Origin of the sequence: Rhizobium altiplani, from assembly GCF_001542405.1 — a bacterium.
Taxonomy (GTDB): Bacteria; Pseudomonadota; Alphaproteobacteria; order Rhizobiales; family Rhizobiaceae; genus Rhizobium; species Rhizobium altiplani.
In genome coordinates, this window is sequence record NZ_LNCD01000059.1 from 1 (window position 1) to 44,208 (window position 44,208).

40 protein-coding genes and 6 pseudogenes are annotated in these 44,208 nt (G+C 57.3%); 19 read left to right on the top strand and 27 right to left on the bottom strand.

What is annotated here, in order from left to right; translation table 11 throughout:
- The 6 genes from AS026_RS44190 to AS026_RS12645 form a co-directional block, all read right to left on the bottom strand.
- On the bottom strand, positions 1–235 hold a 235-nt coding region (locus tag AS026_RS44190), incomplete at its 3' end, for a cyclase family protein (RefSeq protein WP_144443507.1).
- Positions 232–1,404: an ABC transporter substrate-binding protein gene (locus tag AS026_RS12625; protein WP_007539300.1), complete on the bottom strand. Its 1,173-nt coding sequence runs from the start codon at positions 1,402–1,404 to the stop codon at positions 232–234. The genes AS026_RS44190 and AS026_RS12625, both read right to left, overlap by 4 nt.
- A 21-nt stretch (positions 1,405–1,425) precedes the next feature.
- Positions 1,426–2,433 (bottom strand): branched-chain amino acid ABC transporter permease, encoded by a 1,008-nt coding sequence (locus AS026_RS12630; protein ID WP_028748629.1) that lies wholly within the window; start codon positions 2,431–2,433, stop codon positions 1,426–1,428.
- Complete coding sequence (locus AS026_RS12635) at positions 2,433–3,332, bottom strand: branched-chain amino acid ABC transporter permease (protein WP_007539304.1); 900 nt, start codon at positions 3,330–3,332, stop codon at positions 2,433–2,435. Before AS026_RS12635 ends, AS026_RS12630 begins: the two co-directional genes overlap by 1 nt.
- Positions 3,329–4,060 carry an ABC transporter ATP-binding protein gene (locus AS026_RS12640; protein ID WP_028748630.1) on the bottom strand — a complete coding sequence of 244 codons (732 nt, stop codon included), beginning with the start codon at positions 4,058–4,060 and terminating at the stop codon, positions 3,329–3,331. The genes AS026_RS12635 and AS026_RS12640 overlap by 4 nt, the downstream gene beginning before the upstream one ends.
- Positions 4,053–4,835, bottom strand: coding sequence for an ABC transporter ATP-binding protein (locus AS026_RS12645; protein ID WP_028748631.1), 783 nt, complete (start codon positions 4,833–4,835; stop codon positions 4,053–4,055). Before AS026_RS12645 ends, AS026_RS12640 begins: the two co-directional genes overlap by 8 nt.
- A gap of 250 nt (positions 4,836–5,085) precedes the next feature.
- Between AS026_RS12645 and AS026_RS12650 the strand changes: the two genes are divergently transcribed.
- From AS026_RS12650 to AS026_RS12665, 4 genes are read left to right on the top strand one after another with little or no spacing between them, the layout of a single operon-like run.
- Complete coding sequence (locus tag AS026_RS12650; RefSeq protein ID WP_028748632.1) at positions 5,086–6,582, top strand: aldehyde dehydrogenase; 1,497 nt, start codon at positions 5,086–5,088, stop codon at positions 6,580–6,582.
- Positions 6,567–7,811, top strand: a complete 1,245-nt coding sequence (locus tag AS026_RS12655; protein ID WP_082728512.1) for a M20 family metallo-hydrolase — start codon at positions 6,567–6,569, stop codon at positions 7,809–7,811. The genes AS026_RS12650 and AS026_RS12655 overlap by 16 nt, the downstream gene beginning before the upstream one ends.
- Before the next feature lie 18 nt (positions 7,812–7,829).
- Positions 7,830–8,411 carry a cupin domain-containing protein gene (locus tag AS026_RS12660; RefSeq protein ID WP_007539317.1) on the top strand — a complete coding sequence of 194 codons (582 nt, stop codon included), beginning with the start codon at positions 7,830–7,832 and terminating at the stop codon, positions 8,409–8,411.
- Between the two features lie 59 nt (positions 8,412–8,470).
- Positions 8,471–9,727 carry a cysteine desulfurase-like protein gene (locus AS026_RS12665; RefSeq protein ID WP_028748634.1) on the top strand — a complete coding sequence of 419 codons (1,257 nt, stop codon included), beginning with the start codon at positions 8,471–8,473 and terminating at the stop codon, positions 9,725–9,727.
- Positions 9,728–10,409: 682 nt separating this feature from the next.
- On the opposite strand, the gene AS026_RS12670 is transcribed toward AS026_RS12665, so the two are convergent.
- Genes AS026_RS12670 through AS026_RS12690 form a run of 5 tightly spaced genes read right to left on the bottom strand, consistent with a single transcriptional unit; the run spans position 10,410 to position 14,477 of the window.
- The gene (locus AS026_RS12670; protein ID WP_028748635.1) at positions 10,410–11,564 is read right to left on the bottom strand and encodes an amidohydrolase; all 1,155 of its coding nucleotides are present in this window, start codon (positions 11,562–11,564) and stop codon (positions 10,410–10,412) included.
- Positions 11,565–11,602: 38 nt separating this feature from the next.
- Complete coding sequence (locus AS026_RS12675; RefSeq protein WP_028748636.1) at positions 11,603–12,367, bottom strand: amino acid ABC transporter ATP-binding protein; 765 nt, start codon at positions 12,365–12,367, stop codon at positions 11,603–11,605.
- Positions 12,364–13,020, bottom strand: coding sequence for an amino acid ABC transporter permease (locus AS026_RS12680; RefSeq protein ID WP_028748637.1), 657 nt, complete (start codon positions 13,018–13,020; stop codon positions 12,364–12,366). Before AS026_RS12680 ends, AS026_RS12675 begins: the two co-directional genes overlap by 4 nt.
- Positions 13,017–13,673, bottom strand: a complete 657-nt coding sequence (locus tag AS026_RS12685) for an amino acid ABC transporter permease (protein WP_028748638.1) — start codon at positions 13,671–13,673, stop codon at positions 13,017–13,019. The genes AS026_RS12680 and AS026_RS12685 overlap by 4 nt, the downstream gene beginning before the upstream one ends.
- 27 nt (positions 13,674–13,700) lie before the next feature.
- Entirely contained in the window at positions 13,701–14,477 is a 777-nt protein-coding gene (locus tag AS026_RS12690) for a transporter substrate-binding domain-containing protein (protein WP_051321156.1), read from the bottom strand.
- 260 nt (positions 14,478–14,737) lie between these two features.
- On the opposite strand from AS026_RS12690, the gene AS026_RS12695 reads away from it, so the two are divergent.
- From AS026_RS12695 to AS026_RS12705, 3 genes and pseudogenes are all read left to right on the top strand, one after another.
- Positions 14,738–15,154: an Lrp/AsnC family transcriptional regulator gene (locus tag AS026_RS12695; protein ID WP_028748640.1), complete on the top strand. Its 417-nt coding sequence runs from the start codon at positions 14,738–14,740 to the stop codon at positions 15,152–15,154.
- A gap of 495 nt (positions 15,155–15,649) precedes the next feature.
- Complete coding sequence (locus AS026_RS12700) at positions 15,650–16,354, top strand: DUF3846 domain-containing protein (RefSeq protein WP_245307465.1); 705 nt, start codon at positions 15,650–15,652, stop codon at positions 16,352–16,354.
- Between the two features lie 301 nt (positions 16,355–16,655).
- Positions 16,656–16,799 (top strand): annotated as a pseudogene (locus AS026_RS12705) (transposase); the annotation flags it as partial.
- 340 nt (positions 16,800–17,139) lie between these two features.
- Here the strand turns inward: AS026_RS12705 and AS026_RS12710 are convergent.
- The gene (locus AS026_RS12710) at positions 17,140–18,246 is read right to left on the bottom strand and encodes an aminotransferase class I/II-fold pyridoxal phosphate-dependent enzyme (RefSeq protein WP_028748641.1); all 1,107 of its coding nucleotides are present in this window, start codon (positions 18,244–18,246) and stop codon (positions 17,140–17,142) included.
- 300 nt (positions 18,247–18,546) lie between these two features.
- Here AS026_RS12710 and AS026_RS12715 point away from each other — a divergent pair, with 300 nt between their 5' ends.
- Positions 18,547–19,383 carry a helix-turn-helix transcriptional regulator gene (locus AS026_RS12715; RefSeq protein WP_007539333.1) on the top strand — a complete coding sequence of 279 codons (837 nt, stop codon included), beginning with the start codon at positions 18,547–18,549 and terminating at the stop codon, positions 19,381–19,383.
- Between the two features lie 195 nt (positions 19,384–19,578).
- Here AS026_RS12715 and AS026_RS44000 read toward each other — a convergent pair whose 3' ends face one another.
- Positions 19,579–19,707 (bottom strand): hypothetical protein, encoded by a 129-nt coding sequence (locus AS026_RS44000; protein WP_268871451.1) that lies wholly within the window; start codon positions 19,705–19,707, stop codon positions 19,579–19,581.
- A gap of 455 nt (positions 19,708–20,162) precedes the next feature.
- Between AS026_RS44000 and AS026_RS12725 the strand changes: the two genes are divergently transcribed.
- Both AS026_RS12725 and AS026_RS12730 read left to right on the top strand, forming a co-directional pair.
- Positions 20,163–20,753: a NodA family N-acyltransferase gene (locus tag AS026_RS12725; RefSeq protein WP_028748643.1), complete on the top strand. Its 591-nt coding sequence runs from the start codon at positions 20,163–20,165 to the stop codon at positions 20,751–20,753.
- A gap of 375 nt (positions 20,754–21,128) precedes the next feature.
- On the top strand, positions 21,129–22,145 hold the full coding sequence (locus AS026_RS12730; protein WP_028748644.1) for a helix-turn-helix transcriptional regulator: 1,017 nt from the start codon (positions 21,129–21,131) through the stop codon (positions 22,143–22,145).
- 276 nt (positions 22,146–22,421) lie between these two features.
- Here the strand turns inward: AS026_RS12730 and AS026_RS12735 are convergent, their stop codons facing one another.
- The 3 genes from AS026_RS12735 to AS026_RS12745 all read right to left on the bottom strand — a co-directional run bounded on the left by AS026_RS12735 (position 22,422) and on the right by AS026_RS12745 (position 25,601).
- Positions 22,422–23,630 (bottom strand): sterol desaturase family protein, encoded by a 1,209-nt coding sequence (locus AS026_RS12735; protein WP_235777153.1) that lies wholly within the window; start codon positions 23,628–23,630, stop codon positions 22,422–22,424.
- A 77-nt stretch (positions 23,631–23,707) separates the two neighbouring features.
- Complete coding sequence (locus AS026_RS44195; RefSeq protein ID WP_328285785.1) at positions 23,708–23,995, bottom strand: sigma factor-like helix-turn-helix DNA-binding protein; 288 nt, start codon at positions 23,993–23,995, stop codon at positions 23,708–23,710.
- A gap of 628 nt (positions 23,996–24,623) precedes the next feature.
- Positions 24,624–25,601: a LysR family transcriptional regulator gene (locus AS026_RS12745; protein ID WP_028748646.1), complete on the bottom strand. Its 978-nt coding sequence runs from the start codon at positions 25,599–25,601 to the stop codon at positions 24,624–24,626.
- Positions 25,602–26,543: 942 nt separating this feature from the next.
- Here AS026_RS12745 and AS026_RS12750 point away from each other — a divergent pair.
- A complete protein-coding gene (locus AS026_RS12750) occupies positions 26,544–27,653 on the top strand; it encodes a flavin monoamine oxidase family protein (protein WP_062369808.1) in 1,110 nt (369 codons plus the stop codon).
- A 467-nt stretch (positions 27,654–28,120) separates the two neighbouring features.
- Here AS026_RS12750 and AS026_RS12755 read toward each other — a convergent pair whose 3' ends face one another.
- The 9 genes from AS026_RS12755 to AS026_RS12795 form a co-directional block, all read right to left on the bottom strand.
- Entirely contained in the window at positions 28,121–29,020 is a 900-nt protein-coding gene (locus AS026_RS12755) for a LysR family transcriptional regulator (protein WP_040679154.1), read from the bottom strand.
- A gap of 203 nt (positions 29,021–29,223) precedes the next feature.
- A complete protein-coding gene (argE, locus tag AS026_RS12760; RefSeq protein WP_028748649.1) occupies positions 29,224–30,351 on the bottom strand; it encodes an acetylornithine deacetylase in 1,128 nt (375 codons plus the stop codon).
- 22 nt (positions 30,352–30,373) lie between these two features.
- Positions 30,374–31,837 (bottom strand): aldehyde dehydrogenase family protein, encoded by a 1,464-nt coding sequence (locus AS026_RS12765; protein ID WP_028748650.1) that lies wholly within the window; start codon positions 31,835–31,837, stop codon positions 30,374–30,376.
- Between the two features lie 99 nt (positions 31,838–31,936).
- Positions 31,937–33,034: a sodium:solute symporter family protein gene (locus tag AS026_RS12770; RefSeq protein ID WP_028748651.1), complete on the bottom strand. Its 1,098-nt coding sequence runs from the start codon at positions 33,032–33,034 to the stop codon at positions 31,937–31,939.
- Positions 33,031–33,243, bottom strand: coding sequence for a DUF3311 domain-containing protein (locus AS026_RS12775; protein WP_007539349.1), 213 nt, complete (start codon positions 33,241–33,243; stop codon positions 33,031–33,033). The genes AS026_RS12770 and AS026_RS12775 overlap by 4 nt, the downstream gene beginning before the upstream one ends.
- Before the next feature lie 112 nt (positions 33,244–33,355).
- Positions 33,356–34,618, bottom strand: a complete 1,263-nt coding sequence (locus AS026_RS12780) for an MFS transporter (protein WP_037075938.1) — start codon at positions 34,616–34,618, stop codon at positions 33,356–33,358.
- Positions 34,619–34,622: 4 nt separating this feature from the next.
- On the bottom strand, positions 34,623–35,135 hold the full coding sequence (locus AS026_RS12785) for a flavin reductase (RefSeq protein ID WP_007539353.1): 513 nt from the start codon (positions 35,133–35,135) through the stop codon (positions 34,623–34,625).
- Positions 35,136–35,162: 27 nt separating this feature from the next.
- Positions 35,163–36,533, bottom strand: coding sequence for an LLM class flavin-dependent oxidoreductase (locus AS026_RS12790; RefSeq protein ID WP_007539355.1), 1,371 nt, complete (start codon positions 36,531–36,533; stop codon positions 35,163–35,165).
- Positions 36,534–36,829: 296 nt separating this feature from the next.
- Complete coding sequence (locus AS026_RS12795; RefSeq protein WP_037075939.1) at positions 36,830–37,390, bottom strand: helix-turn-helix domain-containing protein; 561 nt, start codon at positions 37,388–37,390, stop codon at positions 36,830–36,832.
- Between the two features lie 163 nt (positions 37,391–37,553).
- Between AS026_RS12795 and AS026_RS12800 the strand changes: the two genes are divergently transcribed.
- From AS026_RS12800 to AS026_RS43330, 3 genes and pseudogenes are all read left to right on the top strand, one after another.
- The gene (locus tag AS026_RS12800) at positions 37,554–38,054 is read left to right on the top strand and encodes a GNAT family N-acetyltransferase (RefSeq protein ID WP_028748654.1); all 501 of its coding nucleotides are present in this window, start codon (positions 37,554–37,556) and stop codon (positions 38,052–38,054) included.
- 298 nt (positions 38,055–38,352) lie between these two features.
- A pseudogene (locus AS026_RS39840) lies at positions 38,353–38,675 on the top strand (DDE-type integrase/transposase/recombinase); the annotation flags it as partial.
- A gap of 65 nt (positions 38,676–38,740) precedes the next feature.
- Positions 38,741–38,990, top strand: a pseudogene (locus AS026_RS43330) (IS21 family transposase); the annotation flags it as partial.
- 94 nt (positions 38,991–39,084) lie between these two features.
- On the opposite strand, the gene AS026_RS12805 reads toward AS026_RS43330, so the two are convergent.
- Positions 39,085–39,993, bottom strand: coding sequence for a LysR substrate-binding domain-containing protein (locus AS026_RS12805; protein ID WP_028748656.1), 909 nt, complete (start codon positions 39,991–39,993; stop codon positions 39,085–39,087).
- Between the two features lie 103 nt (positions 39,994–40,096).
- On the opposite strand from AS026_RS12805, the gene AS026_RS12810 reads away from it, so the two are divergent.
- The 4 genes and pseudogenes from AS026_RS12810 to AS026_RS12820 all read left to right on the top strand — a co-directional run bounded on the left by AS026_RS12810 (position 40,097) and on the right by AS026_RS12820 (position 43,304).
- Positions 40,097–40,840, top strand: coding sequence for a glucose 1-dehydrogenase (locus AS026_RS12810; protein ID WP_037075944.1), 744 nt, complete (start codon positions 40,097–40,099; stop codon positions 40,838–40,840).
- A 1-nt stretch (position 40,841) separates the two neighbouring features.
- Positions 40,842–41,502, top strand: a pseudogene (locus tag AS026_RS39850) (cupin domain-containing protein).
- The gene (locus AS026_RS12815; protein ID WP_028748657.1) at positions 41,499–42,605 is read left to right on the top strand and encodes a flavin monoamine oxidase family protein; all 1,107 of its coding nucleotides are present in this window, start codon (positions 41,499–41,501) and stop codon (positions 42,603–42,605) included. The pseudogene AS026_RS39850 and the gene AS026_RS12815 overlap by 4 nt, the downstream one beginning before the upstream one ends.
- Positions 42,606–42,740: 135 nt before the next feature.
- Positions 42,741–43,304: pseudogene (locus AS026_RS12820) on the top strand (Ku protein).
- A 164-nt stretch (positions 43,305–43,468) separates the two neighbouring features.
- On the opposite strand, the pseudogene AS026_RS43335 reads toward AS026_RS12820, so the two are convergent.
- Positions 43,469–43,648: pseudogene (locus AS026_RS43335) on the bottom strand (ectoine/hydroxyectoine ABC transporter ATP-binding protein EhuA); the annotation flags it as partial.
- Positions 43,649–43,711: 63 nt separating this feature from the next.
- On the opposite strand from AS026_RS43335, the gene AS026_RS12830 reads away from it, so the two are divergent.
- The coding region (locus tag AS026_RS12830; protein ID WP_131815316.1) for an IS630 family transposase at positions 43,712–44,208 on the top strand (497 nt) is incomplete at its 3' end.

Here is a 44,208-nt window from a genome sequence, read left to right on the forward strand (position 1 = left end):
TAACGAAATGGACAGGCGGGTCGACATGCGTCCCCCACTGACCGACGAAGCTATAGCGATGGACTTGTGCGATATCGCCTCTGTCGAAATCCATCACGAGCCTTCTCTCTTCATCGGGGAAGCTTGAAAACCTCGGCTGACCCGGACCGAACGCATGGGTCAGGTCTACGAAGTCAGCCGAGGAGATCACCTCCCGATACATATCCCACAAAGGGTGTCGGGAGGGACGGGTCATGGTGCCGGCACGAACGAAGGGGCTTCTTCCGAAGCAAGGTAGAGCTTGCCATTCTTCACGCCGATGACGGTCACGGACTTCTCCGGCACTGGATTGCCGTCCTTGTAGGTGATCGTACCGGTGACACCTTCAAGGCCAGCAGTCGTCTTGATGGCCTCGTGGATTTTTGCCGGGTCGTCACTGCCGGCGCGCTTGATGGCGTCCGCCATCAGCTTCATGGCATCGTAGCCGAGAGCTGCGAAGGTGTTCTCCGGAGCACGCCCGTACGCTTTCTTGTATGCTTCCATGAACGCGGCGACTTTCGGCGAAGCGCCCTCACCAATGAAGCTGTGCGTCGTGAAATAGGTGTTGTTGGCAGCCGGACCACCCATCTCCAAGAGAAGCGGCGTGTCGTAGCCGTCACCGCCGACGACAGGGATATCGACCCCGGCTTGGCGCAGTTGCTTGAGGATAAGGCCGATGTCGTCGCCTCCAGCCGAGATGAAAATGAAATCCGGCTTCTCACCCAGGGCTTTGATTTTCGTCACCTGGGCGGTAAAGTTCTTGTCGCCGGTTTTGTAGGTATCCGTTCCCAGCAGCTTGCCGCCACCGTTCTCATAGGCTTTCGTAAAGTATTCGGCGAGCAGGGTCGTATACTCCATACCCATGTCGGTGATCAGGTACCCCTTCTTGGCATTGAGCTTCTCGAGCGCGAACTCCGCTCCGACCGCCGCCTGGACGTTATCCCCAAAGCAGGCCAGGAAAACCTGCGTGCCGACCTGCAGGGGAAGCTTCGGCGACGTAGCGCCAGGCGTGATCAAAGGAATTTTTGCGGCTTCGATCTGAGGAGCCGCCGCCAACACGCTGTCCGGATCGGCAAAACCGATAAACGCTTTGACTTTATCGCTCTCGATCATCTGGCTCGTGACCGTCGAGATCGTCGCAGTGTCGCTCTTGGTGTCATAGGTAACAAGGTCGATCGGGCGGCCAAGAACACCACCGGCGGCGTTGATCTCCGACACCGCGAGCTTCGCGCCGTTCAACATGGGTCCGTCAAATGAAGCCTCGATCCCCGTGATATTGGCCGGAAATCCGATCTTGATCGCATCGGCGGCGGAGGCTGTGGTCGCGAGCATCATCGCGGCCATCATTCCGAGAGTGAGCGTGGCACGCCTGGAAAGGCTTGGCATAGTGTTACCCCTTTTGCTTGGTTATTGCCGAGCTTTTGAACCGAGAGTGAACTCCCGGTCGCCCATGATCCCCTTCGGCCTGAAGATCATGACAACTATGAAGATGAGTCCGAGGATGATCTGGCTCGCGCCGAAAACGGCCGGGACTTCGAAGGCACCAAGTGTGAAGCCCCTCTCCACGGACCGTAGGACTTCTGTGATCAGCGATATGCAAACGACGCCGATCAGGGCCCCTGAGAGCGACCCCATTCCGCCAAGGACCAACATCGCAACGATGTTCATTGTCATCGCAAAGTAGAACGTCTTCGGCGAAAACGAACCGAGGTAGTGCGCAAAGATCGATCCGCCGACGCCTGCAAAGAATGCACCCACCACAAAGGCGGTCAGACGCGTTCGCAATACGCTTATTCCGACTGCGCTGGCGGCGAGCTGGTCGTCCCGGACCGACTTCATCGCTCGTCCGAAGGGCGAATGAACAAGACGCCATAGGATATAGAAGGTGATGGCGAGCCACCCCACCGCCCACATCAAATTGGCGTCGACGGGCACCCCTGTGAACGTGCGGGCTCCGCGCGTGAAGTCGCTTGCATTGATCAGCACGACATTCACGATAATGAGAAAACCCATCGTGGCGACGGACACAAAGTTACCCGACAGTCGCATGAGCGGAAATCCGACGATAACCGCGAGAGCTGCCGCGATCAGTCCAGCCACAATGGTGGCTGGGAAAAACCCGAGATGCATTTGGGCGATCAAGAAAGGAAGGTTGGGGAGCAGCGCCGACTTCTGCTGAACGGAAAGGGAGAGAATGCCCGAAGCGTAAGCCCCGACCGCAATGAAACCAACGTGACCGAGAGAAAAAACCCCGGTAAAGCCATTGGTCAGCGCAAGCGAAAGCACGAAGATGCCGTTGAGCGCCATAAGAAGGCATATCCGGCTGACATAGTCGCTGGCTATTGCAGGCAGAAGCCATGCTGCCGAGATGGCGAGCGCGATGAGGGCGACGCCGATTGCGTGTGACTTCAACATCAGAGCTTGATCTCGCGATTGGGTTGGAGAAGGCCGCCGGGCCTGAACAGCAGGAAAGCGATGAGCAACGCGAAGACGATCGCGTCCCTGTAGGGCGACACGGACGAAGGCAGGAAAGCGACGATCAGAATTTCCAAGGCACCCAACATGTACCCGCCCACTAGGGCGCCGGCGATCGAGCCGAAACCGCCGATGATCGCTGCCACAAAGGCTTTCAGCAGCGGAGTAAAGCCCATCTGGGGATCGACCGCCCCCGCCTGAGCTGCCCACAAGACCCCGGCCAGCCCGGCATAGGCCGAGGCGAGCAGGAAGGCGATGACAATCAGCTTATTGACGTTGAGGCCCACAAGCTGCGCGGCATCCGCATCCTCAGCGGCGGCACGCATTCCCAGTCCCGCGGTGGTACGCGTGGTGAACCAGCCAAGCAGCACCAGCGAGCCTGCCGAAACCGCGATCGTCAACAGGGTAATGTTCGTGAGGGTGATGCCCCCTGTGAGCTGCCACGACCCATCGAGCCACGTTGGTATCGGAAAGTTGCGCGGCGACGAACTGAAGATGACAATACCCACATTCTCGAGAATGTATGTCACCGCGAGACTTGTCAGCAGACGCGCAACATCCGGCGCTTTGCGGATGGGTCGATAGGCGATGCGTTCAATGAGGATGCCCAGGACTGAGGCGACAGCGACGCCTATGACGATTGCCGGAATGAATGGAACGCCTGCAGCGATGGAGAGAACGGCACCGAAGGCTCCGACCATCATGACGTCCCCATGGGCGAAATTGGTCAGACGCATGATCCCGAATATGATCGAAAGCCCGACTGCGACGAGGGCGTAGAGGCTGCCGAGGCTTACCGCATTCAGGAGCTGTTGAAGCACATAGTCCCAGAAATTCATTGTGATGCTCCCAAGTAGGCCTGAGCGACACGGTCGCCTACCCGAAGATCGGACGCTTCGTCGGTAAGCACGACCTGACCATTTCGAAGCACGTATGCGCGATCCGCCAGGTCCAGAGCCAGAGCCGTGTTCTGTTCGACCAGAAGCATCGTCATGCCGCGCCGCTTTAGCTCTCGAAGGGCTTCGAAAATATGCCGGACAAGGAGCGGTGCGACGCCGAGGGACGGCTCATCGAGAAGCAGAAGCCGTGGTGAGGCCATCAATGCCCGTGCCAAAGCCACTTGTTGCTGTTCTCCGCCCGAGAGGGTTCCTGCAAGTTGCGACATGCGCTGCTTGATGATCGGAAACAGCGTGAACATGTTGTCAAGATCTGCCGCGACTTGATGAGCGTCAGACCTTGTACTGGCTCCCAGGCGCAGATTGTCGGCGACGCTCAAGCCGCCAAAAAGCCGCCTTCCCTCGGGGCTCTGGGAAATGCCCAGCTTGACGATTTTCTCAGGAGTGAGGCCGAGAATACTCGTCCCTTCGAACGTCACGGCGCCGGATGACGGCCTTGTGAGACCGGATACCGTTCTTAAAGTGGTCGTCTTGCCCGCGCCATTGGAGCCCAACAAGGCTACGACCTCCCCATGCCCCACGCTGAGCGTGACCCCCTTTAACGCGCGCACGGCGCCGAATGAGACGGTGAGATTCGAGATTTCCAGCCGAGTGCCCGCATTGCTATTCATGGCCGAGATAGGCCTCCCTCACCCGCGGGTGCGCGCGCACTTCCTGTGGTGTTCCGACGCAGATAACCTCTCCTGCAGCCAGCACCTGGATGCGCTCGCAGAGATTCATGATCAGGTCCATGTCGTGTTCGACCACGACGACCGTCACGCCTCGACTGTCCCGGATACGTCTGATCAAGTCGGCGAGCTGTTTGGTCTCTGCGGAATCAAGGCCCGCGGCGGGCTCGTCGAGCAGAAGGATGTCGGGGGCGGTCGCCAGCGCTCTGGCGATCTCGAGCCGTCGCTGATCGCCGTAAGGAAGTTCGCAAGCGAGCCGGTCGGCGTGGTGTGACAGCCCCACCAAGGAGAGAAGTTCCTCCGCCTGGCCGTTTGCCGCCTCCTGCGTCGCAAAATATCGCCTGGTGAGCAGAACGGCTTCGAAGATGTTCGTCTGGTGCCTCAGATGAGCTGCGGCCCTGACATTTTCCCGCACCGTCAGAGATACGAATAGCCGGGAGCCTTGAAACGTCCGCGCCAGGCCTTTTGCGACCACTGCGGATGGTCGCAAACCGCTGATGCGGTCGTGCCTGAAAAACACCTCTCCCGCGGTGGGTTTCGAAAACCCGGTGATGCAGTTGAACAGCGTGCTCTTTCCCGACCCGTTCGGCCCGATGACGCCGACAATCTCGCCTTTGCGCAAATCGATCTGGTGATCGCGAAGCGCGATCAACCCTCGGAAGCTTTTGGTGAGCCCTCTGGTTCTAAGCAAAATTTCGTCGCTCGACGCGTCGACCATTCCGCAGCCCCTCCTCTAGTTTTTTCGCATAAGGCAAGACTATTTCCAAATAGTCAAGTACCTATCCTATGGTGAATTTACGCGAGCAACATCGGAGCCAATATCACCTAGATACATTCGGTCAGCCCTGCTAAATATCTTCTTTTCAATGGTTTATAATGAATCACTCTGAATTCTGGGCAGGAAAGTCACTTGACATGGCCTCTTCGTGACAATAGCAATGGGCGAAAATGAAGGAGGACCTCAGCCCATGAGTGATGTCTCGCACTCCAAAGATTTTTGGCACGATGCGGCAAAATCCGTTCGAATCCCCACCCGCGCCTTCGTCGGCGGGAAGCATGTAGATCCGGCGGGCGGGAAGACCTTTGACGCCGTAAACCCCGCCACGGGGAAAATACTGGCAGCTATCGGCGCCTATGATGCCTCCGATGTCGATGCCGCGGTCCGGTCGGCGCGCAAGGCCTTCGACAAGGGTGACTGGTCGCGTTGCGATCCGGCCGAGCGCGGCCGTGTGCTGGTGCGCCTGGCGGACCTGATCATGCAGAACCGCGAAGAGCTGGCGCTCCTCGAAACCATGAATATGGGTAAGCTGATAACGGACTCGACCAAACTGGACGTGCCGAGCGCGGCCGCCGTGTTTCGCTGGTACGGGGAAGCTGTCGACAAGCTTGTGGACGAGGTGATACCGACCGACGAAAACCGACTGGCGATGGTGACCCGCGAGCCCGTTGGCGTCGTCGGCGCTGTCGTCCCTTGGAACTTTCCACTGAAAATGGCTGCATGGAAATGCGCGCCGTCACTGGCGGCGGGCAACAGCGTCATTCTAAAGCCCGCCGAACAATCGCCGCTGAGTGCTTTGCGACTGGCAGAACTTGCTGCGGACGCTGGTATTCCCCCGGGCGTGTTCAACGTCCTCCCAGGCCTGGGAGCGGATGCGGGACGGGCAATCGGACTTCATCCTGACGTCGACTGTGTTGCCTTTACGGGCTCCACCGAGGTCGGAAAGATGTTCCTTGGCTATTCCTCCCAATCGAACATGAAGCGGGTTTGGCTTGAATGCGGCGGAAAGAGCGCCAACATCGTCTTCCCGGCCGTGGCCGACATCGGAGCGGCTGCGTCCGCCGCGGCCCTTGGAATCTACTTCAATCAGGGCGAAGTATGTTCGGCGACCTCCAGGCTCTACGTTCACGCGTCAATCCATGACGAGTTTGTTGAAAGGCTGAAGGGCGAAGTTTCGAAATTTCAGCCCGGCGACCCGCTCGACCCCGCATCAGGAATGGGCGCGCTCGTCAGCGAGGAGCATCTCGAAAAAGTCAGTGGCTATATCGATCTCGGGAAAAAGAGCGCGACGCTGGTTGCAGGCGGCGACAGAGCGTTGACCGGCAGCGGAGGCTATTTCATCGAGCCGACAATCTTCACCAATGTGGAGCCTGGTTCGACGCTATCGCAGGACGAGATATTCGGCCCGGTTCTGGCCGTCACCCGGTTCGAAAGCGAAGACGAGGCGGTCGGGTATGCAAACGCCTCCATTTACGGCTTGGGCGCCTCGGTCTGGACAAACGACCTTTCGCAGGCGCACCGCGTTGCCCGGCGCCTTCATGCGGGGAGCGTCAGCGTCAACCTTGTCGACAACGTTGACGTCAGGACTCCGTTCGGCGGCGTGAAGCAATCGGGGACCGGGCGAGACCTATCGCTTCATGCCTTCGACAAATACACCGAGTTGAAAACGACGTGGATCGCCCTTTGACGCACAGCGCTGCCACTCTCACGAATTCGAGCCGGCTTTGGAGCTCGATCATGCGCATTGCGGAAATCGGCGCGATTGAAGGAAACGGCAGCTGCCGCCTCTCCCTGACCGACGAAGACAAAGAGGCGCGCGATCTCTTCCGCTTCTGGGTGACCGCGGCCGGATGCGAGGTGCGTGTCGACAACTTCGGCAACATTTATGCGATCCGCCCCGGCGCTCGCGATGATCTGCCCGCGGTGCTGATTGGAAGCCACCTTGACACCCAGCCCCATGGCGGTCGCTTCGACGGTGTGCTTGGGGTCATGGCAGGACTTGAAATCGTCCGGGCGCTGAACGACGCCGGGATTGAAACCGAGGCGCCAATCGCCATCGTCAATTGGACCAACGAGGAAGGCGTTCGCTTCAAACCTGGGCTAACGGGATCGTGCGGTTTCGTCGGCGCCTTGCCAGCTGGCGACGAGAGTTCGATCTCCAGTTCCGACGGCAGCCGATACTACGCCGAACTCGCACGCATCGGATATGCGGGGCAGGATCGCCCTCCGCAAATATCGACCTATTTCGAGATGCACATCGAACAAGGCCCCGTGCTGGAGAATGCCGGCGCAACGATCGGCATCGTGGAAGGTGTCCAGGGAGTCCGATGGTTTGAAATTGATTTTCTCGGCCAGGACGCTCATGCCGGGACGACCCCCATGAACAATCGCCGGGACAGCTTTCTCGCGGCGTCACGATACGCCTTGGGCTTTGTCGAACGAGCTATGGACATCGACCCTGATGTTCGGGTCACATTCGGCCGTGTCGAAGTCGAGCCGAATTCCACCAACACCATACCCGGTCGCACGCGGCTGGTGCTCGATCTGCGTCATATCGACGAACACGTTCTCGACAGGGTCGAGCGGCTCATGGCCGATCAGGGCGAGCCGCTCAAGAAGCTGGGTTTCGGGTTCTCCATCAACCGCATCATGAACGTTCGACCTGCTTCGTTTAATCGCGACCTTAAAGACGCGGTCGAGAAAGTGGCGTCTTCCCTGTCGATGCCATCGTTGCGCCTCCCCAGCGGTGCGATGCACGACGCCAGCAACCTCGCGGCCGTCGTGCCCTCCGCGATGATTTTCATCCCCTCGCGAAACGGCATCAGCCACAACCCACTTGAGTGGTCCGAGCCCATGCATGTAGGGGATGGGTGCGAAGTACTGTGCCGTGCGGTCTTAGAGGCCGCCAAGGCTTAGAGGGGAAAAGGCCGGACCATGCAAAACCAAGATCAGTCACTCAAGATCGGCGCGAAGCTCAGGCACGCCCGTCTGCTTATGGGCATCAGCCTAGCGGAGCTTGGCGAAAAGATCGGTGTGACGGAAGGCTATCTCTCAAAGCTCGAAAACGATCGCTCGCAAGCCTCGATGGCGACGCTTCACAAATTGGTTCAAGCCCTCGGTACGAACATGAGCGAGTTGTTCGCGACACCTGCGGAGGATCACGGGCCGGTGCTTGTCGTACGCCAGAACGAGAGGGCCCGGCTTGTTACAGGCCATCGACGCGCGGGAAACCAGGTTACCCTCGAAAAACTTGTCCCAAGCGGCCCGGGATATCTTCTGCAGATCAATATCCATGTCGTGGCGGCCGGAGGCGGGAGTTCGGAACCCATCAGCCATATGGGGCAGGAGTTCGGCTACGTCTTGGCTGGAACCCTGGAGCTGACAGTCGACGGTCATCCAGTCCTCCTCCATGAGGGAGATTCCTTCTATTTCGAGTCCCCGCTTCCCCATTCCTACCAGAACCTGGGCGACGGTGAAGCGAGGATTCTGTGGGTCAACACTCCGCCAACTTTCTGATCAGAGCCCGCCTTTGACGTCGTCACTGCGGGTCTATCAACCGCCAAGGAACCTAAAGAATGAACTATGACGTTGAATCGGTTAGACGGAATTTTCCCGGGCTCCAACGCAAGAAACACGATCGGCAGGCAGTTTTCCTTGATAATCCCGCGGGGACGCAGGTCGCCGCCTCGGTGATCGAACGCATGACCGATATGATGATCAATGCGAACGGAAACCTTGGGGGCTTTTTCGACACGTCGCTTGAAGCGGCCTCAAGGGTCGAGGCTGCACACCGGGCGGCGGAGGCCTTCGTCAATGCCTACGAAGAAGGCGAGGTCTTTTTCGGCCAAAGCGCCACCGCCCTCACCTTTGCCATGTCGCGCAGCATAGGCTCGCTGTTGAGCGCCGGCGACGAGATAATACTCTCGCGCATGGATCACGACGCGAACGTCGCTCCGTGGCTGATGCTTGCAGAGGACCTGAACTTGAGCGTCAAGTGGCTGGATTTCTCAACCGAAACCTATGAATTTGATCCGGACGACCTCGTCAAGCTGATCAGCGACAAAACCAGGCTGGTCGCAGTCGGATACGCAAGCAACATCACCGGCACAATAAACAACGTCCAAGCGCTTGCGCAGATCGCGCACCGTGCCGACGCACTTGTCTACGTGGATGCCGTGCAATACGCGCCTCATGGATTGATAGATGTCCAGCGGCTCGGCTGCGATTTCCTCGTGTGCTCCGCCTATAAGTTTTTCGGTCCGCACTATGCCCTTCTTTGGGGCCGCAGATCCGTCCTCGACCGGGTGAGACCCTATAAGGTACGCGCAGCGTCCGATACGTTGCCATGGCGATTTACCAACGGTACGACGAACCGGGAGCAGTTGGCTGGGGTCCATGCCGCTATTGACTACATAGCGGCGCTCGGCGACCAATTCGCAGGCACCACATCCGCGTCCGGTCTCCGCGCACGTCTGGACGGTGGCTATAAGGCCATGAAACATCATGACGATCTGTTGGCTCTCAAGCTGATCGACGGGCTTCGAGCGCACAACAGAGTTCGGGTGTTGGGGATCAGTGATGCCAGAAGCCTCGATCGCCGCGTATCGACTGTAACCTTTGTGGCGGAAGGGGTTCCATCGGCCGACATTGCTCGCCACTTGGCTTCGAAGGGTATTCATGTTTGGAGCGGCCACAATTATGGGCTGGAAGCAAATCTTCGGCTCGGCATCCTCGATTCGGGCGGCGGCGTGCGTATCGGCCCAGTGCACTACAATACTCTCGAAGAGATCGACCGCACTCTGACAGAGATCTCGGGAATCCTGTCCCGCTAGCTGTTTCGGATCCGCAAGGGAAAGTGCGAGCCGGGGGCAACGGTGATGAACTACCCGGCCATGTTCAAACGCGAACGGGGCCGGTCTTCCATGCCGCGGATTGCCCCACAGTCAAGAATTGGACGCCGGGTTACCATCACGCTGCGCTTCCAAAACGACAGGATCAGCAAATCGGCAAGGCCGCCAGTTGTCAGCGCAACCGCGCCGTGCCGTGAGCGCCGTCACCGGCTCCTCTCGGGGCGCGGGCTGCCAGACGATACGGCCCCGGTAACTCCGCGTCGAGGTGATCTGCGATGGGAGGTCGCTTCCTTGCATCCTGACAACGTTCGGCCGTTAGGAGAACGGAGCGTCGGGCGCTAACCGCATCTACCGCTGGAAACAAGCCGGGCCCTGGAAAAGTTGCCGAACTGCGGAGACACTCCCCCACCTGTTAGCGTTTGCGAAGCTCTCTGTTCTTTTATTCGCGCCATCGCCGACCGGCCGGACAAAGCGATTTCCTGTTCCGCTCGTCGCCCAAATAGCAGCTATCGGCTGTTTGGCGGCACTATCGCCCAACCGATCGTTCGGTCGTGAGATGAAGGGTATGTGTAGACGCAGTTGCGACAGCCGCCGCACATTGAACCGCTAGTTTATGATGGCGCTGGGTCAAGGCAAATTTGTCCCGGCCCAGCCCCAATTTCAATCAGCCAAGGATGTTGCGAACTGTTCGCATGAAAACTCCCGCCCCAATACCGATCAGGGGATCCGGATAGTCGAAGTCTGGGTTGTGAAGACCAGGGTGATTAACTCCGGCGCCAAGAAAGAACATCGCCGATGGCGCAACGCGTCCGAACACTCCGAAGTCCTCTCCGGCTCGCATGGGCAATATTCCATTGCCATCATCGAAGCTCACGCCTTCATCCGTCATGGCTTTTCTCAGTTCGGCAACAGCCTGGGGCGCATTGCTGCTTTGGGGGAATACGTCTTGGTATTCTATGCTTACAGTTAGGCCGGCCGCTTCAGCTTCAAGGTGAACGAGCCTTTCAGCAGCTGTGACCAGCTCCGCCATCGCGTCATCAGAAAGGGCTCGGAGTGTCGCCCAAACCTCGGCATATCCAGGGCTGATTCCGAAGGCGCGTTCGCCCAATCTGGCATAGGTAATTGTCACCTGCAGGAAATGCTCATCTACGGTCATGCCGCGGCCCAAGGCCGTGAGCCCCTCAAGCAGCCTTGCAACAGCGAATGTCGGTGCTGTTCCCTCCTCTGGCGAAGACGCATGGGCGGTCTTTCCGGTCAATGCGATCTTCAATCCTCGGGACGCGCAGTTGATGGGACCCTCCCTCAATGCGCTATGCCCAAGAGGAAGTCCTGGGAAATTGTGAAGCGAGAAGACCAGGTCTGGTCTGATCGCAGCAAACTTCGCGTCCGCGACGACCGCCGCCGCGCCGACGCCATTCTCCTCCGATGGTTGGAACATCAGGACCACTCTTCCGCGCGAAGGGCGCCTTTCGCCAAGTCCCTTGGCGAGCGCAATGAGAGTGGCCGTGTGTCCATCGTGGCCACAAAGATGGCCCTTGCCGGGAACCTCGGATCGGTAGGGAAGGTCGGAGATTTCGTCTATCGGCAATGCGTCGAGCTCGGAGCGGAACATCAGGCTTGGCCCATCTTCCCTGCCTGAAAAGATCGCCGCAACACCATGCCCGCCGATCCCGGTTAAAACCTCGTCCGCGCCAACGGCGCGAAGCGCATCGATGACTGCGCTTGCCGTCTCGACTTCTTCGCCAGAAATCTCCGGGCGGCGATGGAGGCTATGTCTGAACGTTGTAATTTCGTCAAGCTGCTCGCTCGTTAGAAACAAGTCTGAACTCCTTCGAAACGTTGATGAGCGCCAATTTTTTACGACGCCAAATGCTTGCGCAGAAAGCTCTTCGTGCGCCCCTCGCTAGGATTGACAAAGATTTCGTCCGGAGGTCCTTGTTCGACGACGACGCCGGCGTCCATAAACATGACGTGGTCGGAAACCTCAGCTGCAAATCGCATCTCGTGCGTCACAATGAGCATCGTCATGTGTTCGCTGGCGAGCTGCTTCATGACAAGGTTGACCTCGTCGACCAGTTCCGGATCGAGCGCCGAGGTGGCCTCGTCGAAAAGCATCACCTTCGGCTGCATTGCAAGAGCCCGCGCGATGGCGACACGTTGCTTCTGACCGCCAGACAGACGGGCTGGAAACACGTTTCCCTTGTCCGACAGGCCGACTTTCGCGAGTAGCGTTTTTCCGAGGTCCTCAGCTTCTCTCTTGGACAGTCCCTTCAGCCGAATGGGACCAATCGTGATGTTCTGCAGCGCTGTTAAATGCGGGAATAGATTGAACTGCTGAAACACCATGCCCATCTGCTGTCGGATCTGGTTTATATGCTTTTCGAAAGCGCACCCCTTGAGCGGCCGGTTCACCTGCTGGCCGTCGAGCCAAATCTCGCCGCCTGATATTGCCTCCAGCATATTGATCGAGCGTAGCAGGGTGCTCTTGCCGGAGCCGCTCGGACCGATGATCGAGACAATTTTTCCCCGCTCAACGCTGAGATCAATCCCCTTCAACACTTCGAGGCTACCGTAGGACTTACGGATCTGTTGCAACTTGATCATTGTTGAATCTGCTTTCATCGGATTTCCTCCGCTCTTCTGGCTGCGCCGGCGAGCAACCACTCCATCACCAGGTTGACGACGTAGTAGCAAACGGCAGCGGTGAAATAGAATTCGAAGGGTCGATAGGTTTCGCTGATTGCCCGCTGGGACTCCAGGACCAGCTCGGTGATACCAATCACCGAGAGGACTGCCGTATCCTTGAGGAGAATGATGCAGTTATTCCCGACGCTCGGGAACGCTATCAATAGGGCCTGCGGAACGATGAAATGTCTGAGCGTCGCCCAGCGGCCGAAGCCGAGCGTTCTTGCTGCTTCCGTCTGACCTGGATCGACAGCCTGCAAGGACGAGCGAACAATGTCCGCATTATAGGCTGCGTAGTGCACTCCCAGTCCCGCGACGCCCGTCCAGAAGGCCGGGAGCATTATGCCGATTTGCGACAGCCCGTAGTACAGAAGGTAAAGCTGTAGCAACAACGGGGTCGCCATAAACAGAAATATGATCGCTCTCATGGGGACGATGAGCGCCGCCGCTCCGTATTGCGCGGTGAGCGCAATGCCCGTGCCCAGAACGATGCTGAGCGTTCCCGCAAGGGCCGTCACCAAAACGGTCCATCCCAGCCCCTGGAGGATCACCGGCCAGTAAGGAAGTATCACACCGAAATCGAGGGTCATGGAGCGGTCGCTCCTCCGTAAGACGCCTCAGCGAAGCGCGCTATTGCAAGGATCACAGCGATAATGATGATGTAGGCCGCGCCAGCCACTCCGAAGACTTCGAACGGCTTGTAAGTCGAAGTGACGAAGCGCTGGGCTGAATATGTCAGCTCGACGACCCCGATTGTTGAGACTAGCGCAGTGCCTTTTGTCAGAATGACCGTGTTAACTCCAAGCGACCTCAACACAAGGGGCCGCGCTTGAGGAAGCACGAATAGACGCATTGTGTCGAAGCGACCAAAGCCCAAGGTCCTTGCCGCCTCCGTCTGGCCTTTGTCCACCGACAGGATCGCACCACGCATCCCTTCGGACATGTAGGCTCCGATATTGAAACCGAGCGTGAGGATGCCGGCGACGAAAGGCGTCAGCTCCATTCCGAATTGGGAGGTTCCAAAGAAAACAAGGAATAGCTGGACCAACAGAGGCGTGCCGCGCATGACGCTAACGTAGGCAGTAGCGATTGCGCGGATTCCAAAATGCGTGGAGAATCGCGCGGCTACCAGCAGTGCAGAAACTGCCACCCCGATCATGAAGCTCGCGACGGCGAGCTTGATGGTCATCAAGCCAGCTTCCGCCACGAACGGCAATATCTTCAATATGAGATTAATATCCATGGCGGAAGCTTTCGTCCGGGAGGACAATTAGTTTCGAATGTCCATTCCGATCCACTTCTTCGCGATGGCTTCGTACGTGCCATCTGCCATCATATCGTCGAGCGCCTTCTGCATCGCGGCCGCGAGTTCAGGGTTTTCCTTTCGGATAGCAATGCCGATATCGTACTTCGGCAAACTGCTGTCCTTGATCTGCTCGATGGCAGCGCCGCTTTTGTGGATGGCCACGATAACGGGCACGTCGTCGGATACAATGGCATCAACTCGGCCGGAATTGAGCTCAAGCATCAGCTCCGGCAGTCCTTTATAGGTTCGGACATCGAACTTCTTTTGGTCACGCGCCCATTTCTCGGACACCTCGCCGAGCGTCGCGCCAACGGTCTTGCCATCGAGGTCGCTCAATTTGGTCGAGGACGAACCCTTTTTTACGAACACTCCAATGCCTGATCGGTAATAGGGGCCGACGAAGTCGACTGCCTTCTTGCGCTCCTCGTTGATCGTCATCGAACCGATGATCGTGTCATAACGCTTGGTAAGGAGGCCAGCGATGATGCCGTCCCATTGCGTTGTGATAATTTCGGGCTCGACCTTCAGCCGCCGGGCGATTTCAGATGCGATGTCGACGTCGAAGCCAACGACCTTGTTGTTGTCGTCGACGAAGCTGAACGGCGGGAAGACGCCAGACATGGCGACCGACAATTTGCCCGCCGACTGAATTTTCTCCAAATCGTCCGCACGAGCGACATTCACAAGACACATGCTGGCGGCCACGGCAACTGCAGCCGCAATACGCTTGAATGATCCCATTTTCTTCTCCTCCGGTGGGGTTTCGCAACCAAAAATCTTCGATGAACGCAAAGAGTCGCAGCCCGACGGGGCTGAAGAGGAAGGTGCCACTGGATTGTCGCGATTGACGCTGCGTCGCCAGACTAGACGTCAGCGTGCTCCCCGTTTTTGTTGTGCCCAAATTATGCTGAAGACGCTGCACGAAAAAGAACGCAAAGTGTTTATTTTTAAGCTAAACTGACGATTTCGATACACACGGTCACCAAAAGGTACACTTCTTGATGGACAGTCTCGATCACCGTATGATCGCCGAGCTCCGCATCAACGGCCGCGCCTCTATTCCTCAGCTGGCGCAAATATTAGGGGTCTCGAGGGTAACGGCGCAGAGGCGTCTCGATCGCTTGATCGAAAACGGGGACATCAGGGGGTTTACGGTCCGTCTGCGGGACGAAGTTCGCGATGATCAGCTTCGAGCTGTTATGCTGATTGAATTTGCCGACTCCCCAGTCAAGGGGGTCATAGCGGCGATCAAGCGTATTCCAGGAATTGCTGCTGCCTATAATACGAATGGGACCTGGGACGTGATCGCGGAAGTCGAGGTCTCCACCATGAGCGAACTCAACGCGCTTGTGACAGCGGTCCGTTCGCGCGAGGGGATCGCAAAAAGCGAGACCTTCATCATACTTGGCCCCGCGTAGATGAAGCATCGGCGACTTCCAGTAACTTCGCCAAACTATGCAGTGTCGCGATATCGACGTGCGACGTGCGGAACTTGCAGGCTGCGCCAAAAACCACTCACGGAGCGGTCGAACATCCATGCTGGGACTTCAAGAAGTCGATCAGAAGAAGACCCAGAAAGGTTGCAGCGGAAAATATGCGTCCCTTTGGACAACGCCTCATGGACGTGAACAAACCGCCCGGACCAGGGATGCCACGGATACAAAAGCTCGCGAACGGCGGTCCCGTGGGTGTTCTGTCGTCGTGTTGTACAACCATTTCCAGGCGCACTCATCGCTCGGATACAAGACCCCACCAACACCCACCCCCATTAAGCACAGCTGTGGAGGTCTGTTTGATTCTTATAAGGCTGTGTGGTGGAGACTCCGCGTGCGATTAAATTCTCGCGCTCCACCAGTCACTGAAGCTGGTTGGCCGCCTCGGCAAGCGACTTCGTGTATTGGACTTGCAGCCATGTGAAACATAAATGGGTCCAATCCAAACAATCGATTTTACCGACCCGCAAGATCCGCATAGCGTCTTCCGGCAGTGCCCCGACCGGCCGGCAGATGATCGCCGTCTCAAAGCAAGCTCGCGGATGGCATACGAGCCTCTCCATCATTGCCAGGCAACCTCGGCAGCGGGCCTTTTTCAAGAATTTGAGGGTAAAGAATATGGAAAATTTCGTGTATTTGTTGGATTCCGACACCGCTACCTTTCGTGCTGCTGAGCTTTGTGATCGAAACAGCATTGCAGCGATCTCCGACTTAATTGGAAGCGATCTGATTCAGATGATCCGCTTCGACGACATGCACTCGCTATTTGTTGACGAAGAAGGTTTACGGGCTGGGCTTACCTCATTTACAATCTTTGACGGCTACCCGACGCCTCTTGCCGGGAAGATAGCGCTCTTGGGAGGCGACGGTAGCCAACCCTATTGTTCCCCAACGATAACAATGACTGAAGCGGCGCGACGTTTTCAATGTTGCCGGCCGGTGTTTGATCCAGTTTTTGTTCCAGCGGACCAAATGGGGCAGAAGGGCCTCGTAGTTGCAGGAGCAGTGGAAACCCTCCACGCGCGTATCGATCGCCGCACCCCGCTGCTCGTACGAGACGGCGCAACGATGAAATTCGAGATCCGGGAAACAAACCGGATCGCACTGTTCACGAGCGTGCGATAGCAGCGCGAGAAAACGAGGAGTTGAAGTGTCACACTCGCTGCGTACCGGTGCCATAGGGTCGGACGTGAGTGCAGCGGCTAGAGCTTTTCCACAGAGTGACGTAGCGCAGGGAAGATGCAGCGTGTCCGGCGGTCGACCACCCTTGGCGTTCCACGCGGCTGAGTTTGAAAGTCACCCAATCGGCGGCCAAATCGTAAGCGGATTGGCACGTCTTTCTGCCGCACTCAAACGTGGAAGAAACTGACCTGCCACTGTATTTCCCTACAATATGGATTAGAGTTCGGCCCATTGAGGCGGATTTATGAAGAAGCAGCGATTTACGGAAGAGCAGATCATAGCGGTGTTGAAGGAGCAGGAGGCCGAAGCGAAAGCGGCAGATCTTTGCCGTAGGCAGCGGATTTCCGAGACGACCTTTTACAACTGGAACGCCAAATACGGCGGCCTGTCGCCGTTTAACGTACTTTGAAATCAATCCCGCTCAAGAGGGCAACGGGTCGCGTTATTCAGTCGTTTAAACCGCTCCAGCCTCTTTCTCAGCTGCGCGTTTTGCAGCCTTAGTGGCCAGCTGAATCCTGAGCACCATGATCTCTTCATTGAGGTTCATTTTCGTCTGCAGTGTGAGTTACTTGGCAGACCTTGGGAGCGTTCGAAATCGCGGCCGCTTCCTTGCCGCGACTTCGTCGCTTGCAGATTGGTGCCTCGAGACATCGAGTGATCTCCGCAGCATCATGTGCAACGGTGACGTCGAAACCTGCACCGCCGCCGGATACAGCTGCATACCTGCCTTATCTGTAAGCGTCAAGCGCGGCGGAGATCGCCTTCAGACCACCACGAAGTTCTTCTTCCGTCGGCCACCCGAAACCAACGCGGAAGTAGTTGCCCGGCATTTGAAACCAATGGCCAGGCCCGACATAGGTGCCGTGCTCGTCGAGGAGCGATCTGTAGAAGGCGCCGGCGTCAAAGTCCGCGGAAACCTTCAGGCGCGGGAAGCCCACGACACCACCTGACGGCCTGACCCATTCGACGAGAGGCTCGCCATTAATCCATTCTTGAACGATGTCGCGGCGCCTGCGCATTTCCGGCAGCACCTTCGCGAGGAACTGCTCGCTTTTCTTGAGGAGCTCGAGAGCGACAGTTTCGTCCAGGATCGAACCGCAAATCGCGATCTGTTCCTTCGCAGAAAGGAAGCGTTCGTAGAGCACCTCGTCCTGCGTGATCAGCCACCCAACGCGGATACCCGGGATGCCGTATGCCTTCGAAAGCGAGGCTACGCTAATCGCCTTTTTGCTCAGCGAGGCAGCTGTCGGAAGCTTCGCTTCATAGCTCAGATCTCGGTAGGTCTCATCAACGAGTAGATAGCAGCCGTGATCCTCGGCGATCTGAATCAAACGGTCGAGCTCGGCGCGCGACATCGTGGTGCCACTCGGATTATGTGGGCAAGTGACGCTGATGAAGCGCGTGTTGGGTCTTAGCGAGTTTGCGACCTTATCGATGTCGACAGAAAAGCCTCTGTCGAAATCGAGATCGATATATGTGATTTCGCAACCGATCGCTTTCGGCGTTTCGATGTTCGTAGCATAGTTCGGCCGCACGACGACGAGATGGTCGTTCTGCGAAAGGAGCGTAGTAGAGATAATAAACAGAGCCCCCGCAGCACCAGGAGCCATGAGGACGTGCTCCGCAGATAGGCCGTCGTCCTTCTCGACAACCAGCTTACGCAGCTCCGGATCGCCACGATGCTCGCCATAGAGAAGCTTGACGTCCGGAATAACGACGCCGATGTCAGACAGTCTCTGATCTGTAATAGAGCTTTCAGAAAGATTGTACTTAATCAGGTCGTAGCCGTATTCTTCCGGCGATTCCTTTTCAATGACCATACGGGCGTATTTCATGAGGCTACCTCCTGTTCGAACATGTCTGCTGATGCAGACGCCTGAGGTCAGCTACCGTGAACGTGCCTTTTTCCGCTATCCTCCCAGAGGACTACAGCGTCGATCACTTGCGAGCGTTCCCAACCGCGGCCGATCTGAAACGGGCGGACTTTCATCGCCCTTGCTGCTCGAGATTCTTCGATAGAAAAATACGAACCGCTACGCTAAAACACACCAACAGCGCCGCGCTCGGCGCGCAAACCGAAAAAACCAGCAGTTGACCGCGTCCTGGTCGGGCTGGCTGGCTTCTTGGGCGGGCGAATGCTGCATACAGCAGAGTACAAGCAGATCGGCGAAATGATTGCGTCATGTCGGGAAACTGATTTTTGTGCGCGTCTTGCCGAGTGGATCCGAACGGATGCAGCTGTCGACACGCTTACGATGGTCGTGTACCGCGGCTCTGAACCGCCAATACATCTTTACGATGACTTCAGAAATGAGACGGCCCGCGCTGGGATGATGACCTATCTGACCAGCACCTACGTCCTGAACGCCTTTTTCCAAAGGCATCAGACGGGGCTCCACTCTGGCGTCTACCGCATTCGTGACCTGGCCCCCGATGCATATCTCCAAAGCGAGCTCTACAAGGGATATGAAGTGGTCCTGTCTGAGCGTGAAGAGATTGGCTATGTCACTGAAGGCTGGCCACAGGGCCTCGAAGAGATCGATATTGCAGTCTCGTTAGGAAATTTGGTTACAGCTGAAATAGGCCTCTATCGCGCTACCGACCGAGGCGGCTTTGCGGATGAGGCGATCCGACTCTTCCAAGCAAGAATGCCGGTGATCGAGGCTGCATTCCACGCCTATTGGAGCTATTCGGAATCCCGACCTGCATCTGAAGAAGAGGCGCCTAGACCGAACGCAAGGATTGGGTTCGAAACCTTTGGTGCCTGTCTAACGTCGCGTGAACGGGAGGTCGTGACAATGATCCTGCGCGGTCACTCCTCGGAATCGATTTCCTACAATCTCGGAATTTCAATCACCACCGTGAAGACCCATCGCAAACGCGCATACGAAAAACTGAATATTTCGACCCAAGCCGAGTTGCTTTCCCTCTTCTTGGAGCACGTTCAGTCGAACTATAACGCTCCGCATTGAGCTGAACAGCCTACACGAAGACTACACTGTTAATTGTCGCTTCGATCTGAGCCGCATTTCCGCTTGCGCTGATCCGCGCTTCTGGACAGGCGGTCCGGTGTTTAGCCAATTTGTTTCATATCTTAGACTTCGTCGGGCTGTTTCACCACAATGACGGCATACGTGCACTATCTCCCCGCCGGGCGGTATTTCGTTCTACGAGACGACGTTGCGAATGAAGCGAACGATCTTCTTCTCAACGTTGCAGTAGGAATAGTGCTGAGCCGTGCTGTAGGTGACAAACTCGCCCGCGGCATAGTCCCGCGCCTCGCCTGGTTGGATCAAACGCAGCGCTCCTTCGACGACAAAAAGTATTTCGTGCCATCCTTCAGGGTCCGGCTCTGCCATGCGGCCAATGGCCGAAAATGGAAATACGATCGATGTTTGCGGCTGACGTTCGAGCAGGGCTTTGCGAGGAATTCAAAAGATCCGCAAGATATTGGTTCCCATTTATCTGCTGGAGCCACCTGAAACCGAGCATTATGAGCGCTGTTCATCGATTCATGCAGTAATGCCATTTCTGATTTGATTGGCCTTATGATATCGCGCTTCGGTCACCGAATATCCCCCTTGAGAGCCACATTGAGAACCAATGTCATCACTCGGATCTGGGAAATTTCAAGAGACTGGGCGGCCGATACGCCGCGTTCCGATTGCTGCTTGCGGCAAACTCGAGCGATAAACTTTGACGAAGGTTCGATATCTCCGAACTCCGGTCAACAGCAAATAAGAGGTCTTGTATGCGCGCCGACGTGCAGTGGAAATTGCGCTGGGAAAGCGAGTTGGAACTCGCCGAACATGTCGAACTCGCCGAGTTTTTTCGAAAGACCTATGGACCAACCGGGGCCTTTAATGCAAAGCCGTTCGAGGGCAGCCAAAGCTGGGCCGGAGCAAGACCTGAGCTTCGTGCAATCACCTATGACGCTAATGGGGTCGCGGCTCACATGGGATTGCTGCGCCGCTTCATAAAGGTTGGCACAACCGATCAGTTGGTGGCTGAGCTCGGACTATATGGTGTGCGTCCGGATCTTGAGGGTTTGGGGATAGGACATTCGATCCAAGCCATGCTTCCGGTGTTGCGCGAACTGGCTGTTCCGTTTGCTTTCGGCACGGTGCGGCCCGCATTGCAAAAACACATTGAGAGGTTCGGGCGAAACTGTCCGGTGACTGTTGTGTCGGAGATTAGCGTACGATCCACGCTGCCACACGCGCGTACTGACTTGCCGCCCACGCGGGTCGAGGACCCACTTGTCATTATTCTGCCTGTTGGACGGCCAATCTCCGATTGGCCAGCCGGTACGACAATCGACCGGAACGGACCGGAGCTGTGAGGCACCTCGACTGCTTACCCGAAGCGCCGAATGCCCGTTGGCAAACTTACGCAGTCCCACGCACATTGAAATTCTGGCGATCGGGATTTGGTCACCCGTCTGTCGAAGAAACCTGCGGTTCAAAGGACTTTGATCTAAATCTCCCGGTCGTGTTCGATGCTTTGATGACCGAGCCAAACTCACTGCGGCCCGCAGATCAATCTCAGTTAGCCGGCGAAGAGGGCGGTTTACTGTCGCGGAAAGTCGAATGTTGCCGCACGTTGAAGGGAATCGAGGATGCGTAATCACAACTCGGAATGCACGAGCACACAGCTAGATCACCGGCTTGGTCATTGAACCAGCATGACCGAGCAGCAGGATTGAGCCTGGAGATGCATGATGGAAAATAGCGCTGAGAATACCGTTTTTCGATATCGTGGCTCGACGTTCGATAGCATGATCGAATCCCTCGGAGCGGTTTTCGGCACATTCGACGCCGATCTCGTCGGTCGTACTCGGGACTTCTATTGGGCGCTCGATCTTGCGGGGTGTGAAAACGCAACATTGATTACCGGTCACCATCAGACCGGGTTTCAGTTCCGCGCTCAGTGGTGTTCTGAAGCTACAGAGCATCTATCGATCGTGGTGCCTCGCAGAGGCGGCATGGGTGTCACGTACGGTTCGCGCATGGCTGAGGCCCGGGAAGAGAAATTGCTTCTTTACAGGAATTTCGAACTAGATAGCATTTCTATACAAGGGCAATCCAATTTAATAGATGAGCTGGTGCTTAATTGGTCTTTGATCCAACGGACCATTGGCGAAACTTTCGATATCCCGTTTAGCGGCTCGCTCGACCTGTTGCCCGAAGTCGACCTTTCAACGCCAGTTGGCCGGACAATCGGCAATCTCACGGAAGCGATTATCGACGGAATACGTGATAATGGTCCCCTTTGTCAGAGTCCCATAGCCACGGCTCATATTACGCAGGCGCTAGCCGATGTCGTAATACGGATGGTGCCTCATCGGTTATCGCATCTGCTGGATAAGAAGCCACACATGATTGCTCCCGGCCACGTCCGCCGTGGGATCGAGTTCATGTGTGCCAATGTTAACCAGCCGATTACAATGCCAATGGTGGCAGATGCAGCGGGTGTTTCCACCAGGGCACTCGAAGCAGGTTTTCGTGCTTTCAAGAATACAACGCCGGCAGCTTATCTACAGATGCTTCGGCTCCGGGCAGCGCGCGAGGACCTGCTCGATCCAGAAAACCGCATGCTCATGAAGGAAATCTGCCTGAAATGGGGGTTCTTTCAATTCGGAAGATTCGCCGCAGTTTATAGGGCGCACTATGGAGAAAATCCCTCCGAAACAAGGAGACGGGTCTGCGGATCAAATTCTCGTAGGTCCTTCTGACAAGCGAATTGACGAAGGCGCTGGCGCGATTAACGGCAGAACCGGTCTGTGCAAGCCGGATGATGGCATCACATTGATAAGTCTCTGGGCGGATGATTGCCTCTAGCTTCCCCTCCTCAGCATCCGTCCGGTTCAGCCGCTTAATGTGATCGGCCAATTTGTCCTGCGGCCTGACCTGTTGCGCCTGACAGTAGTGCGGCAGACCGGACTCGGATCAGAGTTGCTGCGCGACCCCCAACGATAGAAACGGCAACTTAACAAGCAGCGCTTTGCGCTCTAAATTGCAGAACTCCTGTCCGAATGAATGGGACCATCTCTCTCTACCGCGTTCAATCCTCCAGTTTTAATTCCCTGTGTACCACTTCCGGCTTTAGCTTTGCGCCAGCGGCGTTGATCAAACGGGAACATAATGAAGTCGCGTACGGTGAGCGGTTCGGGCTGATTTCGCATGCCAACTTCCGGCCACTCATTCGTTTTCGGCCAGTATGCAGTACGGAAAATCGTGTCCCAAACGGTTGTAAAGAAGCCATAGTTTTTATGCCGGTGGTGGAATTCCGTGGAGTGATGAATACGATGGAATTTATTATCGCCGATGAGGTACCGAAGTGGCCCCAAATTAAAGCGTGTGCTAGAGTGGGAAAGATGGGCCTGAAAGGTAATCAGCGCCATGGCAGCAACGGGCACGACGCCTGATTCGAAGTGAATTAGCGCGAGTGGGAGTGCTACAAACGCCGCGTAAACAAATGGCTCGGAAATATGGTGGTTGCAATTCCACGCCGTCAGTTCGCGGATTGAATGATGGGTCGCGTGCAGGCGCCACAGAAATGGAACGGCGTGCTGAGCACGGTGCATCCAGTAGTAAAAGAAGTCACCAGCAATCGCGACTAGAACGCCCGAAAGGACGGCGAAGCCAGTATTGGCGATCGGGTTATTAGAGTGAAGCAACGCACCAAAATTGATCGTTACGAGCGGCTTAACCCCCAACCATTTCAAACCCAAAGCGTAGAAGTGCCAAATTAAAGTGCCGCATCCGATACGGATAATCCAATTCCGCGCACCGCGAATGTACGAGGCAAAGCTGTATCGGTAAGCCGGAAAGATCACCTCGAGCACAACGCATGCGGTAGCGAAAATCGCAACCAATTTAAACGCTTTGACGAAGAGCTGGGCCATTTCCCCAACATCGAGAACGTGCATTTTGATTGCTCCGAAGAATTGGCGAACAACAAAATGCACTATGCGGAATTTACCTAGATTGCAAAATCGATTGTTTGGATGATGAGTATCCATCTCCCAAATGATTCTCTCCACTCCATTGACAGGAATGACCCGTTCTTCGGACGGCTCTCTCGCAAATGTGCTGATTGAGATCGCCCAGTGTTCTCGCGTCAGATCCTCACGGCCTGCATGGATCACTTGGACTGCCGCAGGGCCAAGCTGCAAGGGTAATTGCTTTGGTTTATTCGACGTTTGGATGTATCTCATGACATCAATTAATTACCCAATGGTCCGATGAAGGGTAAATAGGTTTCGCTGAGACGCTCAATCACAAGGGGTATCTGCTACGGTTCGGACCAATTGGTCTCGACCCGCCTTCTCGTGCCCTGTTTGATGCCATTCCGAGCGAAGAGTTTGCTCTCGAGCGCATCGTCAGCAAGGTCCCCAGGCAACGGCCAGTTTAACCCAACCGCCGCTGCGCGCTGCAGATTATACTGCACCGTGCTTCGCGCAATTCCCAACAGGACGGCAATCTCACGCGAGCTGGTTCCGCTTGCTGCAAGTCGCAGCATTTGTCGCAAATGTCTCATGGTCAGCCTTGTCTTTGCCGGCAACAAAATCCCCTCGTTCATCGCGAGGTATTTGATGCCAAAGTTGCTGACCAGGGAGTGATCTTCAGTGCCGAAAACTGGCCGGTCTTTGATCGGAACGGTGGCCGGCTTCAAATCGGAATGGCGGCCGGTCTTTGATCGGAATGCCGGCCGGCTTCACGTCGCAATCTGGAGGGTTATGTGAGGTCGCATATACAATGCGGAAAATGCTCGATATGAAACGCAGTCTTGCGTTCGAATGGCTGGGGAAATCAAGCCGGTTCTTTCGGAGATGGATTAGTTCGATTCTGGATATGATATCCCGCTCTGCCACCCCGCATCCTGGAATTCGCTGTCCGGCTTGATCTTTCCAGGCCGCGGCATCCGGAACCTGCCGGGTCTATCGAAGAAATGGTTTCCTTGGTTGCCGATCGCCTCCATATACTCTGGCGTGTCCTTGCGGATTAAACGGGATCAGATGATTACAGATCACGCGAACTCACCGGAATGTCAGAGCACTGCGATCTCGACAGATGTCCCATTCATGATCGTGGTGGCCGCAAGGCTGGGCGGGGAGCGGACAAGCGCACCCGCGGCATTGGGGCTGCTCCACCGGCAACGGTGCCATACCAACATTTTTGCAGTTCAGTCGCCCGACGAAGTTTTCAGATCAGAGATGAGCTGGACAACATTCGTGCTGGTCCTGGTTGATGAGGGGCTCGGCAGCTACAAGCGGTGATGTCATACGGGCCGCTTCCTGGAATAGCATGTCGCGCATCCAGACGCTTGCCGGATCACTATTGTGAAGCGCATGCCATTGCACGGCCTCGGTGAAGGGAAGATGTTGTGGCAGCGGAAGGTCGACAATTCGAAGGGGTATTGTTTTTGCTAAATGCTGCGCCAGCCGTAAGGGCATGGTTCCTATACGGTCAGTGTTGGACAGCACGGGCGCAATCATGCTGAAGCCGTGTACCACGACGTCGATGCGTCTCTTGCGACCGTGCTCGCGCAAATACCATTCCTCGAGGCCTGGCCTCCGAAAACTTCCGAACTTAGCGACAACGTGCCCCATCGACATGTATCTCTCGAATGTAAGTGGCTCTGCCAGCTGCTTGTTCGAGCGACAGCCTACGCACACGTGTAAATCGTCGAAAAGCCTCGCATGAGGATGGGCATTCGACATGAATATTTCCGGCAATATGAGAAGATCGACGTCGCCGCGCTGGAGAAGATCTTCATTGTGGTCGGCGGGAGGGAAAAATTCGAAGCTGACGCCGGGAGCTTGCCGCGCCACACGCTCCACAACTTTTTCAAAAAATACAAGAGTGACGTAATCGGAAAGCGCGATTTTGAAGCGACGATCCGATTGGGCCGGATCAAACGGCTGCCAGGAAATAATAGAGAGCTGAACTTGCAGCAGAGCCTCGCGCACCGCAGGTGCAATACCTTCCGCCCGCGCCGTCGGGATAAATTCGCGGCCCGTCATCGTAAACAGCTCATCTTGGAAATAGGCGCGCAACCGGGCGACAGCCGCGCTCATGGCCGGCTGACTGAGATTGATGCTGTGCGCCGCCGCCGTGAGCTTACGCTCAGTCATCAAAGCGTCGAACACGACTAGGAGATTTAGATCAAGTCCCTTAAACCGCATGTCTCTCTATCTATCCATAGCGTGGATCTATGCTCCCCAAACCCAACAGCATTCTTCATTAGTAATACAAATTGACATTTTCACAGCGCAGAGACCAAGTATGGAGATTTTCATTCGCGAAATGCACATTGAATGCGAATTTGAACATGGCACTGTCGGCTTGCGCTCGCGCGGGGGTCGGACAACGCGAGCGACCCATCCACCATGCGTCGCGCCGATTCAGCATATACCCGGAGTTCGTTAGCGGCGCGCAGTCCGCGTATGGTGATTTCGGAACGGTTTGCAACCAGGATCTTGGAATTCGTCACGTTCAGGTCACTGGAAGTGCTTTGACCCAAAGCAGGTACGAACCAGATAGCGCTTGCCGAAGAAACCGGCATACACGTTGATGACATCTCGAACTGGCATGGTAAGGGGAATGGTGATTTTTATAGGATTTGCGATGCTGCTGCTGCCGTGGTTGCGATTGCAGCGATATTCTTTAGGCAGTGTTCAGCGCAACTCGACGACGGACGGGAACACGTGTCGGTCGAGCAGTGGCCGCCAAGGTCAACGATCGTGGTTGAAAATCAACGAAACCTCGAATTTCTGGTACTGGCCGACAGGCTGAGGTTCCAAGGCGAAAAGCTTGAACGGCACTGCTGGGACGCCTGCCCACCGGCAGGCCACTCGAGGCCACGACGGCCGCAGACGTTTTGCGGATGACTGAGATGGTGGTGCGAGGTCACAAACACGAGGTGCATGAGCCTCCGTGTTATGAACAGAATTTATCGATCCATGAAGCAAGGAAATTTTTGATCCGACATTCCTCGTGCTATGTGCGCGGGATCACAAATTTGTCCCACCAGCCCGCCGACCGTCATCCCCGCTTGAAGACCGTCACGGGCGCGCCCGCTTCTGACAGGCCAACGCTGTCGGGAGCCAGCTTCCCGGAGAGAGATAATGAGGAACACCAAGGTAGCTATTATCGGCGGAGGCTTTGCAGGACTGCACACCGCGCGACTGCTGCATGCGGCCGAGATCGAATTCCTGCTCATCGAGGCAAGAGCCACCCTCGGCGGCCGGATCGAGACCGTGAACGAGACAGGCCAGCCGGACGCAGACGGCTTCGACCTTGGACCGTCCTGGATCTGGCCTCGAATGCAGCCTGCGATCGCCGCGCTCGTTGCCGAACTCGATCTGCTCACGTTTGCGCAAAACAGCGATGGCGACGTTGTCTTCGAGCGGATGTCGCGGGAATCGGCAAAGCGCTATCCCGGACTGAATCAGGAGCCCGAAGCACTGAGGTTCATCGGAGGATCCGCTTCATTGGTTCGTGCGCTGGCGCAAGGCTTGCCTGAGGCGGCGCTGTGGTGCGGTGCGCAAGTCACCGCGATGCGTCTCAACGAAACCGGTGTCGAGCTGTCTTTGAGATTTGCCGACGGACGTATAGAGCTGATTCAGGCGTCACAGGTGATTGCGGCGCTTCCGCCGCGTATTCTGGAGGCGACCGTCCAGTTCGAGCCGGCCCAGGAGAAAGGCACGATCGAACTGTGGAGGCAAACGCCGACCTGGATGGCGCCACACGCCAAATTTTTCGCTATCTACGATCGTCCCTTCTGGCGCGAGGCAGGATTCTCCGGGACGGCGCAAAGCATGGTTGGACCTTTGACGGAGATCCATGATGCGACCACGTACTCGGGCAAGGCAGCCCTGTTCGGCTTCGTCGGGATGGGAGCCGAACAACGTGCAGCAATCGGCGCGGTCGCGCTGAAGGAGGCCTCGATCCGCCAGTTCACGCGCATCTTCGGGCCGCAAGCTGCCCATCCACGAGCGACCCTCTACAAGGACTGGGCTGCCGACCCGCTGACTGCGACATCCGCCGACTGGTTTTCCGCCGGCCACCCGAATGGCCCTGGAGGGGGCTGGATCGCTAGCCCGTGGAAAGAGCGGCTGGTCCTAGCCGGGAGCGAGACGAGCCGAGGTGAGGCCGGCTACCTTGCCGGCGCCGTACAAGCATCTTCCCAAGCTGCCCGAGACGTCATCTCGAAACTCGTTGTCGAGCAAAGCTGAAGGATAGAGGTGGTTCGGTTTGCCTGAACAGTTCCAGGCTTTCCGCGACACAACCGCCGGGTCACAACATCAGAAGACCACCACACGAAACCTCTGGGTTCGGACTGCGGCACAGTCGCTAAGCTCGACAGAGCGATCGCCCGGGTTATGGTCGGTGGCTTGGTTGCTGCTGTGATCGCCCGCAGTTGGTCATCTGGACCCTCGAAGCAGTTCCAGGTCACCATTTTGGGGGCAGCTTCCTCAGTCAGGCCGCACTTGCGATGCTTGCTATTCCGATCCCGTTTGCTTCCCTACGTCGGAGGCGAGACATCACAATGCGATGCCGCACGGAAGGAAAGACGCGAGACATGGCCGCCTACATGCACAAGCTCGAATAACCTCTTGCAAATATCGTGGCTCTGAACATCTCCTCGACGGTGATTGACGAGAGGGAATCAAGGCGGCGCTGGGAAATTCGCTTTCCGCGATCACGGCGAAGGCGAGCGCCCCCTCTCGCGGGCAAGCGCTAGAAAACCGTCGATGTATGATATGGTCTCCTCACCGCGCCGTACACCCAGATTGATGTTTTTCCGTATACCGGTATCGCCCACGCGTAGTGCGCGTATCGGCATTCCAACGGCGTCTTCCTGCAGCAGCCAATCCGGTAGGACCGTAACACCCCTTTTCGCACAGACGAGTTGCAGCATCAGGTCGATGGTTTCGGCCGTGCGGTGCTGACGCGGTCGGCAATGGGCGGGAACAAGGAATTTGGTGTATATGTCCAGCCGCTCCAATGTGACCGGAACCGTGATCAGTTCCTCGTCGAGAAGATCCTGTGGCTGCACGCATTTCCGGTTGGCAAGAGGATGGGTCGCATGCACCATCAGCACCAACTCATATTCGAAAACCGGCGTAAAGAGCAGGTCCGGCGCGTCCACGGGATCCGGTGTGATCAGAAGATCGATTTCGTACGCAAGGAGTGCCTCGACACCGTCGAACCGGAAAGCCGTACGCACGTCGAAATCGACATCGGGCCACTTGTCGAGATAAGACGTCGCAATCTTGGTCAGCCACCGCTGGCAGGGATGACATTCCATGCCAACACGAAGGGCTCCTCTCCTTCCCATAGCAAAATCGGTCAGGACCCGCTCGGCATGTTCCATTTGGGGCAGGACGCGTTCGGCCACAGAAAGCAGATACTCACCTGTCTGCGTCAACCGCAGCCCGCGGCCTGATTTCATCCATATCTTGATGCGGTGCCGTTCCTCGAACTTTGCGATCGTATGGCTCAAGGCGGATTGAGTGACGTTCAGCTTTTCGGCGGCCGCGGTAACGCTGCCTCGACGGCTGACTTCTCTCAGAATTGCAAGATGCTGACGATCAAGCATTATGATGCCATTTATGAACCGAAGGATCAATGACATTTCTGATCATAATGCATTGCTGCTAACCTCGTCGTCAACCAAGCTCTGCCCAAGCCTCGCGATGGACGAAGGGATACTCCAGTGATCTTTTTCGATGCGGTCGTTCGTGGCTTCCATGGCTACGATCAATCCTTCTTTTGAAAATGTGTGAGTACGTCGCTCGCTGATCACGCAGCCAGGTCGGAAGCGACCCGGTCGAGCACAGAGCAGCACTCATTGAGCTCCGACAGGCGAATGTATTCATCGACCTTGTGCGCTCGGTCGACGTTACCGGGACCGCAGATGATTGAGGGAATACCGGTTTTCGCAAAAAGCCCGGCTTCGGTCCCGTAGCTCACCGCGCGGATGGGGTTCCGGCCAGTTGCCCTCGTCATCAATGTGGCCAAATCGGAATCTTCCGGGAGTTCCATTCCTGGATATTCGGACAAGCGATCAGCTTTGACTTTGAGTCCAACCTTTTCAAGCTCGGGAAAGGCCTTGAAAATCGGTTCAAGCAGTGAGTAGGGCTCCGCGCCGGGAATGGCTCTAACCTCGACATCAAAGCTTGCGAACTGCGGTATGACGTTAAGTGACAGACCTCCTTCGATCACACCGACCTGAAGGGTCGAGTATGACGGCAAAAAGAGTTCATTCTGCTGCCCGTGCTTCAGCAGATCCGACTGAGCCACCGCCTTGGCCAATAAGGTGGACAGTCCGTGAATGGCATTGAGCCCGCGATCGGGTCTCGACGAATGACCGGCTGTTCCTTCGACTGTGAATTTGACGGCGGCCTTCCCCTTGTGCGCAAGAATCGGGATCATCTGGCTTGGCTCTCCGACAATGCAGCTCGCCGGCAAGGCGCAGATCGACGGAATTGCCTCGATCATATGGGGAACGCCTCGACATCCTGCCTCTTCGTCGTAGGAAAATGCAAAGTGAAGGGGGCGACGGAGTTTTTCCGCATTGACTCCAGCTGCGACGGCCATGGCAGCGGCAAGAAACCCTTTCATATCGCTGGTGCCGCGGCCGTAAAGGCGATCGCCCCCTTGTCGAAGCGCGAACGCCGGCGATGTCCAAGGCTGACCCTCTATGGGCACGACATCCGTATGACCCGAGAGAATGATGCCGGCTCGATCACGCGGTCCCATGCTCACGAACAGATTTGAACGATTTCCTTCCGGACCGGGCAGCTCGCTCACATGCGCGCCGAGCGCAGCGAAATAGTCCCTGATGTAAGAGACGATCGGCGCGTTCGCCGAGCCCACGACGGATGGAAAACCTATCAACTTTTCAAGAATTTCACGAGCGTTTGCCATAATGCGTACCTCCGGCGCCAATTCAGATTTCGATCAAAACGCTCTTTAGCCGACGGTTGGATTTGTAGGCTTCCTTGCCAAGGTCCTTGCCGATACCGGATGCCTTGTAACCACCGGTCGGGAGGATGTGGTCGCGCGAGCGCCCGTAACGATTGACCCAAACTGTCCCTGCCTCAACGCGTTTGACCGCCCGCATTGCCTGCGACAGATCCTTCGAGAACACGCCGGCGGCAAGACCGTAGGTTGGATGATCACTCAATTCGAAGGCTTCTTCTTCGTCACCGAACGTTTGAACGGTGATGACCGGGCCAAATATTTCCTCGACCAGCGCGGGAGAATCCTTCTCTACGCCGCTAAGAATCGTGGGCTCATAGAAATATCCATCACGATCCATGCGTTTCCCGCCTATGATTGCCTCGGCTCCTTCAGAGACTGCCGCATCGACGATGGTCTCAATGCGCGCGATTTGGTGCGCGGAAATGACGGGGGAATAGTTGCTTGTAGCATCCCAAGTTGGGCCCGCATGGTAGGACGTCATCGCTGCCGCCAGAAGCCCCATGAACTCGCCTGAGACACGCTGATCGATAATCAGCCTTGTGCCGGCAACGCATGTTTGCCCGGCATTCAGCATGATGCTTCCGGCGATGCACCGGGCGGCCACCTTGAGGTCGGCGGAAGGAAAGACGATCTGAGGACTCTTCCCCCCGAGCTCCAGCGTCATAGGTTTGATCTGGGTCGACGCGATTTTTTTCATGATCGCACCTCCAGCAAGAGTGGAGCCGGTGAAACTGACCTTGGCGATATCGGAATGCGCAATGAGGCTCGCGCCCGTCGTCATTCCGTCACCCAAGACGACGTTTACGATGCCAGCTGGTATTCCTGCTTTGATGGCAAGCTGCGCGATGTAGATCGTGGAGAACGGTGTCAACTCGGAGGGCTTAAGAACAATGGCGTTACCGGCCGCCAAAGCAGGCGCCATTTTCCAACCCGCCATAGAGACTGGCACGTTCCAAGGCGTGATTGCCCCGACGACACCGTAGGGTTCACTGAGGATCATGCCGAGATGGTTGCCATCTGTCGGAACCACATCGCCGCCTTCCTTGTCGGCCATCTCAGCGAAGAAACGAATTTGTTCGGCGGTCACGGCAACATCGATCGAAACGGACTGCGCGATCGGCCGTGAAGAAGAAATCGACTCCAACTGGCCGATCTTTTCGCCTTCGGCAACGATGAAATCTGCCCAACGGTGCATGACTTCGGTGCGTTCGCGGGGCCGGCGCATTCCCCACCCACTCGTCTTGAGAGCGGCTTTGGCGGTCGAAACAGCCTGATCGACGATCTCGGGACCTCCCAATGGGCAGGAAGCGTAGTTGATACCATCTGAGGGGCGTTGCAGCTCGATTCCCGAACTGTCGATAATCAGCCGGTCACCGATCCAGTGGCCAATCGGCATTTCGACGAGTTCTGGTTTGAATGAACTGGCCATGGGTTATCAACCTTTTCTGCAAAGTTTTTCGGCCACCACCTGAGGCAGCGACGTTGGGGCCTGTATGGGCGGGGAGCAATGCCCTCCCCGCCCGATTGATCAAGCTTCACGGACCTGTTGTGCGCCGGCGCTTTCGGGTTTGCGGGTCACGAGCGTAACAAACACGAGAGTGATTACGTTGAGCGCCAAAGCCACGATACCGACGTTCAGATCCTGCAATGGCGACGGCAGGAAAGGGAACAGGGCGCCAACAGTGCTTTTGGTAAGCGAAACCCAGGCCACAGTTGCTTCGCCGACAACGATCCTGACGATGGCAGCGGAGCGGGTAACGGGGTTATTCTTCCTTAGGCTCATCAAAAGGACCGGGAAGAGCTGTGTTACGAATGCATAGGCCATGAGGAGCAGCGAGACGATTGTGTCGCCACCGCCAAATGTGGCGGTAAACGTATGCGGCCACATATAAAAGCCCAACGTCGAAAGCAGCACCGTCGAGGCATACCAGGTGGTGCTTTGGCCAGTCGGTGCCAAGGCCAAGAAACCGGGCTTTGCCTGGTTTAAAGCTTCGAACATCGGTCCGATGCCACCGTAGTAATGATAAGGCAGATAAAGGCCGAGAAACACCGCAACGAACATCACCAGAATGTCCTTGACGACAGCAGTCCATGCCGACCCGTGGATGCCAGACACGAAAACGTAGAGCGCCACGATTATAGCGCCGACCCAGATTCCCTGGGTGGACGAGATCGATGAGTATGATGCAACGTTGATAATAATGCCCAAGCCCTTGAGTTGAAGGACAAGATACGGAATGAGCGCCACGACTCCGACCACCGCGACAACATCGCCAAGTGTTTGACTTTCATGCTCAAAAAAATCCGGCTGCGACAAAAGCCCCTTCTCCTTGGCGTAGCGCCAGACCGGCGGCAGAAGCCAATAGGAGAGAATGAAGCAAAGGCTTCCATAGCCAAGTAGGTAAAACGCTGCCGCTCCTTTGCCGTACGCAAACCCGCTGCCGCCGAGAAAGACGAACGTCGTGAAGATTTCGCCCGCCATCAGAAGGAAAACAATGAGCGTACCAAAGCCGCGCCCGCCGACGGACCATTGCTCGAGGCTCATGTCCTTGCCGCGCCTTGCGCGAAGTCCAAGCCCAAGTGCAACGACCAGGATTCCGAAGATGAAAAAGTGTGCGCTGTTCACTTGCTGGCTCCTTCCAAATCATCGGAGCCATGTGCGCCGCTCGCTTTGTCAACGACATAGATGCAAGCCATTGCGACCGAGGTCAGCACAAGCATGAGGGACAGCCATGCCAGAACGAATGGCATGCCCAAAAGGAACGGTTCGACCCGGTTCAGGAAGAATGGCGCAACGAGGACCGGGATCAAGGCCAGTATGTGTATAGGTCGCATGGTTCCATCCTCTTGTTAAGCGACACAGAAAATTGCTCCGCTCTTGCGGCGGATTTCTTCACCCCGCCTTTTCGGCCCGTTTGCCGAATGGCGAGTTCATGTCAGTTGATTGCTAGCGTTTGCCGCCAGCGATGCGCTTTGCATCCGGATCAGAACGCAGGCGCCACATGGCGACGCAGCCGATGATCGGGCCGACCGCCAGCATCATGAATGCGCCCGACCAGCCCAAGATTTCCTGAACGATAGGCACGATTTGAATGCTAGCCATGGTGAGCAAAAATCCAGCGCATGTCTGAGCAGTCAGCAAGGTTCCGACGGAGCTCGGCTCGGCAAGTTCTGCAATAGTTGCAGAGAATTGCGCAGAGTCGGCAATGACGCTAATGCCCCATAGGACAACAAGAGGAGCCAGAATGACCAGCGGTGCATGGTAGAGCCATCCAACGGTTGCCGCACACGTACCGCTCACCGCCATTGCGGCTATCGTCACAAAAGTCCGACCAATGCGGTCCGCTAGGAGGCCACCTAGCCACGAGCCGACCGCTCCCGACGCGATCGCTACGAACGTCAACCAGGCGGCCATTGTATTCGAGTTGGCGAATCCACGTTCGGCGAACGATTGATGTAGAAACACTGTAAGCCATGCCCACATGGCGTAGAGTTCCCACATGTGACCCAAATAACCGAGATTGGCCTTGCGGATTGACGGCCGGCGCCAGCTCTGGGCGATTTTGGAAAAGTCGACCGCCGTTGCTCGGCGGATATTCCGACCCAAACGCACGAAGCAGATGAGGACGGCTGCAAGTAAAGCGGACCCTGACGCGACGAGATAGATGTTTTTCCAGTTCACCTCGACTGTCGCGGCCAGCAAATGCGGGCTCGCCGAGCCAAGGGTGAGCGCACCAACGAGAAGCCCGATCAAAAGACCAAGATCTTTGTTAGCCCAGGTTGCAGCCATGCGCATGCCGACCGGATAGACGCCGGCCATACAAAGACCTGTCAAGAACCGGAGGAAGACGACCGGCAGACCAGTTGGCGCGCTAAAGACGAGGCAGAGAGTTGCCAAACCTGCGATTGCCGCGCAACCCGAGAAAAGCCGCCGAGGATCGTACCGATCAGGGAGCGAGAAAAGGGCCGAGACAATAGTTCCCGCAACGAATCCGATCTGGACTGTTGTCGTCAGGAACGCCTCTTCCGTTGACGTTATTGACTGATGTTGCTTGATGCTTGCGATCGCCGCGCTGGATGAAAACCACACGCTCATTGCTGAGACCTGTGCGGCAAGGATCAGGGCCAAGGCACCCCATTTGTCCTTGCTCGCAGGTTTTCCGGACGGGATGGCAAGAGATCGTGGACTGACGTTAACGCGCCTGCCCATCGTTCTAAGTCCTGGCCTCGGCTGGACCGCCCATATTCACACCGACTCGGTGAAAATCCCGACCGAAATATATCAAGCCGTCAGAACCCGGCTGATTTTGGACTGCTTTCACCCGGCAGTAAAAAACTGTGTGCGTGCCAACTTCCGAGACGGAATCGACCTGGCAATCGATGGCACACACGGCTCCGTTAAGAACGGGTGCGCCGGTTTCGAGAACGCTCCACTTGGCGCAAGCAAGACGTTCGGTGACAGACAGGCCTTTGGTGGCAAATTGCATTGCGACATGGCGCTGGTCGGCCGACAGAACATTGACGCAAATATTGCCATTCTTTCGAATGATTTCGTTGTTTGCACTCGCTCGGTTGATGCAGACGAGCAAGGTAGGAGGCTCGTCCGTCACGGAGCAGACAGCGGAGACTGTGCAGCCAGCAGTGCCTGCCGCACCGTCAGACGTAATGATATTCACCGCGGCAGCGAGACCGGCCATCGCATCGCGATATTGGGATTTGTCGATCATCTGAAATCCTCCTCCTAATGAGAGCGACTATTCTGCAGCAGTCCCACCGCGATATTGCGCGGCGGAATGAGTGGCTGGCAGGCGGGCGTGGCCGAACAGCTTTTCGCGATACGTGCCCTCCGCGTAAGACGTCTTGTAAACGCCCTTCTCCTGCAGAAGCGGGATCAGGTGGGTGATTACGTCGTCGATGCTCTCCGGTGTAACCGTCCGGGACAGGTTGAACCCGGCGATCCCGGCTTCCTCGCTCCACCCGATGAGCGTCTCGGCGATCTCTTCTGCGGATCCGACCCAAGGCTGCTGCCTGCTACCGAGCACCATCTGCTCCAACAGCCTGCGCCGGGTCCATTTCGGGCCAGCAGCCTTGTTCATGATCTCGACGTTGGAAACGATCGCCTGGCTCTTGCCTGTTTCGATCGGCTCGTCGAGATCGTACTTCGCAAAGTCGATGCCGAGCGAGGCGGCCGCATGTACAAGCGCGGCCTCCGAGCTCACATATCGACGGTATTCCTCGAATTTCTCCTGCGCCTCTGCGCCCGTCTTACCGATGATCAGGGTCGCTCCAAGGAAGACCTTTACGTCATCTGTGGAACGTCCTTTTGCCTCCGCACGCGCTTTGATGTCAGAGGTGATGCCCCTGACATCTTCCTTCTTCTGGCCGTTCACGAAAACGCACTCGGCGTGAGTGGCAGCGAATTCGCGGCCGCGCGGCGACGACCCTGCCTGATAAAGAACCGGCGTGCGCTGTGGAGAGGGCGAGCAAAGATGCATCGCGTCAACTTTGTACTGCCGCCCTTCGTGATGGATAACGCGCACCTTGGCCGGATCGGTGAAAACGGCGTTCTGTTTGTCACCGACGACCGCGTCATCATCCCAGGAGCCCTCCCAAAGCTTGTAGACAAGCGACATATACTCGTCGGCCAGATCGTATCTGTCGTCATGAGCGACCTGTCCCTGCAGACCAATCGCACGAGCCGCACTGTCGAGATATCCCGTGACGATGTTCCAGCCGATACGACCGCCCGTCATGTGATCCAGGGTGGACATTCGCCGGGCAAAGAGGAACGGCTGCTCATAGATAAGATTGCAGGTGACGCCGAAACCGAGGTTCTTCGTAACCGCGGCCATTGCCGGGATGACGATTGTTGGATCATTGGCCGGAAGCTGAACAGCGCCGCGCACGGCGGCGTCCGCACTGCCGCCATAAACGTCATAGACCCCCACCACGTCGGCAAAGAAGATTCCGTCGAACAGGCCTTGTTCCAGCTTACGCGCACAATCGGTCCAATATTGTAGATCATTGACGCGATATGATTGATCACGAGGATGTGTCCACATTCCCTGCTGGATGTGGCCTGGGCAAAACATATCGAAGGCGTTGAGATGTATTTCGCGTAACATAGGCACTCCTTCTCTTATCGATATCGGTCGAATTGTCCATCTTAATGAAACATGTATGCCACTATGATGGACATTTGCGATATGTCAAGAGAGCTTTGAAAAGAAGGTTGGCTTGAAAGAGGGGCTTGGAAAAGCTGTGTCGTCGTGTCCCCAGTACGTGAAAAGCCCGAACGCTTCCGTCACTATATGATTACGCTCAGGGGATTTGAGACGACTCCATTCAGTAAAGAAAGGCGGAAGGCACGGCAGCCTTCCGCCTGATCCGAGCGGCATGCAACGGTAAGAACGAGATTATGTCAGGCTTCTCTGAGCACGATCACAGCGTAGCGGCACTCGTCTGCCGTCTCGTTCGCGAAAGTACAATCGTTCGGTGGCCCCACTTCAAGGCAATCACCTTCATCCATCTGGTGCGTCGTCTCGCCCTCGATGAACACAAGTTCTCCCTTCAAGACCCACACCAGATGCTTTCGATGTGCATAGGATGAAGCAGGAAACGAGGACCGCTTTCCCGGAGGCAGAACGACATCGATCACATCGATTGGAGTCGATGAACGGGGCGACACATGTGTTCGGATGTAGCCCGTAACGGGATCGACCCAGACGGGTTGCTGGCGCTTTCGCAAAAGCATCCCTTCCTGCATCTCGGCACGGACCATGAGTGTGGACATGCTGATCTCGAATGCTCCCGAAAGACGTGCCAGTAGCATTGCGGTCGGGCTTGCATCCCCGCGCTCGACCTTGTGGATCATTGCCCGAGACACGCCTGACCGCTTCGCCAATTCTGTCAACGACCAACCGCGGAGTTCGCGCTCAATCTTTATGCGAGCGCCCAGCCGCTCATCAATGTTATCCAACATAATAGACTTTCTTGCCTCGTGCGCCAGACTCGGGAGTGAGCAATTTCCGCGGAGGGACGCCGGTTTTCACTTGAATTTCAGGATACGATAGAATATCGGTGTGCTCCACATCTGTTTGGAAAACGCGGCGCAGCGTGAACATCATAGTGGACAGTTTCGAGATATGGAAAATTCAATTGTAATCCGTCCGGCGCTTGAGGCCGACCTCCCAGCCATTCTCGATATCTATAATGAAGCGGTGCAAAACACCACCGCGATATGGAACGAGACACTTGTTAATTTGCCAAACCGAAGGATGTGGCTCGCCGATCGAATGGCGAAGAAGCATCCTGTGCTCGTAGCGGACAGGAACGGCGATGTCTTAGGGTACGCGACCTACGGAATCTGGCGGACAATCGAAGGCTTCCGGCAGACGATGGAACATTCAGTATACGTGCGAAAGGGCTCGCAAGGCGGAGGCATTGGCTCAAGCCTCATGCGCGCACTTATCTCGGAAGCGCAAGCTCGCCAGATTCATGTTCTTGTCGCATGCATTGAGGCGGAGAATTCCGGTTCGATCAAACTGCACGAGAAATTGGGCTTTAAGACAGTCGGAAAATTCAGCGAGGTCGGCCAAAAGTTCGGGCGGTGGCTTGATCTCCTGTGCATGCAGCTTCGACTTTAGGACAGCGCCGCACCTCCGGTTACAGCCTGAGACTTTGTCGACCGCTTCGAGCTTACAAGCCCACGGATCAGTGACGCCGTAGCGGGCGTGAAGCTGATCCGGAATGCAAAAGCTCGCCACCGCGCATCCGACTCCGTGACCAAGCTCCAGGTCTCCTCCGATATCACCTAGCTCGGTGCTGTCACGTTGTACTTGGCTTAACGGTTGACGGATAGCCGGACGTGATGAGCGCGCCGACCATCATTCTATAAGAACCACCGTTTCCCACCGCAGATCCATCGCCCATGCGGTCTGGCGAGGTCTGGCGCCAAAGAGGATTATCACCGATAAACTGCGCTCATACGGAGCGGCAAAGCCAGGTGTGATGCTGGCCGTTGAACATAGATCACACAAGGGCCTCAACAATCGTGCAGAAAATTCCCATCTGCGGCTGCGAAAACTAGAACGAATAATGCAAGGCTTCCGATCCGTCGGCGGCTTGCAACGATTCGTCTCGGTGTTTTCAGCGCTCAGAAATCATTCCGTCCCGTCGCACCAGAGCACTCTGCTCTCGCCACCCACATTCATCGCATCCGCGCTATGGCGCAATGGAAAGCAGCCGCGACCGGCGCAGCAGCCTGAGTTGAACTGAAAGCGCTTCGTCCGACCTCAGTGAAACAAGGTGACAACGCCGTCACGCGCATTGACGCGGCTTCCGGGTCTTCGGCGGAGTGCCCGAGCGGGGGAATTTACGACAATATGCGCACTGCTAGTCAATATCCGGTTTTTGGCGATGACGAACCACTACGTCTTTACGCCCGAGTTTTGTAACCCCTCCGCCGGCTCGGAGAAGGGGCAAGTTGAGAAGAACGTCCAAGATGCCGGCCACGGCTTTGGCAACAGATACCGGTCTTCCCGAACTTGCTGTCTTTGAACGTCTGGCTGGAAGAGCATTGCTAAGACCTGTGGCGGGAACAGCGCATGGCACCTGGCCCCCCGGTCTGTTGTCGCCAGGCTCTGTCAATTGGAGTGGGGTCCCGCTTTTGGGGGATCAATGCGCGTGACTTTTCCAGAGCCAGTCGTGGAAGGTCGCGACCTCGTGGCGCCGCAGTGCCTTTGGGGCAGCTACGATGTAATAGGCCCATTTCACCGGCCAGCAAATTTCCGGTAACAGATGGACGAGGCGGCCGCTTTCCAGTTCCTGGGCGACCAGCGCCTTGCGCACCAGGGCGACGCCGCGCGCGGCGATCGCCGCTTGGATCACGGCGGCGGTGGAGTTGATCTTCAGGCCGCGCTCAGCCGGCACCTGGTTGGCGCCGGAACGGGAAAGCCAGTCGGCCCATGATGGGAAGTCGCCGCCCCGATGCGGCGTGCCGTCGTGGATCAGTGTCTGTTCGGCGATCCAGCCGGCGGTGACCTCGCGATCTTGAGGCAGCAGCCTGTTGTGGCAGACGGCGATGATCTCCTCGCCCATCAGGAAGGTCGATTTGACACCCTTCCATGTGCCGAGCCCGCAGCGAATGCCAATATCGGCTTCGCCTAAGGCAAGGTCACTGACCCGGTCGGAGACGTCGAGCCGGACGTCGATATTCGGGCAGTTCAAGGAGAAATCGTCGAGGCGCGCCAGCAGCCAGTTGCCAACCAGCGCCTGCGAGGCGGTGACGACGACGACGGCACGCGCCTTGCGGCCGCGCAGCTTGCGCAAGCCCGCCTCCAGCAGGTCGAGCCCTTGAGCGATATCCTCGAGTGCATCCGCGGCCTCGTCGACCGGCGTCAGACGCTCGGTGCCGGAGCGGCTGCGCTTAAACAGCGGATAGCCCACCCAATCCTCCAGCGAACGCACGAGCTGGCCGACGGCGGGCGGCGTCACGTCGAGCTCGCTTGCCGCGCCGACAAAGCTGCCGTGTCTTGCCGAGGCCTCCAGTGCCTGGAGCGATCGCAGTCTGGTCAGGTTTCTCATCGCGCCCACGCAAAGATTTTCTTTCTTTGCGGTATGGCCGGTTTTCCTCGTCAATGCAATCGCGGGCGCTAGAGTCTTCGCCAGACGAGAGGATTGACGAATGATGCTTGAGGGAAAGACGGCGCTGATCACCGGCGGTTCGAGCGGGATCGGCCTTGCCGCCGCGAAGGCGCTGCGCGCCAACGGCGCTCGCGTGGCGATCACCGGCCGCTCGCAGGAAAAACTCGATCTGGCCGCTGCCGAGATTGGCGGCGACGCACTGGCGATCCAGGCGGACGTGTCCTCGATCGACGATCTGGGCCGGGTCAAGAGCGTGCTTCAGGATGCGTTCGGATCGCTCGACATCCTGTTTGCCAATGCGGGCGTGGCACTCGGCACGCCGCTTGCGACGGCGGACGAGGCGACCTATCACAGGATTATGGACGTGAACGTGAAGGGCGTATTCTTCACCGTGCGGGCCGTCCTGCCGCTGATGCGCCCGGGCGGATCGATCGTGCTCAACACCTCCTGGCTGAATCAGGTGGGCACGCCCGGCCGGGCGATCCTCTCGGCCTCGAAGGCGGCGGTTCGCTCCTTTGCCCGAACCATGTCGGCCGAGCTCATCGACCGGAAGATCAGGGTGAACGCCGTCAGCCCCGGCTCGATCGAAACGCCGATCCACCGCGCCAGGGACCAGAGCGAGGAAGAGTTCCGCGCCTATGCGGAACGCGTCGGCGCGCAGGTGCCGCTCGGGCGCATGGGCAGACCGGAAGAGATCGCCGCCGCCGTGCTCTTCCTGGCAAGCGACGCTTCGAGCTATATGCTCGGCGCAGAGATCGTCGTCGATGGCGGCAGATCGGAGCTTTGACATGCTGCTGAACGAAGATCTTTCCCGACGCACGCTCGTCCATGCCGCGGCACTCGAGTGGATGCCAAGCCCCGCCAAGGGAGTCAACCGGCGCATGCTCTTCAGGATCGGGGAAGAGAAGGCGCGGGCCACCTCGATCGTCCGCTACGCCGCGGGCAGCCGTTTTGCCCATCACGCGCATCCGGGCGGCGAGGAATTTCTGGTTCTCGACGGGGTGTTCCAGGATGACGGCGGCGATTTTCCGATGGGCGCCTATGTCCGCAATCCGCCCGGCAGCGGCCACGCGCCGCAAAGCGAGGACGGCTGCACCATTCTGGTGAAGCTGTGGCAATTCAAGGCGGATGATCGCGAGCGGGTGGTGATCATGCCTGGCGAAGGCGAAGCGGGCAAATTGCGTGCCGGTGTCGCCTCATCGAAAATTCTCTTCGAGGGTGCGAGCGAGCGGGCTCGAGCTGCTGGTGCTCGACGGCGCTTTCAGCGGGGCGGGCGAGGCTTTGGGACGCTGGAGCTGGCTGCGGCTTCCAGCGGAACAACATCTGCATGCGAAAATCCGGCCGGAGGGTGCGCGGGTGTGGTACAAAGCTGCGCCGCTTCTGCACGCGGATGTCTGCGCCTTCGACAATCCTCAATCCCCCTCCCAATCCCCCGGAAGCAACATATGAAAACCTGCCAAATCGCCGTCGTCGGCGCCGGTCTCTCCGGCCTCTATGCCGCGCGTTCGCTGAACGCTGCCGGCCTTGACGTCATTGTCCTCGAAGCGCGCGACCGTCTTGGCGGCCGCATCCTGACGACGGGCGAGGATGGTCTCTCCAGCGAGGATGGCTTCGACCTCGGCCCCTCCTGGTACTGGCCGCAGATGCAGCCGGCAATGGCGACGCTCGTCGGCCAGCTCGGGCTTTCATTCTTCTGCCAGAACGGCGAGGGCGACGTGATTTTCGAGCGCATGTCGCGTGAGAGGCCGCAGCGCTACAGCCCGACATCTATGGAACAGCAATCGATGCGGCTTGCCGGTGGCACTGCCGCCCTGGTGCGGGCGCTCGCCGCCGATCTTCCCGCCGGCCGCATCCTGCGCGGTGCGAAGGTGACGGCGATGGTGCTTGCCGATGCCGGCATCGAACTGAGCGTGGAAACGGGCGAGGAGAGCGCGTCTCTGTTGCAGGCCGAGCATGTGATCGCCGCCCTGCCCCCGCGGCTTCTCGAAGCGACGGTGCGTTTTACGCCGGCGCAGGAGCCCAAGACCGCCGCACGCTGGCGCGACATGGCGACGTGGATGGCGTCGCATGCGAAATTCTTTGCGATCTACGACCAGCCCTTCTGGCGCACGGACGGCCTCTCCGGCACGGCACAGAGCATGGTCGGGCCGATGGTTGAAATCCACGACGCGACGACGGCATCCGGCAAGGCGGCGCTGTTCGGCTTTCTTGGCGTCGGAGCGGAGCAGCGTCGCGCAGCAACCGGCGAGCAGGCGTTGAAAGAGGCCTGCCTCACGCAGTTGGCGCGGCTCTTCGGCCCGCAGGCGCTCAAGCCCCTTGCCACCATTCTCAAGGATTGGGCCGCCGATCCGCTGACGGCGACCGCCGCCGACCGCACGGGCGGCGCCCATCCTGTGGCCGGAAGCAAGGAGTGGGTCTCAGGCCCGTGGAAAGATCGTCTATTCCTCGCCGGCAGCGAGACAAGCCCTTCCGAGCCTGGCTATCTCTCTGGCGCCGTCACTGCCGCCGAGGAGGCAGTAACCAAAATCCTGTCGGAAATCCATCGCCAATAAATCGGCGCATCGAAACGAGCCGCCGCCAATGCCAATGTGGGCAATGGCCGGGCCAAGGCCTCCCGTTCGCCAGCAGCAAAGATGGCCAAGACGGTAGGCGCGCCACAGCGCCGCGCCGGTCGACGGGAGGCGGCTATGGCTCTTCGCCCCTATTGGAAAGGCTATCTGAAGCTTTCGTTGGTCACCTGTCCCGTGCAGTTGATGCCGGCGACCTCGGAAAGCGAAAAGGTCCGTTTCCAGTCGGTGAGGAGGCGTTCTCCGTCATCCGCGACGCCATGGGCGCAGAGAATGGTTGGCATATCAAGGCTGGTGGTTTCGCGGCGGGAGCGCGCCGTCATGCTCGAGCCACGCGGCAAGGGTATCTTGCTCTGAACGCTGCGCTATGGTGACGAAGTGCGGGATGAGGAGAACTATTTTGCGGCAATCGATGACGAACAGCCGAAGCGGAGCTGATGGTCGCTCGTGCAACAATTGATCAAGAAACAGACCCAGCACCGGAGCCCGAAGATGGTCGCCGATCCGGTGCAGGAGACGCTGCTTGACATCATCAACACAAAGAAGAAGCAATTGAAGAAACCGTCGAAGGCCAAGCCGAAGGACCGGGCTGAAGCTTAGACGGGCAATGTCATCAACATCATGGATGCGTTGCGCAAGTCCATCGAGAACGAACGAGGTTCGGGGAAACAATCGACAAGATGAAGACAGGACGCAAAGCCTCGATGCCGCTGCTCGACGAATCCGGCTCGGCCCTTCAGTCGCGCCCGGTCGAAAGCGCGATCCCGCTCGATGGCGACCACTATCTTTGCGCGGATCAATGTGGCGAAGAGCATCAACCGGGTCGATACCGTTCCGACCCTCGACGGTCAGAGGATGCGGCTGAAGAAGGACTTCGCCCTCAGTGTTTGAGGTCTCGCTATCAGTTCATCAGGCGGCCCCTGTTCAACTATCACGCCACCGTCCATGAAAGTCACCATATCCGCAACTTCGCGGGCAAATCCGATTTCGTGAGTCACTACAACCATTGTCATGCCTTCTGACGCTAGTCACCTGGAACTAAAGTAAGCTTCATTTTGTTTGGCTTCTGTTAGAAGAGCAGGAGTTGATTGATGGTTGGCAGGCAAGCAGGCCTCGTCGTTCTGAGCGAGGCAGATAGAAATTTCCTGGAATCTCAGGTGCGCCGGCATAAAGCGCCGCGCTCCTCGTCGGATCGATGCCGGATGGTCTTGCTGTGTGCGCAGGGTCTGCAAAGTAAAGACGTTGCCGAGCGTCTTGGGCTCCACGAGCATACGGTTGGCAAGTGGCGCCGCCGGTTCATACAAGATGGCATTGAAGGGCTGACAGATGAATATCGTGCCGGTCGACCGCGAACTGTCTCTGATGCCCAGGTTGCTCAGGTCGTCGAGCGTACATTGAACACCACCCCCAAGGATGCCACGCACTGGTCCATCCGTTCGATGGCAGCCTCCAGTGGACTTTCGCATACCACCATCCGTCGGATCTGGACCGCCTTTGGCCTGCAGCCGCATCGTGCCGAGACATTCAAGCTTTCCTCTGATCCGCTCTTCGTCGATAAGGTGCAGGACATCGTCGGTCTTTACATGTC

Bases quoted from the DNA above. Each gene is read 5' to 3' on its own strand.
- AS026_RS12675 (WP_028748636.1), bottom strand. From the start codon at position 12,367: ATGAAAGCAGATTCAACAATGATCAAGTTGCAACAGATCCGTAAGTCC.
- AS026_RS12800 (WP_028748654.1), top strand. From the start codon at position 37,554: ATGGAAAATTCAATTGTAATCCGTCCGGCGCTTGAGGCCGACCTCCCA.
- AS026_RS12750 (WP_062369808.1), top strand. From the start codon at position 26,544: ATGAGGAACACCAAGGTAGCTATTATCGGCGGAGGCTTTGCAGGACTG.
- AS026_RS12665 (WP_028748634.1), top strand. From the start codon at position 8,471: ATGAACTATGACGTTGAATCGGTTAGACGGAATTTTCCCGGGCTCCAA.
- AS026_RS12805 (WP_028748656.1), bottom strand. From the start codon at position 39,993: ATGAGAAACCTGACCAGACTGCGATCGCTCCAGGCACTGGAGGCCTCG.
- AS026_RS12735 (WP_235777153.1), bottom strand. From the start codon at position 23,630: ATGAGATACATCCAAACGTCGAATAAACCAAAGCAATTACCCTTGCAG.
- AS026_RS12815 (WP_028748657.1), top strand. From the start codon at position 41,499: ATGAAAACCTGCCAAATCGCCGTCGTCGGCGCCGGTCTCTCCGGCCTC.
- AS026_RS12690 (WP_051321156.1), bottom strand. From the start codon at position 14,477: ATGGGATCATTCAAGCGTATTGCGGCTGCAGTTGCCGTGGCCGCCAGC.
- AS026_RS12630 (WP_028748629.1), bottom strand. From the start codon at position 2,433: ATGTTGAAGTCACACGCAATCGGCGTCGCCCTCATCGCGCTCGCCATC.
- AS026_RS12725 (WP_028748643.1), top strand. From the start codon at position 20,163: ATGCGCGCCGACGTGCAGTGGAAATTGCGCTGGGAAAGCGAGTTGGAA.
- AS026_RS44195 (WP_328285785.1), bottom strand. From the start codon at position 23,995: ATGAACGAGGGGATTTTGTTGCCGGCAAAGACAAGGCTGACCATGAGA.
- AS026_RS12775 (WP_007539349.1), bottom strand. From the start codon at position 33,243: ATGCGACCTATACACATACTGGCCTTGATCCCGGTCCTCGTTGCGCCA.
- AS026_RS12640 (WP_028748630.1), bottom strand. From the start codon at position 4,060: ATGAATAGCAATGCGGGCACTCGGCTGGAAATCTCGAATCTCACCGTC.
- AS026_RS12790 (WP_007539355.1), bottom strand. From the start codon at position 36,533: ATGTTACGCGAAATACATCTCAACGCCTTCGATATGTTTTGCCCAGGC.
- AS026_RS12745 (WP_028748646.1), bottom strand. From the start codon at position 25,601: ATGCGGTTTAAGGGACTTGATCTAAATCTCCTAGTCGTGTTCGACGCT.
- AS026_RS12645 (WP_028748631.1), bottom strand. From the start codon at position 4,835: ATGGTCGACGCGTCGAGCGACGAAATTTTGCTTAGAACCAGAGGGCTC.
- AS026_RS12730 (WP_028748644.1), top strand. From the start codon at position 21,129: ATGATGGAAAATAGCGCTGAGAATACCGTTTTTCGATATCGTGGCTCG.
- AS026_RS12765 (WP_028748650.1), bottom strand. From the start codon at position 31,837: ATGGCCAGTTCATTCAAACCAGAACTCGTCGAAATGCCGATTGGCCAC.
- argE (WP_028748649.1), bottom strand. From the start codon at position 30,351: ATGGCAAACGCTCGTGAAATTCTTGAAAAGTTGATAGGTTTTCCATCC.
- AS026_RS12685 (WP_028748638.1), bottom strand. From the start codon at position 13,673: ATGGATATTAATCTCATATTGAAGATATTGCCGTTCGTGGCGGAAGCT.
- AS026_RS12695 (WP_028748640.1), top strand. From the start codon at position 14,738: ATGGACAGTCTCGATCACCGTATGATCGCCGAGCTCCGCATCAACGGC.
- AS026_RS12780 (WP_037075938.1), bottom strand. From the start codon at position 34,618: ATGGGCAGGCGCGTTAACGTCAGTCCACGATCTCTTGCCATCCCGTCC.
- AS026_RS12710 (WP_028748641.1), bottom strand. From the start codon at position 18,246: ATGAAATACGCCCGTATGGTCATTGAAAAGGAATCGCCGGAAGAATAC.
- AS026_RS12715 (WP_007539333.1), top strand. From the start codon at position 18,547: ATGCTGCATACAGCAGAGTACAAGCAGATCGGCGAAATGATTGCGTCA.
- AS026_RS12795 (WP_037075939.1), bottom strand. From the start codon at position 37,390: ATGTTGGATAACATTGATGAGCGGCTGGGCGCTCGCATAAAGATTGAG.
- AS026_RS12625 (WP_007539300.1), bottom strand. From the start codon at position 1,404: ATGCCAAGCCTTTCCAGGCGTGCCACGCTCACTCTCGGAATGATGGCC.
- AS026_RS12650 (WP_028748632.1), top strand. From the start codon at position 5,086: ATGAGTGATGTCTCGCACTCCAAAGATTTTTGGCACGATGCGGCAAAA.
- AS026_RS12755 (WP_040679154.1), bottom strand. From the start codon at position 29,020: ATGCTTGATCGTCAGCATCTTGCAATTCTGAGAGAAGTCAGCCGTCGA.
- AS026_RS12660 (WP_007539317.1), top strand. From the start codon at position 7,830: ATGCAAAACCAAGATCAGTCACTCAAGATCGGCGCGAAGCTCAGGCAC.
- AS026_RS12785 (WP_007539353.1), bottom strand. From the start codon at position 35,135: ATGATCGACAAATCCCAATATCGCGATGCGATGGCCGGTCTCGCTGCC.
- AS026_RS12635 (WP_007539304.1), bottom strand. From the start codon at position 3,332: ATGAATTTCTGGGACTATGTGCTTCAACAGCTCCTGAATGCGGTAAGC.
- AS026_RS12680 (WP_028748637.1), bottom strand. From the start codon at position 13,020: ATGACCCTCGATTTCGGTGTGATACTTCCTTACTGGCCGGTGATCCTC.
- AS026_RS12810 (WP_037075944.1), top strand. From the start codon at position 40,097: ATGCTTGAGGGAAAGACGGCGCTGATCACCGGCGGTTCGAGCGGGATC.